General features: G+C 45.5%; 34 protein-coding genes, 1 tRNA gene and 1 pseudogene. 17 read left to right on the top strand and 19 right to left on the bottom strand.

From position 1 onward, the window contains the following. Positions 1-90 precede the first annotated feature (90 nt). Positions 91-324 carry a hypothetical protein gene (locus QUA47_RS20345; protein WP_333432083.1) on the top strand — a complete coding sequence of 78 codons (234 nt, stop codon included), beginning with the start codon at positions 91-93 and terminating at the stop codon, positions 322-324. A 182-nt stretch (positions 325-506) separates the two neighbouring features. Here the strand turns inward: QUA47_RS20345 and QUA47_RS20340 are convergent, their stop codons facing one another. Beyond that, positions 507-1,583 (bottom strand): DMT family transporter, encoded by a 1,077-nt coding sequence (locus QUA47_RS20340; protein WP_333432082.1) that lies wholly within the window; start codon positions 1,581-1,583, stop codon positions 507-509. 346 nt (positions 1,584-1,929) lie between these two features. On the opposite strand from QUA47_RS20340, the gene sppA reads away from it, so the two are divergent. Both sppA and aroH read left to right on the top strand, forming a co-directional pair. Beyond that, positions 1,930-2,748 carry a signal peptide peptidase SppA gene (gene sppA / locus QUA47_RS20335; RefSeq protein WP_190663313.1) on the top strand — a complete coding sequence of 273 codons (819 nt, stop codon included), beginning with the start codon at positions 1,930-1,932 and terminating at the stop codon, positions 2,746-2,748. Positions 2,749-3,001: 253 nt separating this feature from the next. Beyond that, positions 3,002-3,427 carry a chorismate mutase gene (gene aroH / locus QUA47_RS20330; protein WP_333284368.1) on the top strand — a complete coding sequence of 142 codons (426 nt, stop codon included), beginning with the start codon at positions 3,002-3,004 and terminating at the stop codon, positions 3,425-3,427. 158 nt (positions 3,428-3,585) lie between these two features. Here the strand turns inward: aroH and crtR are convergent, their stop codons facing one another. Continuing rightward, a complete protein-coding gene (gene crtR, locus QUA47_RS20325) occupies positions 3,586-4,476 on the bottom strand; it encodes a beta-carotene hydroxylase (protein WP_333284366.1) in 891 nt (296 codons plus the stop codon). A 455-nt stretch (positions 4,477-4,931) separates the two neighbouring features. On the opposite strand from crtR, the gene pyk reads away from it, so the two are divergent. The 3 genes from pyk (at position 4,932) to QUA47_RS20310 (ending at position 7,330) form a co-directional block, all read left to right on the top strand. Next, the gene (gene pyk, locus QUA47_RS20320; protein WP_333432081.1) at positions 4,932-6,719 is read left to right on the top strand and encodes a pyruvate kinase; all 1,788 of its coding nucleotides are present in this window, start codon (positions 4,932-4,934) and stop codon (positions 6,717-6,719) included. A 94-nt stretch (positions 6,720-6,813) separates the two neighbouring features. Further along, positions 6,814-6,885: transfer RNA gene (locus QUA47_RS20315), tRNA-Thr, on the top strand. A gap of 247 nt (positions 6,886-7,132) precedes the next feature. After that, entirely contained in the window at positions 7,133-7,330 is a 198-nt protein-coding gene (locus QUA47_RS20310; RefSeq protein ID WP_333432080.1) for a hypothetical protein, read from the top strand. An 18-nt stretch (positions 7,331-7,348) separates the two neighbouring features. Here QUA47_RS20310 and QUA47_RS20305 read toward each other — a convergent pair. Then, positions 7,349-7,615: pseudogene (locus tag QUA47_RS20305) on the bottom strand (IS1 family transposase); the annotation flags it as partial. Positions 7,616-7,637: 22 nt separating this feature from the next. Continuing rightward, positions 7,638-8,327, bottom strand: a complete 690-nt coding sequence (lipB, locus tag QUA47_RS20300; protein ID WP_333432079.1) for a lipoyl(octanoyl) transferase LipB — start codon at positions 8,325-8,327, stop codon at positions 7,638-7,640. A gap of 151 nt (positions 8,328-8,478) precedes the next feature. Here lipB and hpf point away from each other — a divergent pair, with 151 nt between their 5' ends. Together hpf and QUA47_RS20290 are read left to right on the top strand one after the other, a co-directional pair. Beyond that, a complete protein-coding gene (hpf, locus tag QUA47_RS20295) occupies positions 8,479-9,132 on the top strand; it encodes a ribosome hibernation-promoting factor, HPF/YfiA family (protein WP_333120983.1) in 654 nt (217 codons plus the stop codon). Positions 9,133-9,306: 174 nt separating this feature from the next. Then, entirely contained in the window at positions 9,307-9,945 is a 639-nt protein-coding gene (locus QUA47_RS20290) for a Uma2 family endonuclease (protein ID WP_333432078.1), read from the top strand. Between the two features lie 122 nt (positions 9,946-10,067). On the opposite strand, the gene QUA47_RS20285 is transcribed toward QUA47_RS20290, so the two are convergent. The 3 genes from QUA47_RS20285 to QUA47_RS20275 all read right to left on the bottom strand — a co-directional run bounded on the left by QUA47_RS20285 (position 10,068) and on the right by QUA47_RS20275 (position 12,662). After that, positions 10,068-10,526 carry a peroxiredoxin gene (locus QUA47_RS20285; protein ID WP_333432077.1) on the bottom strand — a complete coding sequence of 153 codons (459 nt, stop codon included), beginning with the start codon at positions 10,524-10,526 and terminating at the stop codon, positions 10,068-10,070. Between the two features lie 289 nt (positions 10,527-10,815). Next, a complete protein-coding gene (locus tag QUA47_RS20280; RefSeq protein WP_333284356.1) occupies positions 10,816-11,712 on the bottom strand; it encodes a metal ABC transporter permease in 897 nt (298 codons plus the stop codon). A 140-nt stretch (positions 11,713-11,852) separates the two neighbouring features. Continuing rightward, positions 11,853-12,662 (bottom strand): metal ABC transporter ATP-binding protein, encoded by an 810-nt coding sequence (locus tag QUA47_RS20275; protein WP_445302530.1) that lies wholly within the window; start codon positions 12,660-12,662, stop codon positions 11,853-11,855. A 117-nt stretch (positions 12,663-12,779) separates the two neighbouring features. Between QUA47_RS20275 and QUA47_RS20270 the strand changes: the two genes are divergently transcribed. After that, entirely contained in the window at positions 12,780-14,000 is a 1,221-nt protein-coding gene (locus tag QUA47_RS20270) for a metal ABC transporter solute-binding protein, Zn/Mn family (RefSeq protein WP_445302529.1), read from the top strand. A gap of 175 nt (positions 14,001-14,175) precedes the next feature. Here the strand turns inward: QUA47_RS20270 and QUA47_RS20265 are convergent, their stop codons facing one another. The 3 genes from QUA47_RS20265 to QUA47_RS20255 form a co-directional block, all read right to left on the bottom strand. Continuing rightward, positions 14,176-17,814, bottom strand: a complete 3,639-nt coding sequence (locus QUA47_RS20265; protein ID WP_333432076.1) for a helicase-related protein — start codon at positions 17,812-17,814, stop codon at positions 14,176-14,178. Next, entirely contained in the window at positions 17,811-20,846 is a 3,036-nt protein-coding gene (locus QUA47_RS20260) for a hypothetical protein (protein WP_333432075.1), read from the bottom strand. The genes QUA47_RS20265 and QUA47_RS20260 overlap by 4 nt, the downstream gene beginning before the upstream one ends. 126 nt (positions 20,847-20,972) lie before the next feature. Next, entirely contained in the window at positions 20,973-21,242 is a 270-nt protein-coding gene (locus QUA47_RS20255; RefSeq protein WP_333175219.1) for a YciI family protein, read from the bottom strand. A gap of 164 nt (positions 21,243-21,406) precedes the next feature. Here QUA47_RS20255 and QUA47_RS20250 point away from each other — a divergent pair, with 164 nt between their 5' ends. Then, complete coding sequence (locus tag QUA47_RS20250) at positions 21,407-21,979, top strand: Uma2 family endonuclease (protein WP_333432074.1); 573 nt, start codon at positions 21,407-21,409, stop codon at positions 21,977-21,979. Between the two features lie 263 nt (positions 21,980-22,242). Here the strand turns inward: QUA47_RS20250 and pheT are convergent, their stop codons facing one another. After that, complete coding sequence (gene pheT / locus QUA47_RS20245) at positions 22,243-24,687, bottom strand: phenylalanine--tRNA ligase subunit beta (RefSeq protein ID WP_333432073.1); 2,445 nt, start codon at positions 24,685-24,687, stop codon at positions 22,243-22,245. A gap of 533 nt (positions 24,688-25,220) precedes the next feature. On the opposite strand from pheT, the gene QUA47_RS20240 reads away from it, so the two are divergent. The 4 genes from QUA47_RS20240 to QUA47_RS20225 all read left to right on the top strand — a co-directional run bounded on the left by QUA47_RS20240 (position 25,221) and on the right by QUA47_RS20225 (position 32,733). Then, complete coding sequence (locus QUA47_RS20240) at positions 25,221-26,852, top strand: serine/threonine-protein kinase (protein ID WP_333432072.1); 1,632 nt, start codon at positions 25,221-25,223, stop codon at positions 26,850-26,852. A 151-nt stretch (positions 26,853-27,003) separates the two neighbouring features. Beyond that, on the top strand, positions 27,004-30,093 hold the full coding sequence (locus QUA47_RS20235) for an MASE1 domain-containing protein (RefSeq protein WP_333432071.1): 3,090 nt from the start codon (positions 27,004-27,006) through the stop codon (positions 30,091-30,093). A gap of 20 nt (positions 30,094-30,113) precedes the next feature. Next, a complete protein-coding gene (locus tag QUA47_RS20230; RefSeq protein WP_333284340.1) occupies positions 30,114-31,922 on the top strand; it encodes a PAS domain-containing sensor histidine kinase in 1,809 nt (602 codons plus the stop codon). Positions 31,923-32,235: 313 nt separating this feature from the next. Then, a complete protein-coding gene (locus tag QUA47_RS20225) occupies positions 32,236-32,733 on the top strand; it encodes a hypothetical protein (RefSeq protein ID WP_333284338.1) in 498 nt (165 codons plus the stop codon). A gap of 109 nt (positions 32,734-32,842) precedes the next feature. Here QUA47_RS20225 and QUA47_RS20220 read toward each other — a convergent pair whose 3' ends face one another. Then, the gene (locus QUA47_RS20220; protein ID WP_190662213.1) at positions 32,843-33,337 is read right to left on the bottom strand and encodes a WbuC family cupin fold metalloprotein; all 495 of its coding nucleotides are present in this window, start codon (positions 33,335-33,337) and stop codon (positions 32,843-32,845) included. Between the two features lie 76 nt (positions 33,338-33,413). On the opposite strand from QUA47_RS20220, the gene QUA47_RS20215 reads away from it, so the two are divergent. Beyond that, on the top strand, positions 33,414-34,637 hold the full coding sequence (locus QUA47_RS20215; protein ID WP_333432070.1) for a tetratricopeptide repeat protein: 1,224 nt from the start codon (positions 33,414-33,416) through the stop codon (positions 34,635-34,637). 231 nt (positions 34,638-34,868) lie between these two features. Here the strand turns inward: QUA47_RS20215 and QUA47_RS20210 are convergent, their stop codons facing one another. Together QUA47_RS20210 and QUA47_RS20205 are read right to left on the bottom strand one after the other, a co-directional pair. Then, positions 34,869-40,280 (bottom strand): AAA family ATPase, encoded by a 5,412-nt coding sequence (locus tag QUA47_RS20210; protein WP_333432069.1) that lies wholly within the window; start codon positions 40,278-40,280, stop codon positions 34,869-34,871. A gap of 378 nt (positions 40,281-40,658) precedes the next feature. Further along, positions 40,659-41,531 (bottom strand): S-methyl-5'-thioadenosine phosphorylase, encoded by an 873-nt coding sequence (locus QUA47_RS20205; RefSeq protein WP_333432068.1) that lies wholly within the window; start codon positions 41,529-41,531, stop codon positions 40,659-40,661. 209 nt (positions 41,532-41,740) lie between these two features. On the opposite strand from QUA47_RS20205, the gene QUA47_RS20200 reads away from it, so the two are divergent. Continuing rightward, positions 41,741-41,947, top strand: coding sequence for a hypothetical protein (locus QUA47_RS20200; RefSeq protein ID WP_190662201.1), 207 nt, complete (start codon positions 41,741-41,743; stop codon positions 41,945-41,947). 140 nt (positions 41,948-42,087) lie between these two features. Here the strand turns inward: QUA47_RS20200 and QUA47_RS20195 are convergent, their stop codons facing one another. The 3 genes from QUA47_RS20195 to QUA47_RS20185 all read right to left on the bottom strand — a co-directional run bounded on the left by QUA47_RS20195 (position 42,088) and on the right by QUA47_RS20185 (position 45,089). Beyond that, positions 42,088-42,927 (bottom strand): Tab2/Atab2 family RNA-binding protein, encoded by an 840-nt coding sequence (locus QUA47_RS20195; protein WP_333432067.1) that lies wholly within the window; start codon positions 42,925-42,927, stop codon positions 42,088-42,090. Between the two features lie 392 nt (positions 42,928-43,319). Continuing rightward, positions 43,320-44,525: an adenylate/guanylate cyclase domain-containing protein gene (locus QUA47_RS20190; RefSeq protein ID WP_333432066.1), complete on the bottom strand. Its 1,206-nt coding sequence runs from the start codon at positions 44,523-44,525 to the stop codon at positions 43,320-43,322. A gap of 21 nt (positions 44,526-44,546) precedes the next feature. After that, the gene (locus QUA47_RS20185; protein WP_333095122.1) at positions 44,547-45,089 is read right to left on the bottom strand and encodes a peroxidase-related enzyme; all 543 of its coding nucleotides are present in this window, start codon (positions 45,087-45,089) and stop codon (positions 44,547-44,549) included. Positions 45,090-45,688: 599 nt separating this feature from the next. Between QUA47_RS20185 and QUA47_RS20180 the strand changes: the two genes are divergently transcribed. Further along, positions 45,689-46,993: a valine--pyruvate transaminase gene (locus QUA47_RS20180; RefSeq protein ID WP_333432065.1), complete on the top strand. Its 1,305-nt coding sequence runs from the start codon at positions 45,689-45,691 to the stop codon at positions 46,991-46,993. 223 nt (positions 46,994-47,216) lie between these two features. On the opposite strand, the gene QUA47_RS20175 is transcribed toward QUA47_RS20180, so the two are convergent. Beyond that, on the bottom strand, positions 47,217-49,388 hold the full coding sequence (locus tag QUA47_RS20175; protein ID WP_333432064.1) for a caspase family protein: 2,172 nt from the start codon (positions 49,386-49,388) through the stop codon (positions 47,217-47,219). 207 nt (positions 49,389-49,595) lie between these two features. Then, on the bottom strand, positions 49,596-50,777 hold the full coding sequence (sat, locus tag QUA47_RS20170) for a sulfate adenylyltransferase (RefSeq protein WP_333284321.1): 1,182 nt from the start codon (positions 50,775-50,777) through the stop codon (positions 49,596-49,598). Positions 50,778-51,354: the final 577 nt, after the last annotated feature.

The following is a 51,354-nucleotide window of genomic DNA, read 5'->3' as shown; positions in this document are numbered from 1 at the left end:
AGGAAGCTCTCTCTAAATTCACCATAATTTCTACTCAGCTAACGCTGAGTAAATTTGTGCTTAGTCTAAACTCCAATATTGCAAGTCACGATGAAAACTCTCCGCGCCGAACTCTGCGGCGATGAAGGGTTGCGCGCTCAATTCAAAGAATATACCAAAAACCCTGGGAGTACGCCTTTACTTACGGGATTAATTGTTGCTATTGTCAGCTTGGGCGCATCGGCCGGAATCCCGATCGATCCTAGTATAGCTACTATTATTGTTCTCTATTTGCTCAAAATTAGTCTCAATATTTTTTGTGAATATACCGATCCAGTAAGTTAGAATTTAGGTTAAATTACTATTGACCTACCAAACGGGAAATCGGCATCTACCTCTTTCAAGAGACAATAAAAAGAGGTACATTGGAATTTACTGTGCGGCCGGGGCGGGTTTATTTATCCTTTTAATTGTTGTCAAGATTGTTGGTAAAACCCGCCCCTCCGAGAATAATGTCCGCAAAAAATCTAAACTTCCGATTCCATTTCGCTTAGCAGCACCTGCACGGGCAACTCTACAGAATCCAACTCTGACGGCTCTAATAAAGCCGCCGTTTCACCTTGAGAATTAACCTTGTCGCCCGATCGCACTTTTCGCAATTTCTCACCCAAAGTATCCCGCTGGTTAATCAAATAAATACTAACCAAAGTCAGCCCAACTCCCATAGATTGCAGCGGATTCAGCACTTCGCCCAAGAACCAATTGCCGAACAGCAAAGCAAATACAGGCGTAAGAAAGGTAAGAGAACTTAAACTTGTTAGACTGCCACTCGAAGCAAAATAAAAGAATAAACCGTAGGCGATCGCACTTCCGAACACAGTAGAATAACCTAACGCCATCCAGCCCGAAAAATCGATATTCACAAACTGTTCGGACTCAGTTGCAGCCGAAATTGCCAACAGCGGCAAACCGCCCAAAATCATGTGCCAACCAGTCGCCACCACCGGGTCAACATACCGGCAAACCCAGCGCACCAAAACCGTACCCACAGCCATCGACAAAGCAGCCAACAGCATCAACCATTCTCCACCCTGAAACAACTGTTCGATACCCCCAGAAACCTGCCTGTTTTCAGGATGAAAAAGCCCCAAAATCCAGCCATCGGGCAACCCGATCAAACTGATGCCAGCAACGCCAATAACTAATCCCAACCAGCCCCAAAAACCAATTTTTTCTTGAAACAGCCACAAACACAAAATCGCCACAGCTAGCGGCTGAGAATCAATCATCACCGAACCCAAGCCGGCACCGGTTTTCGCCAAACCTTCAGCTAAAAAGCCTTGAAACAAAGTAGCGTCAACCAAAGCAAACAGGGAAATCCACAGCCAAGCTTTCCAACCCTGCGGCTGCGGTTTTCCCATGAATGCGGCCGCCAGCAGCACCAACGCACCTGCAGGTATCAAACGCACGACAGCCACAAACAGCGGCGTTGTGTGCGGCATCACCCCCTTCATCGCTACCATCGCGGTTCCCCACAGGAAAAACGGCGCAATTAGCAACAACGGGGCAAAAGGCAATTTTGAATCGGTAAGTTTTAACTGCATGGCGGAGACTCCAAATAATTGATGAGAGTGGCTCTCACGAGAATGATGTAGATTTGTTAAGCAATTTTTACAATTATATATTGGTGTTGAGTTAAATGCGATCGCACCAACCTCGGCAATTATGAACAGGCAAGATGCCTGTTCCACAACAACATCAAGGTGGAACAGGCATCCTGCCTGTTGTGGCAATTATGAACAGGCAAGATGCCTGTTCCACAATCAAGAATTTTCTTGTGCAACAGGCACCTTGCCTGTTGCGAACACAAGCACAGCATCTACCCCGATGAATAAGGCACACTATAAGAAGTTAGCTACAAAAATCCGTAACATTGTCTGTACACTGCCCATGATTTGGCCATTCAAGCCCCGCTACCGCAAACAAATCGCCCGTATCGAAATCACCGGAGCCATTGCCGGAGAAACCCGCAAACGAGTCCTAGAAGCTCTCAAAACCGTTGAAGAACGCAAATTTCCCGCCTTGCTGCTGCGGATAGACAGCCCCGGCGGCACTGTCGGCGATTCCCAGGAAATTTACAGCGCACTCAAGCGTTTGCGCGAAAAAGTCAAAATTGTCGCCAGTTTCGGCAATATTTCAGCTTCTGGCGGAGTTTACATCGGCATGGGAGCCGAGCATATCGTTGCTAATCCCGGTACAATTACCGGCAGCATTGGTGTGATTATCCGGGGCAACAATCTAGAACGGCTGTTAGAAAAAGTAGGCGTTTCTTTTCAGGTGATTAAATCGGGGCCGTATAAAGATATCTTGGCATTCGATCGAGAATTGACCGATCCTGAACAGCAAATTCTGCAAGACTTGATCGACACCAGCTACCAGCAATTCGTGGAAACCGTTGCGGAAGCCCGGAAATTGGCAGTTGAGAAAGTGAAAAGTTTTGCCGACGGTCGGGTTTTCACCGGCCAGCAAGCCTTAGAATTGGGTTTGGTCGATCGACTGGGAACAGAAGAGGACGCTCGCCGCCTTGCCGCCGAACTCGCAGGCCTCGACCCGGAAAAAACCGAGTCTTGCACGCTAGAAAAACAAAAACCTTTCCTAAATCGCGTCTTGGGGAGTAGTCTGGATATATCTAGGCTTTCAGCTTACAATAATTTGCTGGAATTCGAGCTTTCTACTAGCGGTTTGCCGCTGTGGATGTATCGCCCGTGATTAAATAAATTAGTCATTGGTCAGGAGTCAGTAGTCATTAGTTACCCCCTGGATGATTGGGCGATTGAAATGTGTTGACCTCAAACTCCAATGTGGCGCTTCGCCCGTCATAAGCGCTTCGCGCTGGCTTCGCCTACGAGTTCGAGGTCAAACTACACAAACGAAGTCCACTCAAGCGGGGACTAAGAAATAAAGTGGGTATTTAAACCTAATTTAGTATGACTGATGACTAATAACAAATGACTAATGACTAATGACTAATAACAAAAATATGGAGGAAATTTGCGTGGAGTGGCAAGTGCGGGGTATTCGTGGGGCAACTACTGCTAGCGAGAATTCGGTGGCAGCAATTCGAGAAGCGGTGAGAGAATTGTTAGATGAATTAGAAGCAAAAAATGATATAAATCCAGAATTAATTATTAGTGCTACGTTTTCTGCTACTCGCGATTTAGATGCTGTGTTTCCGGCGGCGATCGCCCGCGAACGTCCTCACTGGTGTAATGTTCCTTTGTTGGATGTCCAGCAAATGCACGTTGAGGGTGCTTTGGAACGCTGCATCCGGTTTTTAATTCACGTCAATTGGCCGGCACATACTGAAATTTATCATCCTTATTTGCGGGGAGCTCAAAATTTGCGCCCGGATAGGAATTTAGCGGTGGCGGTGGCTGGGGAAAAATAATAGATTCACTTTGGGCTTGATTTAAAAGTTAACTCACCATTACAGGTGGGTTTATTTTTTACGGGACTTGATAAAGTACAAAACCTGCCCTGGGGATATATGGTTAAAAGCTTTTATTATAAAAAAAACCCGGTTTCTTTGAGAAGCCGGGTTTTTTGTCAATTAGACGCTTTCTTGTGATGCAGCCTAATCCCTAAAAAGATGTCATATATAAAATTCCAAAAGTCCTTTTTCCCTTCCAATATTCCCAAACTTTGAGGGGAACCTTTCTCATCCAACAGCGGCTTCACAGCCTCATAAGCAGGCTTGTAATTGTACCAAGGAATGGAAGGCCACAAGTGATGGATCAGATGATAATTCTGCCCCAAAATCAAGATATTTAGAATAGGACTCGGATATACTCTGGCATTTTTCCAACGATCGCGATCGTGAAACGGACGGTGCGGCAAATAATCAAAAAATAACCCCAACGCCAATCCCACCACCATAGCGGGAGAAAACCAAAAATTCAGCACGTAACCTAAATGGTCGTACTGAATCGAGATATACACGATCGCGATCACAAACAAACGGCTGAGAAACCATTCCAATAATTCGTATTTCCGCCACAGTTTGCGCTTAAAAAAGAAAATCTCGTGGTAAAAAAACCTCGCAGCAATCAACCACAAAGGCCCGCCGGTCGAAACATAATGGTCTGGATCGTTATCTGGGTCATTAACGTGGGCGTGATGCTGCATATGTACCCGCGTAAACACCGGGAAAGCAAAACCCAACATCAGCGCGCTACCGTGTCCCAAAATAGCGTTAACTGTGCGATCGCGATGGGCCGCATTGTGAGACGCATCGTGAATCACAGTTCCAGCCATGTGCAAAGCCAACACGTTCAGCGTAAAACAGCACCACTGCGGCCATCCCCAACACCAGAAACCCAAGTTAGAAATCACGAGAATCGCTACTGCACTCAAAAATAGCAGCAGTGTCGGATTGAAGTCACCGGGAGGACTCAGAAACTCTTTCGGCACTGTCAGCGGCCGTCCTGCCTCCGACATCTTTGTTAAGACTCCTTAATATTTCACACTTGCGTAGTATAAGATACAAGCCAGACAATAGTAAAGTTTTGTCAGGAACCTCAGCCTAAAGGCATGAAAGAACAGAGTCCGATCGCCAGACACTAGCGTCTGCACAAACAGCAAAGTGTTGCTGTTGTGCAAGGATACCAGCGCTAGATTAGCCAAAAGAGCTGAGCAGACCAAAGAAAATAAATGGGTATGTCTGTATTTATGTCAAGCCTGAGAGCGGAAAAAATTGCAAAAAAGAGTGCTCTCCAAGAAAAAATTACCGATCGGTAAAAAGTCAGATATTCTATATATTGTTCAAGACCTGCTCTTTTGACGACTATCACAATTTTTAAGACTTGAGACTAGCGTCATTGCTTGTAGTGCAAAAATGAAACGTTAGCCGAAATTTAAACAAGAAATCCACCTGCCTCCCGAGAACACCGCTGATGCAATTGCCAAAAGCCCTACGCCGGACTAAAATCGTCGCCACCATTGGCCCAGCAACTTCGGACCCACAAGTGCTGCGCCAGCTCATAGAAGCCGGTGCCACAACTTTGCGACTCAACTTTTCCCACGGAACAGAAGAAGACCACCAGCGCAGCATTCGCTTAATCCGGCAAACATCCTTTGAACTCAACCAGCCGGTTGCCATCCTCCAAGACCTCCAAGGCCCGAAGATTCGTTTAGGGCGCTTTGAGACAGGCTCTATAGTTGTCAAAAACGGCGATCCTTTCATTCTCACCAGCCGTCAGGTTCCAGGTACCGAACTCATTTCTTCCGTCACCTACGACCCCCTAGCAGACGAAGTTCCAGAAGGAGCAGTGATTCTGCTTGACGACGGCAAAGTCGAAATGCTGGTCGAAAAAGTAGACCGCGCGGCGCGGGAATTATACTGCCGCGTCGTCGTCGGCGGGCCGCTTTCCAACAACAAAGGCGTGAATTTTCCGGGAGTTTACCTCTCAATTAAAGCGCTGACTGATAAAGACCGCAAAGATTTAATGTTCGGCCTCGACCAAGGTGTCGATTGGGTAGCCCTGAGCTTTGTGCGGAATCCCCAAGATGTGCTCGAAATTAAAGAGCTGATTGCCAGTGCCGGCAAGCAAGTACCGGTGATTGCCAAGATCGAAAAGCACGAGGCGATCGAACAAATGGAGGAAATTCTCACCCTTTGCAACGGCGTGATGGTCGCCCGCGGCGATTTGGGAGTGGAACTGCCCGCCGAAGACGTGCCGATTTTGCAAAAGCGGCTGATTGCTACCTCCAACCGCCTGGGTATTCCGGTAATTACCGCTACCCAGATGCTCGACAGCATGGTCAACAATCCCCGTCCCACCCGCGCCGAGATTTCCGACGTGGCAAACGCGATTCTTGACGGAACAGATGCAGTGATGCTCTCGAATGAAACTGCTGTCGGCAAGTTCCCCGTCGAAGCGGTGGCGACGATGGCGAGAATTGCAGTGCGGATGGAGAGGGAAGGAATTAAGCGGAATATTAGGAATGTAGAAGATATTGGTCGATCGATCCCCAACGGCATCAGCCAAGCAGTCAGCCAAATCTCGGAACAGTTGAACGCGGCGGCCATCATGACGCTGACCAAAACCGGCGCTACAGCCCGAAATGTCTCGAAGTTCCGACCGAAAACTCCGATTTTGGCAATTACTCCTCACGTAGACGTAGCCAGACAACTGCAATTAGTATGGGGAGTTAAACCCCTGCTGGTGCTGGATTTGCCCTCCACCGGCCAGACATTTCACTCTGCCATGACTGTCGCCCAGGAAAAAGAGTTAGTGTGCGACGGAGATTTAGTGGTGATGACCGCCGGTACTCTGCAAGGGGTTGCCGGATCGACGGATTTGATCAAAGTTGAAGTAGTGACAGCAGTTTTAGGCAAAGGCACCGGTGTCGGTTTGGGATCGGTAAGCGGCATGGCCAGGGTTGCTCGCACTGCTGCGGATGTAGGCAATTTCCACCCTGGAGAAATTTTGGTAGTGGAACACACCAGTGTCGCTTTTGTGGAGATGATTCGGAAAGCAGCAGGTGTGGTGACGGAGGAGGACAGTTTGACTTCTCACGCCGCGATTATCGGTTTGCGCTTGGGCGTGCCGGTGATGGTGGGCGTAAAGAATGCCACGCGGGTAATTCGGGACGGAACTATGCTGACGCTCGATATGCAGCGGGGTTTGGTTTATTCCGGGGCCAGAGGCGGCTCAACTGACGCGGAAGTGACCGTTTAACTGTTGGTGAGCTAGGAGTTGTGGAGTTTTGAATTAAATTCTACAACTCCTTGCTTTTTTCGCTTAGGTTGTGCTATGATTCAAAATTGTCTGTGCCGATGTAGCTCAGGGGTAGAGTATTCGATTCGTAATCGAACGGTCGTGGGTTCAAATCCCACCATCGGCTTTGGGTTTCAGCGATTTCTGTCTACGCTTTCGTCTATGACTGAGCTAAAACTGAGCTCAAAACGCAGTTTAACTGCTCAAAAATGCTCTCGGCAAAGTAGCCGAGAGCATTTTTATTTGCCCTAAATCCTTGTGTGGTGGAGATGGTGAATTTTTTAAATCAAAAGTTAAACCTGAGTTCGTGAAAATGGCGTCATAAACCGAGTTAATGACCTGGCAGTAACAAGTTCGAGCCACAAAATGCGTGAATGGCGATCGCGTGCATCAGCCAAGCATCGCGCAAAAATAGGGTAAAATTGCGATCGAAGCGTCACAGTATGTTGAACATTCAGCAGCCCCTGCAAAAAGCATCTGAGGTGAGAGTAGAAAACTTAGATTATCTGGGCTTAGTAGCAGGTCTAATTGATGACCTAGGAATCTTCCCAAAAATCGGTAGTCCTGCATAGTCAGTATAATTAGGGGTATTATTTTATAGATAAACGGGCGTTATACTCATGAATAAAATACCAAAGAGATCCAATGTGATTGGAGAGTGTTTTAGAGAATTAAAGAGTTTTTTTGACCCTACGAGATATTCTTTGTCTCATCATATTATTAAATCTTTCTAGAGAGTTTGTCAGACTCGTATCCTTTCCTACTAATCTGTGTCTTTTTTGAGGAAAAAGTATCCCATAAGCACGCCAAAAATCTGTAGAACTTACAGCAAATTGACGATATACTGCGAGCAATGCTGTGTCCTTACGGGAAGCTTTTTTAGATTGGTATTAGTTCCGATCGCACAATTTCCACTGCAAAAACGCGAGCAAACTCAGCGACAAGGATCGATCGCACTCGATCGACCTCAATTCCCGGAATAAACTGCTCTAAACTTCCAACAGGTCGATCGGGAATCCCGCAAGGTACAATTTGCCCAAAACCTCCGAGATCCGGACAAACATTTAAGGCAAAACCGTGCATCGTAATCCAGCGGCTGACTTTAATGCCGATCGCGCCTACCTTGCACCCATCTACCCAAACCCCAGTCATACCGGGAACCCGCGAACCCTTCAACCCGCAAACTTCCAGCACCCCCAGCAGCACTTCCTCCAACTGCCGCAAATACCAGTGCAAATCTTGTTGGTGACGGCGCAAATTTAAAATCGGATAGCCCACCAATTGGCCCGGACAGTGGTAAGTCACCTCGCCGCCCCGCTCAACTCGGTGCAGTTCCGCCCCAGTTTGACTTGGGTCAAATTTCAGAAATTCCAAATTTGCTCCCATTCCCAAAGTGTAAACCGGCGGATGTTCCAGCAAAATCAGGACATCTGGCAAATCAGGCGTCTCGCGGCGTTCTTGCACGAGTTTTTGCTGGACTTCCCAAGCTTTGGAGTAGGGCACTTGTCCCCAATCGAGGAGTAAGCAGGGTTGTGCATTTAGCTGTTGAGGGATGAGAGGAGAAATCATGAAAAAAATCAAGAGTGTATTTACGGAATATTGGCGCAGATTAAATCAAGAATTGTCAACATATAATAAAAGATTTGGAAGATAAGTGTTTTCCAGAATACATAGTGCTACTGTGTAAAATATACCCACGTTACAGAAGGGAGGGAGCTCTATGAAGCTTGTTATCCAGGGTAAGAATATAGAAATCACCGATGCGATTCGCGAGTACGTCAATCAAAAGGTTGAAAAGGCAGTTAGCCATTTTCAAACTTTGACTACAGAAGTGGACATACATCTATCGGTGGCTCGTAACCCCAGGATCAATCCTAAGCAGACTGCTGAGGTGACAATTTATGCTAACGGCAGCGTGATTCGGGCTGAAGAAAGCACGGAAAGCCTTTATGCTAGCATCGATTTGGTTGCCGACAAGATAGCTCGTCAACTGCGGAAATTTAAGGAAAAACGCCACGACAACAAGACCCAGAGTAGTGCCAAAACGGTTACGGTAGTTGATGAACATCCTGTAGTAGCGGATCTGATTGGCGATCGAACTCCCGAACTTCCTGCTGAGGTGGTGCGAACTAAGTATTTTGCCATGCCTCCAATGACTGTGCAAGAAGCTTTGGAACAATTGCAGATTATCGATCACGATTTCTATATGTTCCGTAATGCGGAAACAGGCGAAATTAACGTGCTCTACGAACGCAAGAGTCACAGCGGCTATGGAGTTATTCAACCGCGCCACAGCAACGGTAACGGTAATAGCAAAAATGGCAAAACTGCCGAAAGCGCTACATCGGAAAAATCGAGTGTTGCGAAAAGCTAGATAATTGCTGAGTGCTAATTGTTAATGGCTGCAAGCCGTTAGCAAAAAAGGACTAAAGTCCTTACTACGAACCACAAGTTTTTAGTAAGAACTTTAGTCCTTTCTTGTTTTTTAAGATCGTGATTCGTAGTAAGGACTTGGGCGATATTTCCTAGAGAAAATGGATGAACAATTATGCTATTGGAGTTAAGACAATTAAAGATTCAACCGGGTCAGCAATTACTGGTTGAGGATGTGAACTGGCAACAATTTGAAAGTATTTTGGCGGAATTGGGAGAACGTCGTGCTTCCCGACTTTCCTATAGTAACGGACGGTTAGAAATTATGGTTCCTCTGCCCGAACATGAAAAAGCCAAAGAAATTATTGGCGACATGGTAAAAATTTTGTTGGAAACACGACAAATAGCATTTGAGCCGTTAGGTTCGACAACGTTGAAAAATGAACGCATGAGTCAGGCTGTCGAACCGGATACCTGTTTTTACATTCAAAATCAAGCAGCCGTTATCGGTAAAAATCGCCTCGATATGAGTGTTGATCCACCCCCAGACTTAGCTCTAGAAATTGATCTTACCTCCCGCACGCAGTTGGATAATTATCAAATTCTAGGAGTGCCGGAACTTTGGCGATACGCACGGCGAGGGCTACAAATCAACGTCTTGGAAGCCGAACACTATATTGAGTCTGATGTTAGTCCCACTTTCCCCAATATCCCGATTATCGAACTGGTGAATCAGTACACTCAACAGAGTCAAGTTGCTGGTAGAACCCACGCTATTCAAGCTTTTAAAAATTGGGTACGGGAAAACCTCTAGTCTTATAATTTCCGTTCTCCCTAAAAACCCTTAGTTCGCAGTCAGGAATTTAGTTTTTTCTTGTTTTTTAGACAAGGAGGACTTTCGTCCTCACTACCAACAATATATTGAAGCACATCCATCTAAATTTTGATGGTGTCTAAAGTTTTGAGTGCTTCTGCAACGTGTGCTTTGAAGTCTAACATGGAGTCAAAAATATGCTTGACAACGCCTTCTTTGTCCATGACATAAGTTACTCTACCGGGCATAATCCACAGTGTAGCTGGAACTCCGTATAATTGCCGCACTTTGTTGCCAGTATCGCTCAGCAGTGTAAAGGGTAGCTGATACTTGGAGGCAAATTTTTGGTGCGATTGTTGCGAATCTTCGCTAATTCCTATGACTTCTGCACCTGCGTCTTTGAAAACTTCATAACTATCTCGAAAAGCGCAAGCTTGGGTGGTGCATCCGGGTGTGTCATCTTTGGGATAAAAGTAGACTATGACGTTTTTTTTACCTTTAAAATCTTTGAGGCTGACTGATGTGCCCGTTTGAGATGGTAAGGTAAAATCGGGTGCGGTGTCTCCTACTTTGACTGTCATGTTTTTTTAACTGAGTAGCTCTGTTTGGGTAAAAATTTAACTTTTGTTATTGTACAGTTTTTTTGAGCAATAGTTCATAGTTGCGATCGCCCGGTTCGGTATTATCCGATTCTTGCTTTCTCGCACTCCTAAAAAAAACCCTTTTTACCAAATCTCGATGCAGCCGACGATTCGCAGTTACGCGGATTAATTCGAGAGGCTTTTTTGAACGGCACATCCACGGGGATTAACCAAGATTCTGATTAACAATGGGAGGGGCGGCGCTGAAGCGTTACTACAAAGTTAATTGTTATCGGCCTTTAGTTAAATTTTTTAATTCCCGCCAGATTGGAGGAATTTGGCCGGAGTGTGTGCGTGGCTGAGTGAGGATTCCTTGAGTGGGACTGAACAGCAATGATAACACAAAGAATCCCGATGCAACTAAAACTATTGCGGGCCCGGATGGTAAGTTATAGAAGTAGCTGAGATACATTCCGCTAATGCTGGAAATAACTCCGATTATTGCGCCTAAAATCATTACTTGATGCAGGCGAGTGACTAGGAGATAGGCCGTACTTGCGGGTGTAATTAATAGGGACAATACTAGCACTACGCCAACTGCTTTGAGGCTGGCAACTATGGTGAGGGCGATGAGTACCATCAGTCCGAAGTTGAGCAGGTTTACTGGCAAACCTGTTGCTTGCGCTCCTAATGGATCGAATGTGTAAAATAGCAGTTCTTTGTAAAAGAATACTACAACTAATAAGACTAGGGCGACAATCAAGGCTGTGTCGATCGCATCTTGGGGGGTAACGCCGAGGATGTTGCCGAAAAGAAAGTGGTTGAGGTCGATTTTGTTGTCTTTTTGGACGATCGTAATTAGGGTGATGCCGAGGGCGAAGAATGCCGAAAATACGATGCCCATTGCCGCGTCTTCTTTGATTGTCGATCGAGCTTTGATCCAAGCTATGATTACTGTACTCAAAACTCCGGCAATGAACGCGCCGATAAAGATATTTGCTCCGAGGATAAATGCGATCGCCAATCCGGGCAAAACCGAGTGGCTGATGGCGTCTCCGAGCAAGGCCAGCCGCTGTACCATTAGGTAGCTGCCGACGATCGCGCAGACGATGCCGACGAGAATGGCAATTATGAGCGATCGCTGCATGAATCCGTACTGCAACGGCTCAATTAAGGTTTGTATCATAAAATTATAAAATTACAGTTAACTAATGACTAACAATCAAAGCAACCCGGTTTAACCGGAGATTTATCGTTGCCAAACCCAATATTATCCAAGAAACTGGGTTCAAAAGCGTAACTCCTAGATTAATGACTGCTGGCTAATTAAGCTGCTTGTCCGGCAAAGAACATTACTTGTCCGCCGTAGGCGCGGTAAAGGTTTTCTTGGGTTAGCACTTCTTGGCGGGGACCAGCGGCAATCACTTCTGTATTTAGCAAAATTAAATCGTCAAAATTGGTGATTGATTCGCCTAAGTCGTGGTTTACTACTAAGACGATTTTCCCGGCATTTGCTAGTTGGTGGAAGATGTCAAAAATGATATTTTGAGTTTTTTGGTCAACGCCGACAAACGGCTCGTCAAAGCAGAAAATAGCGGCTTCTTGGGCTAATGCTCTAGCGAGAAATACTCGCTGTTGCTGTCCGCCGGAAAGTTGTCCGATCGGTCTGTCTTTGTAAGCACTCATCCCTACTCTTTCTAAGGCATCGGCAGCGGTGCGGCGGCTAGCTGCCGAAAAGCGGCGAAACCATCCGGCTTTTCTGACTCTTCCCATCATCACGACATCCCAAACGGTGGCGGGATAGTTCCAGTCAATTTGCGATCGCTGGGGCACGTAGGCTACTGTTTCGAGTCGATCGGCGATCGCTTCTTCGCCCCAGGTAACAGTGCCGCGATCTGTGGGAATTAAGCCCAACATTGCTTTGATTAGGGTGCTTTTGCCGGCACCGTTGGGGCCAATAATACCCGTCAGCCTTCCCGGTTTGACGGAAAGATTGATATCTCGGAGTGCCTCTACCGTGCGGTAGTTTACTGCTAAGTGCTTAACAGCGATAATTTGAGTATCGGTAGCGCTGTCTTTGAGGTGGCAAACCATTTTAGACCAAGGATTCTCGTTGGGGAAGGTGGCGGTATTCATTGGGGTGACTCTATCTCCTTTTTATTAAGTTTACTGTAAAAATGAAAAGAATATGAAATCATCGGTAAATAGGAATAATCGGCAACGCACCAGAGGTAGATAATGCGACAGTCCAAGATGGAAACCCCTCAAACCATAGGTTTTGTGGCGAAAATCTCAAGTAGGTTAAAACTTATATCTTCCACCATTCTCAAAGATCGCGATCTGGGCGGGCTATTCACCCATCCCACCAGAGTATTGAATCATTGTGAAACAGGCATCTGGCCTGTGGTGGAGAAGAGTGCAAAATGTGAGTTAAAACCAACGACAATTGTGAAGCAATCCTATCCAGAGGAGTTTAGGGGTGAGTCGGGCATTGAAACCGCCCGCCCTGGATTGGACAAGTCCAAGGTATTTTGGATGAGAACTATTGCCTGCGGCATTTTGACTTTGGGTTTATTTAGTTGCGCTCAAACTCAGGGCGATCGCCTCTCTCCAGAGGCAGATGCTAAACCCAAGGTAGTTGCTACCAGCACAATTATTGAGGATTTGACCGATCGACTAGCGGATGGCGAAGTTCAGCTAACAGGAATTTTGCAGCCGGGAACCGATCCTCACGTTTACGAACCGGTGCCAAAAGATTCTCAAGCTTTAGAACAAGCTAACTTAATTTTGTATAACGGTTACAATTTGGAACCGGGATTAATTAGAATGATGAATGCCGCCGGAATTAAGGCGCGGAAATTAGCAGTGGGGGAAGTTGTCAAGCCTTTGCTATTGAATAAACAAGGGAATACCGTACCCGATCCGCACGTTTGGGGAAATGTGGAAAATGCAGTTCAAATGGTGGAAGCAATTCGGGATGCGCTAATCGAAGTGTCGCCGGAAGATCGGGAGAAGTTTACGCAGAATGCTGTGAAACTTACTGAAGAGTTAAAACGTTTGGATAGTTGGATCGAACAAGAGATTAAAACTATTCCCGAAAATCAGCGCAAATTAGTCACAAGTCACGATGCTTTTCAATATTACAGCCGCGCCTACGGATTGGGAGATGCTAACAGTTTGATCGGGATTAGTACGGAGGAACAGCCGAGCGCTCAAACGGTGCAAAAGTTAGTAGAATCGGTGAAAGCTGCAGGAGTTCCTGCTATTTTTGCCGAGACTACAATTAACCCGCAACTAATTAAAACAGTGGCGGAGGAAGCGGGGGTGAAATTGGCGGCGCAGCAACTTTATTCGGATTCGATAGGGGCGGCAGGAAGCGAGGGCGATTCTTATGTGAAAATGATGTCGGCTAATACTCGCGCCATCGTCGAAGCTTTGGGGGGGAAATACACGCCGTTTGAAGTTAGCAAGTAGCAAGTAGGGTGCGTCTGAAGAGTTTTATTTTATGTGCGGATAGGGTGACAGCTAACTGATAGCAGTTTCAAACAAGAATGCAACTGTAGGTAAACTCCAAACCCCGATAGTCATCCATGATTCCCAATCTAAAATCTAAATAAAATCTAAAATGGTATGACGCACCCGACAAGTTTCAGTTTACCTGCTTCGACAAAATTAAATTAAGCACGTTCAACTCGTTGGAACTTAAAAGATATTTATCTGTAAATATTTTTCCCCTCATCTGCTCTAAACTGTAACTTCTAAACACAACAAACGGGAAATTTTGATACTTATCTCCTATAGGCAGAACATTACCGACAGGATATAGTGCCCGGACATATGCAGTCAAGATATCTCGAAAATGTTGGTATTTCGGTTCTTCCGGGTTGGTGGCAAAATATTTGCTGAATACTTCACCAGCAATAAATACAAACAATGGCAAGGCATAATACTGGTCATTACGCTGGCTGCTTTGCTCAAATCTCTGTGTTTTATTAACAGGCTCCCTCAGTTTTTTCACTAACTCTATAGCATCCTTAATCGCAAATTGCAAACTCTCTGGATATGCACTGTTACGGCTAATTTCCTGCATATTTTGCCAAAGTTGACCGTTAGCATGGGTGGCGATATTGACGAGGGACATCGTGTAGGTTTCCTCTAAGATTTTGGAGGAAATAGGCACCACTAACAAACCGCCACTAATGTAGCCGAGTTCGAGGTTGCTAAGGCTCAATAACTGCTCGAAACCTTTACTTACTAACTGGGAAAACTCACTGTTAAAAAAATCGCGCTGTGAAAGATACGAAGTCTGAGATTTACCGCTGGAGTCAACATTATCTCTCAATTCAAAATCAGCTTGACCCAGCAAATCTTCTAGACTGCTATAGACTTGTTGTAAACGCCGATCGCTCCTGTGACTCCTGTGTTCGCTCTTCAACTGATCGATTAACTTTTTCATTTGGGATGAGAATGTTTCACCAGCAGCTAACACAGACTTGCCACCGATCGGTATTATAATAAATTTATCTTGACCGATTTGGCCGCAACCATAAATTCGTGTCGTTATAGATGCTTTCAAAATCAACAGGATATTTAAAAGACTCAATTTGCTTTCCTGTATAGATATCTCCTGGTTGTCTTCAAAATAAACTGAACGCTCGCCCAAATAGAAAATTAATTCTTTGTCCTGATTATCAATCTCATCATCCCCGCGACCCCTATAAATCACCTGAATCACTTCCATCAGGTTTTTTTCTATTTCAAACCGGGGAATTTCAACCAAAATGTGTTTAGCCTTGGGAAAAGATAGCCCCCGACTACCTGAAGCAGTCATAAACACTACTTTCACCTTTTTTTTGCATTTTTGGATTAACTCTTTTTCCTCCTCACCAATGTTAACGTGTATTTCTATATAATCTGTTCCTTTTTGAAACCGACCTCGATGCTCTCTAATTTTATCTATTAATTTTCCCAATCTTTGTTTGTCCTGAATATAGACTATCAGTTGCTCAACATCAGAGCGTTTTAAGAGAGCTTCTATATCCTCTAAGATTTCATCTTGCATTTTGTTTACTAAATTATTATCTCGCTCTACCAAAGCGTCTTCAATAAACTTACAAGACTCGACAAAAACTTTATAGGTGATACCTAAACTTTTGGCAGGATAGGAGTTAGCATTGATAACAGTTGCGTCAGTACCTTTAAACTTAAAATCCTCCTCGGACAGAGGAAAAGCAGGATTTGAAGCCCTGCGAAAATAGATTTTATCAGGTTCAGCCGAGGGATCGTCCAAGTGTTGGTTAATTACAGCAGGATCAACTATAGAAGCATCTGCAACAATCACTTTTGTGTTAAACCCGTGTTGCGAATTATCCCTCAATCCATACCTGGCTAGAATATCGTTGATGCCGTTTAAAAACTCTACTCCTCCCTCATCTCCTGTAATTTCATCTATCATGATAAACAAATGCTTAAGGCGACTAGATATATCTTTCATGCGATCGGGAAGAACTAAATTTTCGCTTTCGATGTAAGCATTCCTAAAAATTTTTTCAAAATGTTTTAAGGTGTCGCCTGCATCCGTTTTCTTTAAAGATTGGATGGAAACAGTAGCGACAATGTTGTTTGAATGTCCACCATTTATCAGGGTAGAGATGGCTTCACAAATGCTGTTGAGTACGCCCTTAGTTTTCAGTCCAGTATCTTTAATAACATTTTCTGTTTGCCTGTTGAGTCGGTCCGATCGCCTACCTTGACGCTCATTTTGTCTCCTATCTTCAAACTGAACAGCCTGCAATCTAAAATTTTCTTGATGCTGATTTGAGAGATACTGCACAGTATATTGACCGTCGCTATCTTTAATTAGGTCGCTATGAGTATTGATGGCGAATAGTTTGTCATCGCACAAACAGTCAGTACCTGCTTTTTTAAAATTGTCGATGATATCTAGATTTACTTGCTTCCGGGGGCTGACATAAAAGAAGAGAAATCCATCGTCCATGTGATTTTTGAGAAAATTGGCGATCGCAGTTGTCTTGCCAATACCGGGATTGCCAGTCAAAAAGATATAAGTAGCGGCAGATTCTAGAGCTTTTTCTATGAGTTGAGCATGAGCATCCCGCAGTTTCACAGTGCCGCTCAATCCTAACTGCTGCATCAATTCATCCGGTACAATTCCCACCGAGTTGAAAAAATCCTCAAGTTGCTCTCTATGACGCACAACATTTATTTTGTCTGCTGAAATTGCTAACAGATCGTCAACAAACTCTTGACCGCGAGCGAAACTGTGGTAAGCACTCCGCTTGATTTTATTTAGAACTTTCCTGCGAGCATCGTTTATCTCTTCATCCTTTAAATCATGCTTGTAAATCAGACGACAAGTTTTCAAAACATCTAAATTTTCGGGACGGACAGACATAGCACTAATTCCGCGATCTGTATATCCCACCGCATTAAATATCACCTGCGAATCGTCAGCAAGTATCCCCGTCTCTCGGAGAAATTCATAAAAACTATGAGCGTAGCCGCCAGCCTGAATTAACTTAGCACTCTCCTTGTCATCATACTTAAAAGCAGTAAAGTAAGTCTTCAAGCCTTCTGAAAACTCGACTTTACAACTTTCAGTATCTATGCGAAGTTGAGAAAACACGCTTTTCGATCGCAAGTAATTAATATCTCGTCCCAACGAACGCCTGATAATCTCTAAATAGTCCAGATTTGTAACATCCTCAGATGTCCTAATCGAAAACACAGACAAGTCTACACAAAGAATCCTAAAGTGCTTCTGGCGATATCGCAGCAATATTAGAGTATCCGCTCTCAGAAACTCGCCTTTCTGTTTGTAACGTCTAATATACTGAGAAATATTTTCAATCGGGTCAAATTGAGATAAAACTTCTCCAAACCACTGTTCCTCACCTTTAGTGTAAGTGCCAATACTGCTCTCATCGCAAAAACAGCACTGGTAATACAAAATTTCCAGATGTCGCAGTTTGTTTGGCTCGTTCCAACCTGTAGATTCCAGGTACTCTCTAAAAAAGTTTAAACCTGATATAAAACCTTTTTGTAGGAAAAATACGCTCCACTTTTCAGCCATCTTCCTTTCCAAGGGACTGATTATTTTATCGGTAATTTTTCTCAGCATCTTCGGAAAGCTTAACTGCTGCAATTCCTGAAGGTATAAGTTGTCAAAATTATGCTTAATTTTCTTCTCTTTAATGCAGGCAATAATCCCAATATTAAACCCTAGTTCAAACAAACGCCCTAAATCTTCTGCTATCTTAGATTTCATGACTGTGTGCCTCCTTCCGGTGTATTTAATACTTCTTTAACTTTAGTTAAAAACGCCAAGGCATTAAACTCCGCATTTCCTCCCATATGCTTGTACAAAGATAGCGTGCCTACTGATTGATCTCCAATCAGGTTTTCATAAGGGTCTAGTTTAAAACTGATTTTACCAGTTCTACCACTTTCTTTTTCGTATCTCGAAAAGTGGAACAAAGTCAAATACTGCAAAATGTCATTTTTGAGTTGAGTATTAGAAATTAATCCCTGATGAATATGTTCATCATCTAGTATATCTTTATAAATATTTAACAAAGTAGCATAGGAAATTACACCCCTATAGTTGCGTTCTGCCTCTGAACCTACTATCAGTCCGTTAAACAGGTTAAAAAATACAACTGAGCGCTTGCTAGGATCTTTGACTAGAGCTGTCAATTCCAGCGTATCCTGAATGTACAAAGAATTTACTCCCAATGTTTCTGATAGCTTGACCGCATAGTATTTATCAAAAAACATCGGATAAATTTTGATATCTTTACAATTTTCCTTAAAATCCTTAAAATATTTAATCACATCTTTCGACATGAAGAATAAAGCATCTTCTTTTTGAGTCATGTGCAAGGTACTAGAATAGGGAGCTTTGGCAATATAAAGAAAGTGCCTGAATCCCAATTCGTAAACTTCCCCTATTTGATCCCGCACAACTGTAGGTTCTTTAAACATCTGTTCGTGTTCGTAGGTTTCAGAGAATGTTTTGAGCAATTGTAGCCTCACAGAACCATCCTTTTGACACCTCGCTCCGACAATTTCTCCCTGCAAATTCGACAGCTTTTGCTCGCTATTCCACTTAGCATCGCTTTCCCGACTGGAAACTATAACTATAGCGAGTTTATCCAGTTCTTTTGGAGAGTCTGACTCGTTGTCAAAGGTAAACTTTTTAGGCAGCACAGAATACAGAGAACTCATCACATTGGCAGCTTTGTATTCTATATTCCTGATATCAACACCCTGAGAATTAGAACGATGTTCCTCATTTAGTAAATGCGACAACCTTTTAGATAAAGAACGCATGAACTCTTCTACGGGCGAATCAGATTGTTGGTTACTAAGTTGTAGCCGCAGTATGGGAATGAATAATCTACTCTGCTTTTCCAAAAGTAGCTTCAGGGAAGTATATGCAAGTAAATCGAAAGTAAACCGATACACAAAAATTTTTTTATCCTCCCATTTATTGCTAGCTAGGCTGTAGGGAAAAGCAACTAATTTTCGTTTTTTAAACAGGTTATCATATGTTTTTCGGGACAAGTCCTCTTTTGGCATTAGCAGCACTGGTAGAGCTTTAACACCTGTGATATCATACTCCATACTGAAGCTTTGTAAGTCATCAGTAGAAAAATAATGAACATCACTAATTTCAATTTGAGCTGTCAGAGTACACAGGGAATTTTGAGCAGCATTTGCTTTACCAATAGCTATATATTTTAAGGCTTTTTTGTGTTTGCTTCCGAAAACCGGCTGAAAAAATGTAGAGTTTGTAGAAATCTTGTCAATACTCTGCTCTAAAATGCTGCTTTTTACCGAAATGTGGAGCGGAAATTCTTTCGGTAAATTCTTTTGTTTTAGAAGTTTTTGCAGGAGATTTTTGAGCGTGTCTATTTTAGAGGCAATGTTATATTGTTCAAAATATTTTTTGATGTCTTGTAAAACTATTTTTTTCGCTGATTCATCAGACCCGTTAAAAGTTTTTAGTACGTTTTCTTCAAATTCTGGAATAGGATTGTATTTTAAGTCCGAGTTAACTGTATAACCCTCTGATGAGGGGTCTTTTCCGGCAAAAACGAAGTAGTACAAAAATACTAACTTCAATAGCTTTCTAGCAAAAATTTCTTTTCTAGCAGGCTTATCAAGTTCGGCTTTGTGTTCCTCACTTTCAGGGTCAAGCAGATTGAGATAATACTCAAAGACTGTTTTGCCACCATAGGCTTGAACTGGGTTATTAAACTTGAGCTTTAGTCCAAAAACAAACTGAATATCTCCCTTATTTTCGTCTTTGGTTTCTCCTAAATATCCTTCTATTTTGGGAATAATCGGCAGCATATCGAATGCTTCAGCACGAGCAAAAGCATCTCGGTAATTCAAGTCGGTGCCCGCATAGTTGACCGAGTAATCACCGTCGCCTTTTTCGAGATTGCTGATATATTTATCAATGAGCTTGAGACGCCGGATTAGGTCTTCTAAATAGATTACCCCCTCATTATTTGACGCGCTATTGCTTGTGCTAACGTTGTCTTGGAGAAATTCTAAATAACATATCTGTGCCTGTTTTTTTAGTTTGCCGATACTTTCGGTATCTACAATTTCTTTGAGTTTGTAAAAATCTGATTTAGAGTCTTCCTCTAAGTCTCTAAGAATATAATCCAAGTCTTCGCGCTGGCTGTCATTAGCACTAGCAAACTGAGATTTGATATAATTTTGTAAGCCTTGCTTTAGCTCGGCGTTGAACTTGTCAGTGTTTCCAACGGTGATAGTTAGTTTGTGAAATTTTAGCAGTTCTTTGCTGCTACCATTTTTTTTGATACTCAATCGCTGCTTTTGCAACCCTGAATATTTTCCAAATGGATAGCTAAAGTCTAACTTGGCATAGGGACTCTTGAGTTTCGGCAAATCTGTAATTAAGCTAGCCACAAACTGTTTGATATCAAGCTGTTGATTATGTTGCTTAATTGCCGAATCCAACAAAGCTTGCAAACTATTTTTAATCTGTGTAATTTGACCTGGAAAACGTTCTTTGAAACCAGGAGTAAAATTGACTGTGGCAGTACGAACACTGCGCTCGGAAGCACCTAAAGGATTTTCTATCGGCAAACCTGCGACTTCTTCGGATATGCTGTCAATGTCGATGAGCAGGCGATCGCCATTACCCTGTATGCTAAAAGGGTTCTGAGTCTGCCGCTTCCCTAAAACTTCTAGAATCTTTTCCAATAAGTCCCCACAGTCAACCGCAACTAAATCCCCGTCTGCCATTCTTAGGGTATTCACTCTGCAACCTCCTCGCACCGCTTGACAACTTATACAATTCAGCTATGATACCCGACATTGATTTATTAGTCAAGTGAAGTACGTTCTGTCCCGACTTACGAAATAATTCCTAAGTTCTATATCGCTTCAAAAAGCTTGAATCCACTCTTTCACGTCGTACTCAGTCCAAACCCCATTTACCCAATAAGGATCGGCTTCCACCAATTGTCGCACCTGCGCCTCATCTTCAGCTTCGTAAATTGCAAAAACTTTTGTTAAATCTTTCGTTGGCCCGATCGTACTTAACACACCCGATTCCTTCTGCTTAGCCAATCCGGCTAAATGAGCGTCTCGAAACGGAGCGCGTTTTTCGATAACGTCTTCGCAGTAACTTCCCCACATCACATATTTGGTCACGGTTTTGAGCCTTGGATAAATTTGTTTTAAATTTATTTTACAATAAATGTAGCAGGATTTGACGAGTTTTTTTAGGATCAAATTGATTAACCGCAGAGGGCGCAGAGGTCGCGGAGGAATAGAGGGGAAGAAGAGAGAGGTTTGTTAGAGAGAAGGAGGTTACTATGACTTTATTAGATATTCGGCTGCTGACTGTTCATGAATATGACCGGATGACGGAAATTGGTATTTTTGACGAAGATGAACGGGTGGAATTACTAGCAGGGCAGATAGTAAAGAGGGCAGCAAAGGGAACAGCTCACGGTGCGGCGATTGCGCGCACGAAGATATTACTGGATAACCGTTTAGGAGAACAGATTTTTGTGCGGCTGCAAGACCCGGTTCGGATGAATAATTACTCGCAACCTGAACCGGATATTTCTGTAGTTATACCAGATCCACTTTACTATGAAGACCACCATCCAATTCCTTCAGAAATTTATCTGATTATTGAAGTTGCGGATACTACGCTGAGAACGGATTGCGGGATTAAAGCGAAAATTTATGCTGAGTCGGGAATTACTGATTATTGGGTTTTGGATGTGAATAATCGGCAACTCCACGTTTTTCGAGAACCGAGTCAGGATGGTTATCAAAGTCGGGTGATTCTTGCGGATGGTGATAGTATTTCTCTTTTGCGGTTTCCTGATTGTTCTTTTTTTGTGCGGGAGATGTTGCGGCCATTGGTGTCAATTTAACGCTTTTTCCCTGAGTCCGGCAGGGGTTGAAACCCCCGCCTCAAAGCTGAAGTCCTCTCAAGAGGACTGAAGAGTTCATTAGTTAGCAATTATGCACTTTAAACGGCTTTATTGCAAAAATTTGATATTTTCGCTTTGCTCATGCTCAAAATGGCACATTTACCTTGTAATCCGTAAGTCTTGTTAGTCCTCTTGAGAGGACTTTAGCTTTGAGCCAGGGAATTCATTCCCTGGCGGCCTCCATTGGTGAGTAGCGGCCTATTTTAGCTTCTCAAACTAACGCCGAATTTCTCAACTAAAACATCGCGCACTTTTTGCTGCGCCGGTTCGACATCGGTTTCGCTCAAAGTTCGATCGCCCGCGCGGTAAATTAACCGAAAAGCCAAACTCCGCTGTCCCGCCGGCACGTTGTCGCCTCGATATTCGTCAAACAGTTCCACCGAATCCAGCAAACTACCCGCCGCCTTTTTCATCGCACTCTGCATCTCTACAACCGGAACTTCAACCGGTGCGAAAAATGCAATGTCTCTGTCAGAAGCGGGGAAACTCGAATAACCCGCGAATTTGCGAGTTAAGTCGTTCGATCGCCCTAATTGACTTAACAGCACCGCTAAATCTAATTGAAACACGTAAACCTGCTCAGGCAAATCCTTTTGTTGCTGCAATTGCGGGTGCAACTGTCCAAAAACTCCTAAATGTTTTCCGTTTAACGATAACGCAGCGGTGCGGCCCGGATGCAAGCGTGTATTCGAGGAATCGCTTTGATATTCTACTGACAAACCCAACTCTTGAAACGCGCTTTCCAAGATACCTTTTGCCTCAAACCAAGTCAAAGGTCGATCGCGCCCTCCCTGCTGCCATTTCCACACAGTCGGATCGCCGCCGATAATCCCCGCCACTGCATCGGCTTCCTTCATTGCATCCCCATCTTTCCAGAAAATGCGACCGACTTCAAAACCGTTTAGCGCCCCATTTCCCTGTTCCAAATTGTACCCGAAAGCATCAATCAAACCCGACAGCATTTCTGTCCGCAAAGCCGAATACTCCACAAACAGCGGATTCGCCAGCACAACCTGATTGTCTCCCTCAGTTTTCACCAAAGAATAGTGCATCAACTCCGTCAAACCGGCCGCCCGAAAAGCCGATCGCACATTGCGAATTGCTGCGTATTCCGGCGACAAATAACCGGGTTCCGTTTTGCTGGGCAAAGTATCGCAGAAATTGTCATAACCGTGCAGTCTGGCAACTTCTTCAATTAAATCAATTTCCCTTTCTAAATCGCGATAGCGGTAAGGCGGCACCGTCACATTCCAAACCCGCTCTTTTTCCGTTGGAACAACTTCGCATCCCAAGGCGGTGAGAATGTTTTTCACCTCTTCCGGTTCCAGATATTTAGAACCGCCCGTTTCTCCTCTTTTCAACTGCCCTAAAACCAGATTTACTCGGTCGAGACGCAATTCGAGCGATCGCGAAAAACTCAAATCCTCGCCCGAACTCGCCGTTTTCTGCACCGTCGCAGTGCCTCCAGCCAACTCCAAGATTAGGGCGACAGCGCGGTTGCAGGCCGTCGCCAAGGCCGCCTGATTCACCCCCCGTTCGTAGCGGATCGATGCCTCGCTACGCAGCCCTTGAGCGCGCGCAGAACGGCGAATCGTTGCCTGGTCAAAAATCGCCGCTTCCAAGACTAAATTTTGCGTTCCTTCGTGAACTTCCGTATCTTCGCCGCCCATTACTCCAGCTAAGGCAACAGGTTTGTCGCTAGCAGTAATTAACAGATTTTGAGCTTGCAAATTGCGGTTTTGTCCGTCCAAAGTTTTGAAGGATTCGCCTGTTTTGGCAAAGCGGACGCCGATGCTTATATCTTGAGTACCGGTGAAAGATTGCAGGCGATCGCGATCGAAAGCGTGCAGCGGTTGTCCCCATTCCAATAAAATGTAATTAGTTACGTCCACCACATTATTAATCGGCCGCACTCCCGCCGCCTGCAACCGCTGCTGCAACCAAGCTGGAGAAGCACCAATTTTCACACCTTCAATTGCCGTGCCGATGTAAATCGGGCATCCTTGCGGTTCTGATATTTCTACTGCCAAACCAGGACTTTCTTTGCCCTCAATCGCCACACCATTCGCTTCGGGAATTCTCAAACTCGCCCCAGTCAGCGCCGCCACTTCCCGCGCTACACCCACCATGCTCAAAGCATCTGCACGGTTGGCAGTTGCTGTCAAGTCTAAAATCACGTCATCTAAACCCAAAAGCGGGCGAATATCGCTGCCCAATTCGGGATTTTCTAAATCGAAAATGTGAATCCCGGCTGACTCTTTAGATAGTCCCAATTCCGCCAGAGAACAAATCATTCCTTCGGAAGGAACGCCGCGCAATTTAGCCGGTTTAATCTTTAAATCAATAGTCGATAAATAAGTGCCGACAACAGCGACAGGCACGTAGATGTCTGCCCTAGCGTTCGGTGCGCCGCAAACAATATTCAAAGCTTCTGAGGAGCCCACATCCACTTGACAAACTCTCAATTTGTCTGCATTCGGATGCTGTTCGCAGGCAATGATTTTGCCCAAAACTACGCCGCTTGCCCAGGGGCGGCGGTCTTCAATTTCTTCCACTTCAAACCCAGCCATTGTCAGGGTTTCGGCTAATTCTTCCGGGGATATCACCACATCCACCAATTCCCGGAGCCACTTTAGAGATATACGCATAATTTAGTCAGTAGTTAGTTGTCAGTGCTCGGTAGTTATTAGTCAAAAGTCGGCGCCGACAGGCTACGACTTTTGAGTCCCAGAATTTATTCGGGAAAGCTTTTCATAGCATACTAATTCAATTCTGTCAATACTCTTATGGTACACATCAGCAAAAAGGAGGAATATGCCCAAAGGTCGATGTCTACTGGGGGATGAGTAGCATTCTCCTTCAGAGAATGAGGTATGCTAGAGACATCTAAAAACGTAAAAAGCATCTAAGTTTAGAAAGACTTTACACAAAAAAGGACAACTTTAGCAAGTCTTTAAACTATCTTCAAGGATAATCAACCGAAAAAACTCAGACCAGCGAGATAATCAAAATAGGGAAAAGATATCGGCATAAAAGACTTAGGTGCAATTCCAATTCGCCATCGAAGGCACGGCCAGCCGACAACTGATAGATTAGTATTTCTACCAGAAGCAGGAACAGGCAATTTGTGCAGTCGAGCGACGCTGACAAGATCAGAACAACATAGGCAAACTCAATCAATATGAGCTACTGCGTAAATCCGGGCTGTCCCCATCCTCAAAACCCTGCTGACTCTATTCTCCAGTGTCAGACGTGCGGTGCGCGGTTATTGCTGCGCGCTCGCTACCGAGTCATTGAACCGTTAGGCCAAGGAGGTTTTGGAGCTACATTTCTGGCAAAAGACATCTCATTGCCAGGTCAACCGAGTTGTGTAGTCAAGCAACTGCGACCCAGTAGTTCGTCGCCGCGAGTTTTAGAAATGGCGCGGGAATTATTCAAGCGAGAGGCAAAAACCCTCGGCCAACTGGGCGACCACCCGCAAGTACCTAGGCTGCTAGACTATTTTGAAACGGAACAGCAATTTTACTTAGTTCAAGAGTATGTTAAAGGCTCGACTTTGAAACAAGAAGTCAAGCACTCAGGCCGTTTCAACGAATCCGACGTTAAAAATTTTCTATTAGAAATTCTGCCAGTAGTGCAATATATCCACAGCCAAGGAGTAATTCACCGAGACATCAAACCCGCAAATATTATTCGCCGAGTTCAAGACGGCCACTTAGTTCTGATTGACTTCGGAGCGGTAAAAGACCAAGTGAGCCAAACAATATTATTAGACCCCGCCGACCAAAGCGCCAACACGAAATTTTCAGTTGGCACATTTAGTTTTGCCCCCCCGGAACAAATGGCGCTGCGGCCGATATTTGCCAGCGACATCTACGCGGTGGGCATGACTTGCTTGTACTTGCTGACAGCAAAATCGCCCAAGGATTTAGATTTTGATGGAGTAACCGGCGAAATTGTTTGGCAGCCCCATGTTCAGGTGAGTCCAAATTTTGCGCGGATTCTCGAAAAAATGCTGAAGCCGATGGTTGGGCACCGCTTCCAATCGGCAGCAGATGTCCTCAGAGCTCTCTCGGGCCAATTTGAAGACCCAAGTCTTATGGATGGCTTGGCAACTCAATTCAACGGCTCTTCTCGTACAGTTGAAGAACCGACAATATTTAATGACGAGGGTTCTTCGTGGTCACCGCCTCAGAGCAAAATCAATCCAGATGTACGATCGAATCAAAGCCGCATTGGTAGAACTTCCTTCACCCCATCCGGGAACACGGGGATGCAGCCGAGAGTTTCCCGAACTCTGGCTGAGTCCGGCAGAACTTTCGGAACCGTTGGACCTTCTAGCGGCAATTTAGCAGCGTCAAAGGTATCGAAAGTTGCTCCTAAGTGGGACACCAACAGCGTGCGAGCGGCATATTTTAAAGGCAAGCGCGATTTTGCTGACTGCGAACTGTCTGGCCTGCAACTGCAAAAAGCCCAGTTAGCGGGGGGGAATTTTTATCAGGCTAGGTTGGTGAAGACAAATTTGCAAGCAGCGGATTTGTCGGGGGCAAATTTGGGTCACGCGAGGTTAATTCAGGCGAATTTGCGAGATGCTAACTTGACTGAGGCTTATTGCAGCACTGCCAATTTTGAAGGCGCGGATTTCCGAGGTGCTGACTTGACGGGGGCTTATTTGACTAAGGCGAATTTGCGGGGAGCAAATTTGTGCGGGGCAAATCTTACGAACGCTACAGTTTCTGAGGAACAACTGGCAATGGCAAAGACCAATTGGCTTACTGTTAAGCCGGATGGCAAGCGGAGTTTTGGATTTTAATAGAAGGAAGAAGGAAGAAGGAAGAAGAAAAAATGCTCCTACTCTCCCACTCTCCCAGTCGTCCACTCTCCCCACTCCCCACTCCCCCAGTCAGGTGAGTCGTCAGGAGGAAGTTCGATCGCCCCAATGCCGCCTAAATTAAAAACTAGGAATGGAGGATTCGATCGCACTCAACATGAAACTGCTCAACCCCCGCACTCGAATGCTTCTGTACACCGGCATCCTGGCCCTGGCCTACTTTGTTACCGGAAAACTCGCAGTGTCGATGCTGGGACTGGTGAAAGCCGAACCCTCCCCCGTGTGGCCGCCCGCCGGTATTGCTCTAGCAGCACTGCTACTGCAAGGACGACGGATGTGGCCGGGAATTGTCCTCGGTTCGGTGCTGTTGAACTCTACCGGCGGTATACCGTCGGCTGTCATTGTCACATCTGCCTTTAGCGTCACCCTGCAAGCGCTGGCTGGAGAGGCTTTGCTGAGGGAGAGCGGATTTTCTACCAAACTCGATCGATTGCGAGATGTTCTGGCTTTAGTAGCGGGCGCTGTCATCGGGTCTACTTTCCTCGGCTCTATCCTCGGCAACTTGGGAACGTGCATTTTTGGTTGGGCTCCGTGGAGCAATTTCTCTCGCAACTGGTGGACTACGTGGCTCGGAGACGGCATGGGCATTTTGCTCGTGACGCCAGTGCTGCTGACTTTAAACCACGCCGTTAATAGTTTTAAATTTCCCTTAAAAACCCCCATTTTTTCAACTTTTATCGCACTTTTTAAAAGACAGAATAATCAATTATCACTTACTAATTCCCAACTACCAATTACTAATCGGAGACACACATTTCCTGCACCTGAAAACCGTTATAATCTTATATTTTTAATTATTAATTATTCAGAAATAGCGCTCTGGCTGACTCTATTGCTGAGCGTTAGCTGGCTGTTTTTTTGCTCGAAAACACAGGCGGCGATCGCTCAGTATCCGCTGGAATATCTGCCTTTTCCTCTGATAGTTTGGGCCGCCCTGCGGTTTCAACCGCCGGGAGCGATTTTTGCTTATTCGATCGTGTCTTACATCGCGATTTTGGGATCAGTCCAGGGAGGCGGCCCGTTTTTCGCCAAAAGCGATAATCTCAAACAAGCGGTGTTATTTTTACAAGCTTTTACCGGTACGATCGCCCTTGTGGCTCTGATGTTGGCGGCCGCCGTAGCAGAACGCCAGCAAGCGCTTTTTGAGGTGCGCCGCACGGCGGCGGCGCTGCGATCGCGCGAAGCTAGTCTGGCGAACGCTCAGCGCATCGCTCAGTTGGGCAATTGGGATTTAAATTGCACCGCCGTCCAAGCAACTGAGAACTTTCACGAATCGTCAGAACACTGTACACCCAACAGCGAATTGCGGTGGTCGGACGAACTTTACCGCCTCTTGGGTTTTGCTCCGGGAACTGTCAAACCGACACCAGAAGTTTTTTTGCAGGCCGTACATCCAGAAGACCGAGAATTGGTGGCGCGATCGCAGCGCCAAGCTATGTTTGAGCACAAACCTTATTGCATTAACTACCGAATTGTGCTGCCCGACGGCTCCGAACGCACTGTCTGCGAACAGTCGGCCATTCAGTCAGGGGCGATCGCCGCGACAGTCCAAGACGTTACCGAACGCCACCGCGCGGAAACCGCTTTGCGGGCGTCCTCCGATCGCGATCGCTTGCTCTCAGAAATCGCCCTGCGAATTCGCAACTCCCTCGACCTCGAAGAAATTCTCAACACTACTGTTGCCGAAGTCCGGCAATTTTTCAAGGCAGACCGCGCTTTCATCGGTATTGTGGACGCGCATGGGGTACATCTTCCTAGCCCGGTGTACGGTAAGGTTGTGGCTGAGTCTGTGGGAAGCCAATGCCGTTCTATTCTCGGGTGGGTGCTCGCTGATGAGAATCAGCTCGAAAACTTGAGAACGTTTTATGCCACCAACCGTGTCCGATCTATCTCCGATACTGCTAGCGTTCAACTCAGCAGTGCAGTTGCCCAAATATACAGCGACTATCAAATTAGAGCGACGTTAAATGTGCCGATCGTCCTGGGGGATGAATTGTTCGGGATCTTAGCCGTCAACCAGTGCTCCGGGCCCCGCCAGTGGCAGGAATTTGAAATTGATTTGTTGGAAAAACTCGCTACCCAAGTGGCGATCGCTCTCCAGCAAGCCCAACTTTTGCAGCAGGTAAAAGCTCTCAATGCCAACTTGGAATCTCAAGTGGAGGAACGCACCCGCCAACTACAGCAAAAAATGCACGAACTGCAAGAAAGCAACCGCCTCAAAGACCTATTTTTGCACGCAGTTTCTCACAATCTCCGCACTCCAGTTATGGGAATGTTAATACTGCTGAAAAATTTGCTCAACAAATCGGCCTCTGATTCTCTACAAGATGTTCCGGTTTCTCGATCGATTTTGGAGCGGATCGTTCAAGCCAGCGAACACCAATTGACTATGGTTAATGCCCTGCTCGACGCTCACGCTAGCGAGGTCAAAGGTATTGTTCTCAATACTGTACCGCTGCACTTACAGTCTTTAACTTCAGAAATTGTTGGCGATTTAGAACCGATATTGGCCAAAAACCAAGCAACTTTGACTCAGGAAATACCGACGGATTTGCCGAGAGTCTATGGCGACAGCAAACACTTGCAGCGGGTGTTGGAAAATCTGTTGACTAATGCTATCAAACACAATCATCCGGGAGTCAATATCGCTTTTAAAGCCGAAGTAATAGAAGTTGAAAAAACGCTAAGTTTTGAAGGAAATTCACAGGTTTTAACATCTCAAAATACTCAGCTCGCCGGTTGTATCGCTAACCGGATATCTTCTGGGGGCGATCGTCCTAGGATAGGCGAGACCACCCAGAAAAATCAGGAAACCCTGGCCAAATTTAACCTCGACGGCAGTGGCAAAATGCCTCGCTATCAGGGGCAAATTGGCAATCTCGGCAGCAAATTGCCCGGAGTCACCGTAAAAATGGTTCGCTGTACTGTAACAGATAATGGAGTGGGAATCAGCGCCAAACAGCGGGAATCTCTATTTGAACTTTACGTTCACGACCCTAATAGCCGACAATTAACAGGGCTGGGTTTGGGCTTGTACCTGTCCAAGCAAATTATCAAAGCTCACGGCGGCGAAATCGGCGTCGAAAGCACTCCCGGAGGTGGATCGAGTTTCTGGTTTTCGCTACCTGCTGTCAACTCGGACGATCGCTCTTTGCCAGTCTAAAATCTAAAATCTAAAATGGTATGAGCTATTTGGGCAACGCAAAATCAGTTCAGGGGTTAACGGTTTATGAGGTGTGGCGCGATCGCTTCCTCCGAGATCGGCTGCGCCCTGCTGTGGGAATTGCCATCTTTTTTGCCTTCACAATAACGGTCTATTTTCTGGGCGAAAGATTCTTCGCTCGCCAGGAGTTTAAAAGTGTTTATTTGTACACGAGCGCTGCTGTAGAATTGGGTTTGTTGACCTGTTTTGTGTTGCAAAAAACCTCCTTCGGACAGCGCTATCCCGGTTTGCTATTTTTGGGTTTTTCGTGGTCGCTGACGGTGATTGTACAGCTTGGGTTAGCTGTCGCACAAGCCGGGGAATTACCAATTTTTACCTGGAGTTTAGCGTTTCTGATCCAAGCTACGCTGATGCCCGTCCGCTGGCGCCTCCATTTGATTTCTCAACTCGGCGTTTTGTGTTGCCACGTCGGGATAAATTTGGTTTTAAATCTAAGTTTTGCTAAGTATACTCCTTTTAAGTTGACCGGGTTTTACTTATATTTGTTTTGGTTTTGTTTGATTTGCGATTTGTCGGTTTATTGGTACGAATGTCTGCAACGGAAAGAGTTTAGTACCAGGCGTGAGTTGGAATCTGCTTACCAGCAGTTGGAGGTGGCGGAAGCGAAGTACCGCAGCATTTTTGAGAATGCCGGCGAGGGAATTTTTCAAAGCACTCCCGACGGCCGCTACATTACTGCAAACCCAGCTTTGGCGCGGATTTACGGCTGCGATTCCCCGGAAGAAGTGACGGCAAAGTTTACTGATATCGAGCGGCAGTTGTATGTCGATCCGGCTCGCAGAAATGAGTTTTTGCGATCGATCGAGAAAAGCGGCACAGTATCGGATTTTGAATCTAAAATTTACCGCTCAGACGGCAGTATTGTCTGGATTTCTGAGAAGGCGCGGGCGGTACGGGACAGCAGCGGCGCCGTGCTTTATTATGAGGGTTTAATTGAGGATATCACGCAGCGAAAACAGGCACAAGAATCGCTGCGGCTGTTTATCCACGCTCTTTCTCACGACTTGCGAAACCCGGTGGCGGGAATGTTAATGGTGCTGAAAAATTGGCAGACGAAACCTGGGGATTCGATCGCAATTCCCCGTTCTGTTTTGGAGCGGATGATTCAAGGTAGCGAGCAGCAATTGCGCTTGATAAATTCGCTGTTGGAAGTTCACGCCGGGGAATTGCGCGGTTTGGTTTTGCACTGCGAATCGGTTGATTTGAGGGCGGTAGTTGAAGCTGCTGCGACAGATTTGGAGCCTTTAATGAATGAGGGTAAAGCTACTTTTAAAAATTTGGTGCCGGATAATTTGCCAGCCGTGAATGCTGACAAAACTCAGTTGTGGCGTGTATTCTCTAATTTAATTGCTAATGCTTTGAAACACAATCTGCCGGGACTAAATTTAACAGTTTCGGCTCAAGTAATCAAGGCGGGAAAATTAATTATAAATCAAAGCACAGCAAAACAAGACATCCACAAATTACCGATTACCAATCCACAATCCCCCATTACCAATCCCCAATCCCCAATCCCCAATCCCGGAAGTAGGATGATTTACTGTACTGTGGAAGATGACGGGGCGGGAATATTGCCGGAACAGTGCGAACATCTTTTTGACCTTTACGTTAGGGGCGATCGATCCCGACACTCCGTCGGTTTGGGTTTGGGTCTATATCTTTGTCGCCAAATTATTGGTGCTCACGGCGGCCAAATTGGGGTAATTAGCACTCCCGGTGCTGGGGCAAGTTTTTGGTTTACTTTGCCGCTGGCTGAGAATTTCCGGTGATTTTTTTGTATTTTTAATTACATTTTATCTAGCCATCGTGCCAGATATTTAGAACGTTATTAATTGCTGAAACCCTTGCGAAATATGCTTCTTCCTTCTGCCTGCGGCTATACTTTTGTTGTGCGTCGCAGGTGCTTTTTGTGTGGTTCAAGCCAAGTCTGTCGAGCGGACTATTTCGATCGGACTATTGATATTAATTTAAAACCGTGGTACACTTCCCCAAAGTTTTTAAAGGAAAAATAAAGTTTCGATCTTCACATTTTCTTTAGAAACATCATTTAATCTAGAAAATCTCTAAAACTAGATAAAAAATATGCAATTTATGTTTATCGAGCAAGGCTCAGAAAATACAGCTAAAGACAATGCAGCTAAGTACGACTCAGCTAAATATAACGAGCGGTCGTTCTCAACTTTAATGCGGGCGCTCCGTCTTTCCCAAGGTTACTTTTCTTTCGTTTTAGTCAACTGCAACTCGCTAACTTTACGGCAGCAAATAGTCGATCGGCTGCAAGTAAATTGTCCCGTGAAACCGCAGCAACTGTTTTTGCCCGAATCGGCGACAACTCTCTACACGACAATCGCAGCAGAAATAGACGGCGAAAAGCCTCCAGCTTTAATGCTCCTCGGTTTGGAATCAGTGGAGGCGATCGATAGATTGCTCGTTTCTACCAACCTACTATGCAGCGAATTCAGCAAAGCATTTTCGTTTCCCCTCGTCTTTTGGGTGACTGATGAGCTCCTGAGAAAAATCATTCGCACCGCCCCGGATTTATACAATCGGATGACGACAATTAGATTCATCAGTAATTAGTAATCAGCCCATCGATTTTAGATTTTAGATTTTAGATTTGAGATTTTTAACAGTCAACAGTCAACAGTCAACAGTCATCAGTCAACAGTCAACAGTCATCAGTCCTTAGTCAAGTGTTAAATTCCGCTTCCCAAATCAGGACTAATTCTCGCGCCGCCGCCGTTTCCTCAGCAGGAAAACCTGCCAAAAAGCCTTTATCTGCCGCCACGTCATAAGGCCCTTCCTTGAACTCCAAAATCACAGTATCCGGTGCCAAAGCTACTAACGTGTGAATAGTACCCTCTGGAAGTTCGACAGCGCGAGTCGGGCCGGCAGCGCTGACTCGCAAGGAGCGCAGGATTTGACCGTTTTCGTTCAAAATAACAATACCGACTTCTCCTTGAATCACGGCAAAAAACTCAAAACCGTTAATTGCAGGCGGGCGCAGGTGTTGGTGAGGGCGGACGTAAGTGCCCGGTTGCAACACGTTGACAAACCGCTGCACTTTTTCAGACAAATCGTCGTGGAAATTGTAGTTTTGTCGCTGTCGGGGACTGCGGCGGGAGGAAGCGGCAACTTCGTCTAGCAATTCTTGCGTCAGCAATTTGATCGGAGGGGACTGCACAACAGATATCCTGTATTTAATAGTTTTTGAACAAATGGGCTAGTCTGGGATCATCGTTATCAGCATCTCTTGACACATGGAAATCGCAACTCAGGTGCGTATCACTAAGGCAATGCGTTTGTCAAGTATCTTTAGAAAAAGTATTAGCCCGATCGCCCTTTCGACTATTCTAGTCTGCGCCAGTAGCGTTTCTGCCTCTGAACCGAGGCCGACACTGTTAATTCAGCAGGAATTCCCACAGCAGCAAGTTAAAGAAGAAATTCGCGATCGAGTTCAAGAAGAAGTTGACATTGCTTTCGGGCGCACGGCGGTACTGCTGAACGGGCTGATAATTGCCCTAACTTTGTTTCCGACAGCAGCCGGAGTCGGGGTTTGGTTTCTGTTGAGCAAATTGTCCAAGCAGACAACAATTGCCCGCCAAGAAATTGAAAGTCTCCATTACGATACAATCTCTCAATTAAAACTATTAATTTCCGACGCTGAAACTATCTTAGGCGAAATTCAACAGCAAAGTCATCCGGCAGAGGCAGAAACAGACCTTTTATTCCCCGATGCCCAAATTCAAGAATTTGCTCCGGTTAACTATGGCAATTACCAAAAGTTATTGACGGCCGGCGACTATGCTAAACAGGGAGATGCTTGTTTCTTTGAAAACCGTTATCAAGATGCGATCGCAGCTTACGATCAGGCCCTGCAAATTCAGCCGGATTTAGCCGATACTTGGAATAACCGAGGAGTAGTGCTCACGAGAATGCAGCGGTATCCAGAGGCGATCGCCTCTTACGAACAAGCTACTACAATTCGTCCGAATTATCCCGATGCTTGGAACAATCGAGGCGTGGTATTGTTGGAGTTGCAGAAGTACCAAGAGGCGATCGGCTGTTACGAACAGGCAATTCAAGCCAAACCCGATTATGCCGATGCTTGGAACAACCGAGGCGTTGCTTTTTCCAAAATGCAGGAGTACGAACAAGCAGTAATTTCTTACAATCAAGCCCTACAAATTAAAAATGATTATACTGACGCTTGGAACAATCGAGGCGTGGCACTCTCCAAATTGCAAAAATACGAAGCTGCGATTGATTCCTACGACAATGCTGCTAAAATCCGGCCTGACTTTTACAGAATTTGGTATAATAAAGCCCGATGTTATGCCTTACAAGGTAAAATTGAATTAGCAATTGAAAATTTAAAGCGCGCCCTCAATCTTAATCCCAATGTGTGTAAAGAGTTGGCAAAAACTGAAGCTGATTTAGAAAAAATTCGCGAACACGACGCATTCAAGCAGTTGATTAATTGAGCGGAACTAAGTAGATGAGTGGGAAAATACATACAGCCTATTCCAGGTTTATGAAGTGTAGGGACAAAGGTTTTCGCCTTTTCCCTACGGGGATAGAACGATAGGCGGGGGTAGTTCATAAACATAGAATCTGCTTTAAGTAGTCAAAAGCGAGTGAAACGAAGCTATTGGCTTTCGGTTCTGGCAGTTGTACATTCGGTTATACAGCAAGGTTTATTTGTGCCTACCTACTTACTTCTGTTTGATTACTACCAAAGTAATGTCATCAAATACTTTTTGCTCCCCGATGTATCGCCGCACGTCGTCAATAACAGCTTGCTTGATTTCTGTTGCTGACTGTTCCCTGCTAAGGACAACAACTTCAATCAAGGGCTCGATACCGTATTGATATTTCTTCATATCAAAAGCTTCGGTAATTCCATCTGTGTAGAGTACGACAACATCCCCCGAATTCAATTGTATTTCAGTAGTAGCAATGAAATCGGCAATATCTGCTTCCAAGGCGATGGGAAAGCCTAACTCCATGGTATCAATCCGCTCTACTTCGCCGCTGGAACGCACGACAATCACCTCTTCGTGCTGTCCGCTCAAACGCAGGATGTTGTCCCCCCGATATTCCAGCAAAGAAAGGCTCATATTTTTCCCGGAATCCATGCGATCTACGTTGTCAAAAAGCGTTTGGTTGACGGTCTGCAATAATTTAACGGGGTCGGTTTCATTGTGGATCAACAAAGTGCGAATTGCTGTTTGCGCCATAATCATTAACACGCCACTTTCTAAACCGTGTCCTGTCACGTCGCCGATGCCAATTGTGGCTTTACCGCCGTAATTTAGTACGTCGTAGTAGTCGCCACCGACTTCATCAGCCGGTTCCATGAATCCAGCTATTTCTAGCCCTTCTATTGACTCTAATTCCTGCTGTTTAGGCAAAATCATTTGTTGCAGGCGGCGGGTTACGTCTAGTTCGGCACTCATGCGAAGGTTTTCTACTTTTAGCCGTTCGTTCAAAAGCAATATTTCTCTATTAGCTTGGGCTAATTGTGCGGTGCGTTCTTCTACTTTTTGTTCTAGGGTTTGATAAAGTTGGGCATTTTCTAGGGAAATAGCAGCTTGGGCAGAAATTATGCTCAATACTGCTAATCTGTCTGCTGTAAAAGCGCCAGTTGCGAGATTGTTTTCTAGATACAAAATGCCGATGAGTTTGCCTTGATTGATGATGGGGGCGCACAAGACTGATTTGGGTTGATTAATTGCAATATAAGGCTCTGCGGTAAAGGTTCCTTCGCGGACGGCATCGTTTAAAACTACATCTGACTGAGTTCTTGCGACATAATTGATAATAGATGTCGGGAGATTCTGACTCTTATTAACAGCAAGAGATTGCAAGACTTGGACGGAACCGTCAACGTCTCCGGCAGCTTCAATTCTGAGTTGGCCCCTGCTGTTTAGCAAGATGAGAAAACCTTTTTGAGCTCCGGCATTTTCAATGGTAAGTTTAATTAAGTTTGACAGTAAGGATGCTAATACTACTTCGCCGGATATTGCTTGCGATGCTTTGATTACTGTGGTAAAATCCAGCATAAACGAGCTGCTGCTGCCTGTCGAGGTTGGCGGAAGGGATGTGCTGGTTATGCCAGAAAGGTTTGTACCTGTTGATGTTTGTCTCAGCCATAGCTGAGGGTAGCGCTTTTCTAAGTCTTTAACTTTGGCGGCTGCACCCCAGCGGAGATAGTAAGAGCGGGCATTTTGCAGGTAGGTATTGGCAATCAATGTCTTATTTTTAGATAAGTAAAATTTGGCAGCTAGTTCGTAGGAGAGGGCTTCTTCGTTGATGTATTCGTTTTCTCCAGCGGTGGCGATCGCGCGATCGTACCAGTCCATTGCTTCAAAGTTTTCCCCTTTAATGCGGCACAATTCTGCTTCTATTAGTTCTACTTTCTGCAAGTAATTCATCGGTGCGTGAGTTGCCAATACTTTCAGTTTATCCAGATTGGCGGTTACTTGTTCTAACATTTGTTCGCGCTCGCTCTGGCTGACATCAAAGTAAACCGCAAGTCGCACGAGAGAATCGTAGAAATAAAAGAGAGGAGCGAGAAGCGAACCAACTACTCCGGCTAAGTCTTTTGCTGCTAAATCAGCATATTTTACAGCTTCAGCAAATTCTCCAAAGAGATAGCAGAGAATGGTTTTTTGCAAGTAAATAATGTAAACCGCACTGCGATTTTTGGCTTGCACCATCATTGGCAACTGGATGTCTTCGTTATAAGCTTCACCGATTAATTTACAGGGATTTTCGGCGCCATCTATTAAATTTAGAACTGCCTGCCGATAGATTTCATTAAAATTCAAATCTGCTTCTTGCTTTAGTTGGCGCATCATGTCGCTGTAGGCAGCTAATTCTCGTTCAAGTTCTGTTAATTCTTTGCCGATGAAATATGCGTGCAATGCATACATACTGGCCGCGTGACAGGCATATTCTATATCTCCCGTTTCCAAGCCGATCGCGCAAGCATCCTGCGACAGTTTTAAAGTTTTCCTGACCGATTCTTTGCAATGTTTGACAAAACCATTCACAATGTGAAGTGTTTCTGCTTTGACTTCGTTGGAGTTAATTTTTACCAGCAAATTTAAAGCCAGTTCGCCAAATCTGTAACCAGATTCGATGTCATTGAAAATCGCGCTCAAAAGCAGTCCACAATTAGCATAACCTGGCAAAGAATAGGGAGCATTGCCGTATTCTATCGATAAATTGACTTGTTTAAAGGCAAACAGCGGCAGGATTTGGGGAAAGGAAAAATAGGCAGCAGCAAAGGTGCTTGATATCACCTGCATGGCTGCTAATTTGTCCGGTGCTGTCATTGGCGGCAAATCGATTAAATCTTCGATTTCTCTGCCTGTTAGCGCTGCCTGAGTTGCTTGCAGCGCCGCCTCAATATCTGTCGGGTTGGGGTGTTTGGGAAAATATATATCTAACAGTTCTAGCACTGATAAAGCTGTGTCTACTGCTTGCCGGAACTGGCTTTGCGCTAACTGAGCGAGAATTTTTGCTTGATAAACTTTTACTTTGTCTAAAACTGTTTTCGCTTGTTGCAGCACCGGAGTTGCTAATTCCTCCATCTGCTCGAAATCGGTACTGATGTAAGCGGCTTCTGCTGCTTCTTCGTAGAGATTCAGGGTTAAGTCGTATTGGGTTTGCCAACTGTCTGCACTTAATAATTGCCTGCCCGCCGCGAAGTAATCCAGTGCTGATTTATAAGCAGCGGAAACTTTGGCTTTTTTGCCTGCTAAAAGGTTTAGTGCTGCCAGTTCATTGCGCTGCGGCTGTGCAGCAATTAATTCGCTGCCAAAGTTTAGGTGATTGACGATATCAAAGATTTTCTGTTCTCGCTGTTCCGGCACAGTATTTTCCAACAAAAGTTGTCCGACTCGGTAGCGGACAACTTGCTTTTCTGGTTCGGGAATTAGAGAATAGGCGGCTTGCTGCACGCGATCGTGCAAAAATTTGTAATAAACAGTTAAATCTTCTGAATTTTGCTCTAATTCTAGAAATTTGTAATCATTTCCCACGGGAATAATTAAAGTTTCCCTAACTGCTTCCAAAAGTTTCCCGTTAGTTGCTTTTACTGAGTTTTCACTAACAATTGCCAAGGTTTTCACATCAAATTGATTGCCAATGCAAGCAGCCAATTTTAATAGTTGCTGTGTTTCCGGCGACAGTTTTTGAATTTTTCCTGCCATGAGTTCGACTACATTGTCAGTAATTCCCTTGGCTTGAATTTGCTCTAAATCCCACTGCCAGCCTCCCTTTGTCCCCCCAAGCTTCGGAGAAGTTACTCCAAATTTTAACAGTTTCTCAGCATAAAGTGATTTGAGAAACTCGTTAATAAAAAAGGGATTGCCTTGAGTTTTTTGCAGGACTAACTCTGCTAAGGGCAGGGCTGTTTCGACATCGCATTTAAGAGTATCTGCAATTAAATGATTGACATCATTTAACTTTAAAGGTAAGAGGGAAATTGAATTAATAACGCATCCCGTTTTCTGAATCTCATTAATTGTTAACATCAGCGGATGGGCTGCACTGACTTCGTTATCCCGATAAGCCCCAATCAGAAACAGATATTGCATATCTGGGTCAGTGATTATCAATTGAAGCATCTGCAAACTTGCGGAGTCGGCCCACTGCAAATCGTCGAGAAACATGACTAAGGGATGTTCTGGCTTGCAAAATACGCGGATGAAGTTATGCAAGACTAAATTAAACCGATTTTGCGATTCAGCGGGAGGAAGTTCGGATAATTCTGGCTGCTTGCCAACTATCAATTCTAATTCGGGAATTACATCAATAACGACTTGACCGTTAACTCCAACTGCTGTTAATATTTTTTCGCGCCACTGTTGGAGTTTAGGTTCTGTTTCTGCGAGCAACTCCCGCACTAATTCTTGAAAGGCTTTAATGACGGCGCTGTAAGGAATATTTCGCTGAAACTGGTCAAATTTCCCGGCGATGAAATAACCTTTTTTTCGGGTAATGGGTTTATAAATTTCTTGAACTAATGCTGATTTGCCAATGCCGGAATATCCGAATACTAACATCATTTCGGAATGTGGTCGGCTGTTGGGGGAGGGCTGAGTTTCTGAGGTTACACTTTCTGCTTCTTCCTGCAAGCTACCGGCAACTCGCTCAAATGCCGCCAGCAGGCTTTCTATTTCTGTTTCTCGGCCGTAAAGTTTTTGAGGAATTTGAAACTTATCTGAAATATCGTGCTGACCAATAGTAAAGTCTTCTATCTTGCCTTGAGTTTGCAGTTGAGTGAGACATAACTCTAAATCTGCTTGAATTCCCCAAGCGCTTTGATATCGATCTTCGGCGGTTTTTGCTAACAGCTTCATTACGATATCTGAAACAGGTTTAGGAATCTCTGGATTGAGTTTTTGGGGCGGAATAGGTTGTTTAGCGATGTGACAGTGTACTAATTCAATCGCGTCATTACCTTCAAAAGGCAGTTGATTGGTTAGCAGTTCGTAAAAAGTAGCGCCCAGGGAATAAAAATCAGCGCGGTAATCAATGGCGCGATTCATTCTTCCGGTTTGTTCGGGTGCGATATAAGCTAAAGTTCCTTCTAAAACATTGGGACTTTTTAGGGTAGGATTTTCTATAGACAAGACTGTCGAAATGCCGAAGTCAATAATTTTGACTTGCCCGGTTTTGGGGTTGATAATTATATTAGATGGGTTAATGTCTTTGTGGATAATATTAGCGCTGTGAATCTGACCCAAAATCTCGACAGTTTTGATCGCGATGGGGAGAAATTTCGCTAAGGTTATTTGATGTTGCTGCCGCCATAAACTTAAAGATTCAGCGCCATCATCCTCGAAGACGATGGCAAGAGAATTATGATATTTTTCTAAGCTGTAAGCTTTAACAAAGCCTGAAAAATTCAGAGTTTGACTGATTTGGTATTCCTGCTGGTATCTGAGCAGTTGTGCTGGCGTTGGCAATTCTTCTTTCAGCAGCTTGAGGATGATCGGTAGGCGCTCGGCGTAGCCGTCGCGTAGCTCGCGATCGCGAATTCCGCGATAAACGAAGGAATTTGCGCTTTCATAAATTTGGGAGAAAATCTGATATCCAGGAATGCCAAGCATAGTTTAAATTGTCCGTTTTGAGCTTTTGCGCTTTCTGTGCAGCAGTTGCGACTTTATCTTGCCATTATTGCTCATATATCACTGCAGTGGTAGCTCGATCGCTGCCACTGCAGAAAAAAGGACTGTTTGTACAATCGGGATGCTTCCTAGTGCGAGAGATTCAAAAGTAGCGATAGAAGAGCTTTGGATATTTTCGGAGATGTCTATTGTTAAAACATTTGATATGCAATGGATCTTACTCCTGACTTCTGACTCTTGACTCAGGACGAATGCTAGATATACAAATATTTCTGCCTTCTCCCCATGATGTAGGGTGCGCGCTGCACACCTTACACCTGTGGAGTCACCTATAACCTCATGATTGCAACTTAATTTCAACTACAAATACTTCTGCAACAACAAACCCATTTTCTCCTTGGTTGCGGCAGGCACTTGATCCAGCCGAGTCAGAATTGCATATTTCAAAGCTGAATGCGACTCGGAAACGGGGGAATTTTCTGTTAGTCTACGGACTGTTTCTTGAATAACTTTTTGGGCATTTGCTGCATTGCGGTGCAAGTTTGCAACTACCATTTCTACAGTTACGCTGTCGTGATCCTCATGCCAGCAGTCGTAGTCTGTGACTAATGCTAAAGTTGCGTAGGCAATTTCTGCTTCTCTGGCTAATTTTGCTTCCGGCAAATTTGTCATTCCGATGACTGTCGCCCCCCAACTGCGGTAAAGGTGGGATTCTGCTTTTGTGGAAAATGCGGGGCCTTCCATGCAGACGTAGGTGCCGCCCCGGTGCAGGGTAACGTCGGGGAGGTTCAAGGATTCGATCGCACTTGCTAACACTTTAGCCAATTCGCCGCAAACCGGATCGCCGAATGTGATGTGGGCAACAATTCCTTCTCCAAAAAAGGTAGAAACTCGATTTTTTGTACGATCGATAAACTGATCGGGCACTACCATATCTAAAGGTTTCGCCTCAGCTTTCAGAGAACCAACCGCCGACGCTGAGATTAAATACTCAACTCCCAAACTCTTCATTGCATAAATATTTGCGCGATACGGCACTTCTGAGGGCAAAAAAGTGTGGTTGCGGCCGTGTCTAGCCAGAAATGCTACCGGCGTACCGTCCAATGTTCCCACAATTGCGGCATCGGATGGCGCTCCAAAAGGTGTATCAATTTTCACCTCTTCAATATCCTTGAGGGCCTCCATTTTATACAAACCGCTGCCGCCGATAATTCCGATTTTTGCTTGTGCCATTTTTACCCTCTGCTTGAGTTTTACAAGAGTGATTCTATCGGGCCATCGTTAAGTTGGGGTAAAGATAATTGAAGATTTCGTGATAGCAGTCACCCGACATACACTATTTTGTCACATAAAAAATGTGATCTTAATCACAAAATACCTTCACAAAATCTTTAAAAATAAAGGTACATAGTTCTGTTACTTGTTTTTAGCGTGTTAAGACCATGACTGTCAGCTCTGCTAACCTCCCCAAAATCTCGATCGAGGCGATCGTCGAGCGCATTTTTGCTTTTCGCCAAATTACCCCCCTTGACAGACGGCTGCTGAAGTCAGCAATGCTAGCGGAGAAAGGTCTTAACGAAAAAGACCACTCTCACATCAACCGAGTGTGTCAGGGCATCCGAAACGGATTGATTTTAGTTGTAGAATAACTTCGCAGCACTATCTCTTGCTGACTCAAGAAGCTGTTTTAAAATTTGTGCTTGAGTCTGTATCGGCGGGAAGTGAGTTCGGGCGGTGTTTTACTATTTTTCGGCGCGCGATCGACCTCACAAATAATATTATTTACATCTTATCGCTCAAAATTTAACAGCCAAAAGCCTGTATAAGTCATGCCACTATCATCGGGCTGGACTAACAAAAAATGTAATCCTTTACTTAATTGCTTCCGCTGTTGGTAAATTTGGGCCGCGGCTTTCACCTCGCTATCTTCAAAAGTAGCCACAACCCACCTATCTACTAACCCCGCTTCCAATATCAATCCGTCTGGTTCTCCAGCAATATAATTCAAAGCGAAAGGTTTGGCATCCTGAACCCATCTAGCCAACCGCATAGACTGGCGTCCGCCGTCAATCACCACTCCCGGTACGGGTACTGTTGAGGCCAAGCCCAAATTCAGCGGTAACAGAAATTCTGGCATTTCCAAAATTGGCAGGGGACGCCCTTGGAAAGCCTCTTCAATGTCGCCGGCGGGTAGGGAAGCAAAACGCCAGCCATCGCCCCAGAGGTTTTCGGGTAAAGGCACGGGGGGCGGCGAGTCGAGGGCGATCGCACTGTAAGTTTCACCTGTATAATTAGGCATACTCAAATATTCTTTGGCGCGTTGTTGCAACAGCAATTTCAGAGCCGCAGTGCGCCGAGTCGCTTCCACCTTGACGCCCAAAACTTTGCCCGCAGCTTCGATTAAGCCCAGAGACTGAGGCCTAAATACTTGAATCAATGCGGGCAAATTTTGGGTTTGAGCTTGCTGCTGCAACTGCGAAGCTAGCCAAGTGGAATTTGCGGCCCCCTGGCGGCAAACAGCGCTAAATTGAAAACTGCCTTCCGAGTCGCAAATTAAGAGTTCCCACAGTGGTTTGCCAGTTTCGTCTTGGAGAGGGCGGCGGTAAAAATCGACTTGCCAAATACTCATAAATAATTTAAAAATAAAATCTACAACTCGATAATTTTAATATAGCCTGGTGACAATCCGATACAATACCGAACTATGAAAAAAAACTTCGAGCGATATATTCTCAGTTCATACTTGAGTTTTATTTCAATATAGCAATCCTAAGTCATTTGTGAATTTCTTACTCCCTCCCCTTACCAAGGGGAGGGTTGGGGTGGGGTAAAAAATTTACGAGTGATTTAGGATTGCTATATCTAACACCAGTCAAAAAAACGCCAACTGTAGGCCCGCGATCCCAAACGTGATAGTAATCAGTCATTCCCTAATCACAATCTAAAATCCCAAATCTAAAATCTAAAATGGTATAAAGGCTCGCTTAGCCATTTTCCCTGGGCAATTAGCCATTCCCTAATTTATTTAAGATGGTGAACCAAATACATATCCAACTCGCCTTTATTTTTAGCATAAATTTTTCCTCGGTATTCGCATTCAAAAAAATCTTTAACTAATTCAAAGGTGTCGTGAGAGATATTGATATTTCCAGGTACGCCCGAAGATTCCATCCGAGATGCAATATTAACTGTATCTCCCCAGACATCATAGGAAAACTTTTTATGGCCAATTACCCCAGCAAGTATTGGGCCTGAATGAATGCCAATGCGGATATCCCAATAAGGGATATTTTGTTGAGCTTTCTGCCATTTTCGCAAATCCATGAACTGTCGAATTTCTAGGGCAGCAAGTACAGCGTCAAAGGCGTGTGTTGGGCGAGGCGTAGGAATTCCTGCAGCGCACATATAGCTGTCGCCAATAGTCTTCAGTTTTTCCATAGAGTATTTATCCATCACGCGATCGAAATAAGAAAAACAATAATCTAGTTCGTCAACCAACTCTCGCGGCCTCATTTTTTCAGATAACTGAGTAAAGCCTTTAAAGTCAGTAAATAAAACCGATACGTTATCATAATAAAGTGGTTCCACTTTGCCGTTATTTTTGAGCTCCTCGGCAATTTCAACCGGCAGCACGTTCAACAGTAGCCGATCAGATTTGTGCTTTTCGGCATCGAGCTCGGAATACAGGCTATTTATCTCTTTAAAACGTTCAGCATTGCGGATAGCTGAGGATAGCTGCAAAGCCAAAAGATAGCCAATCCGCAAGTCTTCTTGAGTGTAAGCCCGCGGCTTGGTTGTGGCAAAATTAATGGTTCCTAAAACCTTACCTTCGCTTTCCAAGGGAAGGATAATTTGCGAAGCGTAGGGGGATAAAATAGCAGTAGCACCCGCTTCTTGAATTAATTGAGGTTGACGTGTGGTGAAAGCTTTGTGAATAGGCCCGCCCTCTGGGAGGGCTCCAATATCTACAGGGATATGCCGGCCAAATAAGGTCATGCAAGCGTTAGTGCTGTGCAGGCAAACGCTACAGTGTTCAAAGTCTAGCAACCATTTGGCTTGCTTGCCTAGTACCCGCAAAATCTGGTTGAGATCCAGGGTGCGGTTAATAGCAGTGGCAACTTCGTTGACAGCGGAAATGCGGATGGAAAGCGCTTGAGCTTCTGCTAACAAACGGCGGGCTGTTAACAGAAGTTCTTCTCGATCTTGATCTTCTAGCCGATCGCCCATAATATGGGTATAAAATATAGATTACAAAGCATCTATTTCGAGGGCTATTGCATCAGTATATCGGTTGACAAAGCTAAACAAGTCTGCTGTCGCAATAATCTCAAAGATTTCTGAATCATCAAGTCCTAAATCCCGCAGATTTTGGTAATCAGTTTCTGTCATTTCCAGAGGTTTTGTAGCAGCCAGCAAGCCAAAGGTAATTACGGCTTTATCACGTTTTGGCAAAGGGCAGTTGGCAAAGTCAGAAACTAGGGTTCGCAGTAGTTCTTCGCTCATCCCCAAGGCTGACAATCCGTGCAGGTGAACTTGGAGAGCGTACTCGCTATTATTTGATTGGGAAATAGCGACGCCGACCATTTCTTTAAGCGTGCGGGGTAAGTCTCCTTGCAGAATGGTTCCCCGGAATTTTTTCCAATTTGCTTCTAATAGGTCAGGGTTGATTGCCATTGACTTGAACAGGTTGGGGACGATGCCAAAACCCAAGTCTGTCAAGATTTCTTCGTACACTGCTTTGGCTTTAGGATCGGTAAGTTGCTCGTATTCTATAAGTGGAAAGTGTGTCATTGTTGTGTTGAAGTTTACGGCGGTTAATTTTGGTTGGGATTTATGTATTTGTTATGTAACGCCACTCAAAGGGTGACCTTACGATCTATCTTGGCTTTAGTCGGATTGATGATAAAATGCACCGCTGTCAGCAAACCGCGAATCATGAAAATGAGCTAGCAACAAATCTGAGTCTTGAGGCTGGATTAAACCTGCAATTATAGCAGTAACCGGAGCCAATAAAATTCTGTTGCGATCGGGTTACAGTGCTAATATTAGATGTTTCCAATGGCTGCTGTCAAGTATGGGCAATTCATGGGGCGCGGCGGTGTGAAATCTTACCAAAACTCTTGAATTAGATAATGCTGTTCCGTTCGCTAATTTTTAGACAAAAAACACTGTTCGATCGATGTTCGATCGATCGATAGGGCTTCACAAATGCCCTGAATCTTATGCTCCGGCGCGCGCAGAGGGGAAAAACAAAATGCTGTGCGATCGAGTTTATTGAATTAATCAGACGCTCGATCGACAACCCATGCCCCAGCCAAGCTACGCTAACGCCTGCGACTGGAGTTATTATAGATAAACTGTAAACTTCTATCATTGTCGCTGCATTTGCTATGAACCCTGCCCTGACTCAATTTGGCGCTCAGATGTCCCACCTCACGGGAGTTCGGGCAATTATGAAAGATATTATTGAAACACTCAGAGCCGGCAGCGGGCAGGAGTTTATCAATTTGAGCGCCGGAAATCCGGTGATTTTGCCGGAAGTTGAGCAGTTGTGGCGCGACTGCACAGCGGAACTTTTGGCGGGCCCGGAATACGGCGAGGTGGTTTGTCGCTACGGTTCGAGTCAAGGCTATCAGCCGTTGATTGATGCGGTGCGGGAGGATTTCAACCAGCGTTACGGATTGAATTTGACCGATCGCAATATCCTAATTACTCCCGGTAGTCAATCGATTTACTTCTACGCAGCCAACGCTTTCGGCGGCTACACCGCACCCCCCCCATCCCCCCCTTACGAAGGGGGGACTAGGGGGGGTAGCCTTAAAAATATCGTCCTACCGCTGAGCCCAGACTACACGGGTTACGGCGGCGTTAGCTTGATTCCCGAAGCGGTAGTCGCCTGCAAACCTACCCTCGATATTGATGCAGCCGCCCACAGGTTCAAATACCGCCCGGATTTCAGCCAATTGTCGATCGACCAAACCACCGGTTGCGTCATTTTTTCCCGTCCCTGCAACCCCACCGGCAACGTTCTCACCGACGACGAAGTTAAGAAAATTGCCGATTTAGCGGCCGCTTTCGACGTGCCGGTGTTCGTTGATTCCGCCTACGGCCCTCCGTTCCCGTCCTTGAATTTTACCGAAATGACGCCGATTTTTGGTGGCAATATCGTGCACTGTATGAGTTTGTCGAAAGCCGGATTGCCGGGTGAAAGAATCGGAATTGCGATCGGCGATGAAAAAATCATTCAAATATTAGAATGTTTTCAGACCAATATGTGCATTCATTCGCCGAGATACGGACAGGCGATCGCAACTCGTGCCATTGCTTCCGGCGCTCTTGCCGACATCTCCATCAACGTAATTCGCCCCTACTATCAAAGCAAATTTGCGATCGTAGAAAGCACTCTAGAACAAGCAATGCCGAAGGATTTGCCGTGGTTTTTGCACCGGGGCGAAGGAGCAATTTTCGCGTGGTTGTGGCTGAAAGATTTGCCAATGACTGATTGGGAACTGTATCAAGAGTTGAAAAAAGTTGGCGTAATTGTCGTGCCGGGAAGTTCTTTCTTCCCAGGTTTGCGGGAAGATTGGCAGCACAAACATGAGTGTTTACGCATCAGTTTGACAGCAACAAATGATGAGATTGAAACTGCAATGAAACGCTTGGCTCAAATGGTGGAAAAGCTTTATCAGTCTTGATTTCTTATACCAAATCCGCAGAAATCCACCTCCTTTCTCATTCGGCGGTGGAAACCGTTCTACAAGTCAAACTTTCGTCCGCCTCCGCAGACAAGCGAGATCGAGGGGGTATTTAAGCTGGATTTGGTATGATTTCTCAGTCTCGCGTAGGTGGAGTTCGTTTGTGTAGTTTGAGGTCAAAAGCGATTTCAATCGCCGACTATGAGCGAGGAGTTTTTAACAATTAAACCACCCGATAAACAAAACTCAGAGTTGCCCAAACATTCACATCCAAAGCCAAATCATCCGTCGATATCCCCACTTTCTGCACCCCCGGAATGCTAGCGGCGTGCAAATCTTCGAGTACCGCCCGCACCACATTTAAAGGATTCAACAACGCTCGAATTGGCAGGGCATCCCTCGTTTGCTGCATTTCGGCTTCTATTGCAGCCAGAGTTTGAGCGAAGGGTTTCTCACTAAATATAATCAGAGTTTCCGCAAGTCCGATCGCCCCAGATACCGCCAACCCAACAGCCCCAGCCGCCGGCACGGTCAAATTCTCCCCAGGAGCGATCGCCCGCGACATCCCCCCCACAGAGTCTTTGCCCTCAGCGCCGAGTACGGACAGCCTTCCCGCGCAGTCCGAGCAAAACACCGCAAAGTAAACCGGGCGATCGCTGTCGTTATACAACCTGTAGCTAATTCGGCTGCCCTCTGGTAAACTTAGTGTATGAGCGCTTGCGGATTTCTCACTTTCCCCGCTCAGCGGTTCCAGCCGATAATCACCGCCGGCCCGCACCGGCTCTCGCTGCGCCACGGCCCGCGCTTGGGGTGCGAGAGTTACCAGCTCGGTCCGCACCTTCAGGCGCGAAGATCCCTCATTGATAGTCAGCCGCAGCAACTTCCCCGCCTGCAGCGCTTTCAACTGCGGAGTCAAGCGCTGCACCGCCACCTTAACTGCTTCTCCCCCGTCGCCCTCAGTATCGGGAATCAGCATTTGAGCCAAAGAAAACAAACCGTAACGCCTTTGAGACAAAACAGGCTCGTGAGGCGAGACTGTTTCGGCTAAAGTTGTTTCCGGGACTCTGCCGAACCGACAGTCAGCCAGTTGCTCGCTGCCTACCGCCGAAACTTGCGGCACAGTCGCAAAGGCGCTGGTAGCGTCCACCCGCTCGATGCGTTCCAAACCCGAGTCCAAAGCTACTGTCAAACCGATGTTTCGCGGCAATACCCGAATTTCTTCCCTCACGAGTTCGCCGACTGTTAATTGGCCGTCTGTTCGATCGAACCCGTCTACAACTTGGGCTTTAGCAGAGAGGCCCGTGCGTCCCCGCAGCAAAAGCCTCGCGCCCTCGGAGGAATCCACAGCAAACACAGAACCCCCGCAGCACTCCAAAACCCCGGGCGACAACCCGCCCAGCCACAACTGCACAGTTTTGCCCCCCTCTTCCACCGCCGTCACAGCGCCGTCAGATGCAGGGGAATTCAAAATTAAATTTGAAAAATTCACCGCCGGCGCGGTTGTTAAATCGTGATTGAGAATTTGCGGTTGCTGCGATAACCCCGCAATTTGCTCGACATTACCCGCAGCGCGGCCGAAACTGACGCTGAAACTGCTAGCGGGAGTTGCCCACCACAAAGTTTGGGTGAGGGCGTAGGTAAACAAACCTGCGGTAAATCCGTTCCACTCTTGTTCGGCGGCGAGTGCGGAATTCGTGCCCGCGGCAAGTACGGCGGCGTCCGGACGGAGATTTGGGCGGGAGCGGAGGTCTTGGGCAAACGTTAATTCTGCGAGGCGAGGCTCGCCGATGGTGGGGCGGGGGCGGGAGCGAATGCGAAAGTTGCCGTTTTTGGGGAAACCCGGATAGGTGTAGCTGGTGTCGAGGATGGCGATCGCATTTTCTGTCGCGAGCGATCGCATCAACAGCAGCAGCGTTTCCTCTAAAATATCGTTCACCGCCCGGTTTGCTAACAACGGCAAAACATCATCCGCCGGCACCAAACTGTTTTGCATTTTTCCGGGAGACTCGCCCAAACTGACTCGGCTACCGCAGCCGCTAAAGTGAAAAACTACCACGTCACCGGGTTTTGCTTGTTGAGTCAAGTGAGTGACAAAAGCCGTCTCGATATTCTCCCTCGTAGCTTTAGCGTCAGTCAAAGTCAAAATGTCAGACGGCACAAACCCAAACCGATATATCAGCAGTTCCCGCTGCAATTCCACATCCGTGACGCAGCCGTGCAGGGGCGAATCTGGATATTTGTCAACGCCAACCAACAAAGCCAATTTCCTGGCTGTCGGCTGCGCTAAGGCTTGGAGGTAGCGATCGCCCAACGGCAGCCACAGGGCCTCGCTGATTCCGATGGCGGCCAGCACCCGGCCAGCTTGCTGCAAAAATTCCCGCCGCTTGAGTCCCATTTTTAAATAGCTTTGAATTTTAAGTTTTGAATTTTAAGTTAAATTCCCCTCAATAATTTTAGGGGAATTAATTAGATTGTGAGTGTTTAGTATTAAGGGAGTTTTTAAGTTTTAACTTTTGAGCTTTAAGTTGAAAATTTCCCATTTAAAACTCAAAACTCAAAATTCAAAACTATGCAGAATGTCGCCCCCACCAATCTTCAAGATTTAAATCTCGTAATTGAAAATATTCATTGCCTTGGCTAATTCTGCGGCAACTTCCGGCCGGGAAAACTGCGGCGGCGGCAATTTACCAGCGCGCAGCATTTCCCGAACTTTGGTTCCAGACAAATGCACCCGTTGTTCGGGAGTGCTGGGACTTGTTTTAGTTGTAGCCATTTGTTCCGTCAGCGTGCAATAGAAAGCGTGCTCGAATTTCATCGGCACAATTCCCAATTCTCCCGGCTCAAATTCGTCAAAAATATATTGGGCATCGTAAGTGCCGTAATAATCGCCAACTCCAGCATGATCGCGCCCCACGATAAAGTGAGTGCAGCCGTAGTTTTTGCGGATTAAAGCATGAAAAATTGCTTCTCGCGGCCCGGCGTAGCGCATCGCCGCTGGATTAATTGCCAAAATTACGCGATCGTGTGGATAGTATTTTTCTAGCAGAATTTCGTAGCAGCGCATCCGCACATCAGCCGGGATGTCGTCTTCTTTTGTCGTCCCGACTAGCGGGTGCAGAAACAAGCCGTCTACTGTTTCTAAGGCGCATTTTTGGATGTATTCGTGTGCGCGGTGGATGGGGTTTCGGGTTTGGAAACCGACTATCGTTTTCCATCCTTTTTCTGTGAACAGCATTCTCGATTTCGCCGGGTCAATTTGGTATTGGGGAAACCGGGGGTCTAGTCCGCGTTCCAGCAGCCAAACATCGCCTGCGAGGTTAACTGGTCCGGATTTGTCTACTACTTGGACGCCCGGGTGTTTGAGGTCGTCGGTGCGGTAGACGTTGAGGGCTTCTTCTTCTTTGCTGTAGTGGTATTTTTCTGCAAGTTCCAAGAGCCCGACAAATTCGCCCGCCGGCGAGTCGAGGCGCACTAAAGTGCCTTCTTTGAGGGAGTCGGCGACTGCTTGGGAGACCGAGAGGGTGATGGGAACCGACCACGGCAGGCCGTTGGAGAGGCGCATTTGTTTAACGACCGATCGATAATCAGCTTCGTTCATGAACCCTTTGAGGGGACTCAGGGCGCCGATGGCGATCATTTGCAGGTCGGAGATCGATCGATCCGAAAGCTGGACTCGTGGCAAGACTTCTGCTTTATCGAAAAATTCTTGTCTTTGGTCTAGTGTGGCAATGCGGTGGACCAGGGTGCCGCCGTGAGGGGCAATGCGGTCTGAATGCTGGCTCATGTCGATTTGAAGTTGTGGGTTTTAGCTGCCAGAGTACATAGTATCAAAGTATTGTTACAATTAATTAATTAATTTTCCTCAGTAACTCGGCACACATGGTTTTTAATGTTGGTATTAACCATAATTTATTTCGCCACTCATGACACTTTATAATTTATTAGTGAAATGTATCGATTTCTGGCAAAAGCATTCAGGCTTGATCAATCTCAAAACTCATACTATTTATTCTAAAATCATCGACTCTGACTCTTTAGCGATCGATTTAGGCGCCCAGAAGGTCGGTCAATTTAGCGAATCGATAACTCGCGAATTCAATTGTACCTGTTACTACGCCATAGAAGCAGTTCCTTGTGTGTATTTTTAGCTCCCAGAAAATGCCTTAGTTAAAAAGTTTAATTATGCTATAGCCTTTCTCAAAAAGATGAGGTACAATAACAGCCGTGTGTAAACCAGTTAAAAATATTTGACGATGTAACTTGCCCCAACGCAAACTCTATGGCTTTTCCTAATTCTTGATAATTAGTAGTCTTGATAGAACGGAGAATGATTTTCAGTTTTGACCACAGATTTTCAATTG

This window comes from Microcoleus sp. MON2_D5 (assembly GCF_036701905.1).
Classification (GTDB): Bacteria; Cyanobacteriota; Cyanobacteriia; order Cyanobacteriales; family Microcoleaceae; genus Microcoleus.
This window is presented reverse-complemented; position numbering and strand designations above follow the sequence as displayed.

Excerpts from the sequence above, each read along its gene's own strand:
- aroH (WP_333284368.1), top strand. The coding sequence starts at position 3,002 with ATGACTAATAACAAAAATATGGAGGAAATTTGCGTGGAGTGGCAAGTG.
- hpf (WP_333120983.1), top strand. The coding sequence starts at position 8,479 with ATGAAGCTTGTTATCCAGGGTAAGAATATAGAAATCACCGATGCGATT.
- QUA47_RS20265 (WP_333432076.1), bottom strand. The coding sequence starts at position 17,814 with ATGAAATCTAAGATAGCAGAAGATTTAGGGCGTTTGTTTGAACTAGGG.
- lipB (WP_333432079.1), bottom strand. The coding sequence starts at position 8,327 with ATGATTTCTCCTCTCATCCCTCAACAGCTAAATGCACAACCCTGCTTA.
- QUA47_RS20270 (WP_445302529.1), top strand. The coding sequence starts at position 12,780 with ATGGAAACCCCTCAAACCATAGGTTTTGTGGCGAAAATCTCAAGTAGG.
- QUA47_RS20180 (WP_333432065.1), top strand. The coding sequence starts at position 45,689 with ATGAACCCTGCCCTGACTCAATTTGGCGCTCAGATGTCCCACCTCACG.
- pheT (WP_333432073.1), bottom strand. The coding sequence starts at position 24,687 with ATGCGTATATCTCTAAAGTGGCTCCGGGAATTGGTGGATGTGGTGATA.
- QUA47_RS20210 (WP_333432069.1), bottom strand. The coding sequence starts at position 40,280 with ATGCTTGGCATTCCTGGATATCAGATTTTCTCCCAAATTTATGAAAGC.
- QUA47_RS20345 (WP_333432083.1), top strand. The coding sequence starts at position 91 with ATGAAAACTCTCCGCGCCGAACTCTGCGGCGATGAAGGGTTGCGCGCT.
- QUA47_RS20275 (WP_445302530.1), bottom strand. The coding sequence starts at position 12,662 with ATGAATACCGCCACCTTCCCCAACGAGAATCCTTGGTCTAAAATGGTT.
- QUA47_RS20250 (WP_333432074.1), top strand. The coding sequence starts at position 21,407 with ATGACTTTATTAGATATTCGGCTGCTGACTGTTCATGAATATGACCGG.
- QUA47_RS20215 (WP_333432070.1), top strand. The coding sequence starts at position 33,414 with ATGGAAATCGCAACTCAGGTGCGTATCACTAAGGCAATGCGTTTGTCA.
- QUA47_RS20240 (WP_333432072.1), top strand. The coding sequence starts at position 25,221 with ATGAGCTACTGCGTAAATCCGGGCTGTCCCCATCCTCAAAACCCTGCT.
- QUA47_RS20235 (WP_333432071.1), top strand. The coding sequence starts at position 27,004 with ATGGAGGATTCGATCGCACTCAACATGAAACTGCTCAACCCCCGCACT.
- QUA47_RS20285 (WP_333432077.1), bottom strand. The coding sequence starts at position 10,526 with ATGACAGTCAAAGTAGGAGACACCGCACCCGATTTTACCTTACCATCT.
- QUA47_RS20280 (WP_333284356.1), bottom strand. The coding sequence starts at position 11,712 with ATGATACAAACCTTAATTGAGCCGTTGCAGTACGGATTCATGCAGCGA.
- QUA47_RS20290 (WP_333432078.1), top strand. The coding sequence starts at position 9,307 with ATGCTATTGGAGTTAAGACAATTAAAGATTCAACCGGGTCAGCAATTA.
- QUA47_RS20175 (WP_333432064.1), bottom strand. The coding sequence starts at position 49,388 with ATGGGACTCAAGCGGCGGGAATTTTTGCAGCAAGCTGGCCGGGTGCTG.
- crtR (WP_333284366.1), bottom strand. The coding sequence starts at position 4,476 with ATGTCGGAGGCAGGACGGCCGCTGACAGTGCCGAAAGAGTTTCTGAGT.
- QUA47_RS20200 (WP_190662201.1), top strand. The coding sequence starts at position 41,741 with ATGACTGTCAGCTCTGCTAACCTCCCCAAAATCTCGATCGAGGCGATC.
- QUA47_RS20205 (WP_333432068.1), bottom strand. The coding sequence starts at position 41,531 with ATGGCACAAGCAAAAATCGGAATTATCGGCGGCAGCGGTTTGTATAAA.
- pyk (WP_333432081.1), top strand. The coding sequence starts at position 4,932 with ATGCAATTGCCAAAAGCCCTACGCCGGACTAAAATCGTCGCCACCATT.
- QUA47_RS20310 (WP_333432080.1), top strand. The coding sequence starts at position 7,133 with ATGGCGATCGCGTGCATCAGCCAAGCATCGCGCAAAAATAGGGTAAAA.
- QUA47_RS20195 (WP_333432067.1), bottom strand. The coding sequence starts at position 42,927 with ATGAGTATTTGGCAAGTCGATTTTTACCGCCGCCCTCTCCAAGACGAA.
- QUA47_RS20185 (WP_333095122.1), bottom strand. The coding sequence starts at position 45,089 with ATGACACACTTTCCACTTATAGAATACGAGCAACTTACCGATCCTAAA.
- QUA47_RS20190 (WP_333432066.1), bottom strand. The coding sequence starts at position 44,525 with ATGGGCGATCGGCTAGAAGATCAAGATCGAGAAGAACTTCTGTTAACA.
- QUA47_RS20225 (WP_333284338.1), top strand. The coding sequence starts at position 32,236 with ATGCAATTTATGTTTATCGAGCAAGGCTCAGAAAATACAGCTAAAGAC.
- QUA47_RS20230 (WP_333284340.1), top strand. The coding sequence starts at position 30,114 with ATGAGCTATTTGGGCAACGCAAAATCAGTTCAGGGGTTAACGGTTTAT.
- QUA47_RS20340 (WP_333432082.1), bottom strand. The coding sequence starts at position 1,583 with ATGCAGTTAAAACTTACCGATTCAAAATTGCCTTTTGCCCCGTTGTTG.
- sppA (WP_190663313.1), top strand. The coding sequence starts at position 1,930 with ATGATTTGGCCATTCAAGCCCCGCTACCGCAAACAAATCGCCCGTATC.
- sat (WP_333284321.1), bottom strand. The coding sequence starts at position 50,777 with ATGAGCCAGCATTCAGACCGCATTGCCCCTCACGGCGGCACCCTGGTC.